This is a genomic window from Xanthobacter dioxanivorans (assembly GCF_016807805.1).
GTDB classification, from domain to species: domain Bacteria; phylum Pseudomonadota; class Alphaproteobacteria; order Rhizobiales; family Xanthobacteraceae; genus Xanthobacter; species Xanthobacter dioxanivorans.
The window spans coordinates 1,570,746-1,625,159 of record NZ_CP063362.1 but is presented as its reverse complement, the minus strand read 5'-3'; the positions used below and the strand labels follow the sequence as shown (position 1 = coordinate 1,625,159).

Annotated in this window: 57 protein-coding genes and 2 pseudogenes (2 of these 59 running past the window's edge); 35 read left to right on the top strand and 24 right to left on the bottom strand. The window is 69.7% G+C overall.

Annotation, left to right across the window (positions count from 1 at the left end):
* On the bottom strand, positions 1–344 hold the 5' end (the start) of the coding sequence (locus EZH22_RS07720) for a pyruvate, water dikinase regulatory protein (RefSeq protein WP_231711365.1). It extends 511 nt beyond the left edge of the window; only the first 344 of its 855 coding nucleotides appear in the window; its start codon is at positions 342–344; its stop codon lies off the left edge, out of view.
* Between the two features lie 337 nt (positions 345–681).
* Between EZH22_RS07720 and hemE the strand changes: the two genes are divergently transcribed.
* From hemE to EZH22_RS07675, 9 genes are all read left to right on the top strand, one after another.
* Entirely contained in the window at positions 682–1,728 is a 1,047-nt protein-coding gene (gene hemE / locus EZH22_RS07715) for a uroporphyrinogen decarboxylase (protein ID WP_203195102.1), read from the top strand.
* 23 nt (positions 1,729–1,751) lie between these two features.
* Positions 1,752–2,186 (top strand): protoporphyrinogen oxidase HemJ, encoded by a 435-nt coding sequence (hemJ, locus tag EZH22_RS07710; RefSeq protein ID WP_203195101.1) that lies wholly within the window; start codon positions 1,752–1,754, stop codon positions 2,184–2,186.
* A gap of 250 nt (positions 2,187–2,436) precedes the next feature.
* A complete protein-coding gene (rho, locus tag EZH22_RS07705) occupies positions 2,437–3,705 on the top strand; it encodes a transcription termination factor Rho (protein WP_203195100.1) in 1,269 nt (422 codons plus the stop codon).
* Positions 3,706–4,297: 592 nt separating this feature from the next.
* Positions 4,298–4,858, top strand: coding sequence for a NifU family protein (locus EZH22_RS07700; RefSeq protein ID WP_203195099.1), 561 nt, complete (start codon positions 4,298–4,300; stop codon positions 4,856–4,858).
* Between the two features lie 101 nt (positions 4,859–4,959).
* Positions 4,960–5,643 (top strand): tRNA (adenosine(37)-N6)-threonylcarbamoyltransferase complex dimerization subunit type 1 TsaB, encoded by a 684-nt coding sequence (tsaB, locus tag EZH22_RS07695; protein WP_203195098.1) that lies wholly within the window; start codon positions 4,960–4,962, stop codon positions 5,641–5,643.
* Between the two features lie 10 nt (positions 5,644–5,653).
* Positions 5,654–6,130, top strand: a complete 477-nt coding sequence (rimI, locus tag EZH22_RS07690; RefSeq protein ID WP_231711364.1) for a ribosomal protein S18-alanine N-acetyltransferase — start codon at positions 5,654–5,656, stop codon at positions 6,128–6,130.
* Positions 6,131–6,257: 127 nt separating this feature from the next.
* Positions 6,258–6,641, top strand: coding sequence for a Fur family transcriptional regulator (locus EZH22_RS07685; RefSeq protein ID WP_231711504.1), 384 nt, complete (start codon positions 6,258–6,260; stop codon positions 6,639–6,641).
* On the top strand, positions 6,638–7,519 hold the full coding sequence (locus tag EZH22_RS07680; protein WP_231711363.1) for a lysophospholipid acyltransferase family protein: 882 nt from the start codon (positions 6,638–6,640) through the stop codon (positions 7,517–7,519). Before EZH22_RS07685 ends, EZH22_RS07680 begins: the two co-directional genes overlap by 4 nt.
* Before the next feature lie 49 nt (positions 7,520–7,568).
* Positions 7,569–8,447, top strand: a complete 879-nt coding sequence (locus EZH22_RS07675; protein ID WP_203195096.1) for an SDR family oxidoreductase — start codon at positions 7,569–7,571, stop codon at positions 8,445–8,447.
* Here EZH22_RS07675 and trmB read toward each other — a convergent pair.
* The 10 genes from trmB to EZH22_RS07625 form a co-directional block, all read right to left on the bottom strand.
* Positions 8,429–9,139: a tRNA (guanine(46)-N(7))-methyltransferase TrmB gene (gene trmB, locus EZH22_RS07670; RefSeq protein ID WP_203195095.1), complete on the bottom strand. Its 711-nt coding sequence runs from the start codon at positions 9,137–9,139 to the stop codon at positions 8,429–8,431. The two genes, EZH22_RS07675 and trmB, sit on opposite strands and share 19 nt — an antisense overlap.
* Positions 9,140–9,262: 123 nt before the next feature.
* Positions 9,263–10,456 (bottom strand): methionine adenosyltransferase, encoded by a 1,194-nt coding sequence (gene metK, locus EZH22_RS07665; protein WP_203195094.1) that lies wholly within the window; start codon positions 10,454–10,456, stop codon positions 9,263–9,265.
* Between the two features lie 111 nt (positions 10,457–10,567).
* Complete coding sequence (locus EZH22_RS07660; protein ID WP_203195093.1) at positions 10,568–10,975, bottom strand: helix-turn-helix domain-containing protein; 408 nt, start codon at positions 10,973–10,975, stop codon at positions 10,568–10,570.
* A gap of 96 nt (positions 10,976–11,071) precedes the next feature.
* Positions 11,072–12,673 (bottom strand): apolipoprotein N-acyltransferase, encoded by a 1,602-nt coding sequence (gene lnt, locus EZH22_RS07655; protein WP_456300858.1) that lies wholly within the window; start codon positions 12,671–12,673, stop codon positions 11,072–11,074.
* A gap of 26 nt (positions 12,674–12,699) precedes the next feature.
* Positions 12,700–13,671, bottom strand: coding sequence for a hemolysin family protein (locus EZH22_RS07650; protein WP_203195091.1), 972 nt, complete (start codon positions 13,669–13,671; stop codon positions 12,700–12,702).
* Between the two features lie 23 nt (positions 13,672–13,694).
* On the bottom strand, positions 13,695–14,216 hold the full coding sequence (gene ybeY, locus EZH22_RS07645) for an rRNA maturation RNase YbeY (RefSeq protein ID WP_203195090.1): 522 nt from the start codon (positions 14,214–14,216) through the stop codon (positions 13,695–13,697).
* 2 nt (positions 14,217–14,218) lie between these two features.
* Entirely contained in the window at positions 14,219–15,262 is a 1,044-nt protein-coding gene (locus tag EZH22_RS07640; protein WP_231711503.1) for a PhoH family protein, read from the bottom strand.
* A 68-nt stretch (positions 15,263–15,330) separates the two neighbouring features.
* Entirely contained in the window at positions 15,331–16,716 is a 1,386-nt protein-coding gene (gene miaB, locus EZH22_RS07635) for a tRNA (N6-isopentenyl adenosine(37)-C2)-methylthiotransferase MiaB (protein ID WP_203195089.1), read from the bottom strand.
* Between the two features lie 144 nt (positions 16,717–16,860).
* Complete coding sequence (gene queG, locus EZH22_RS07630) at positions 16,861–18,012, bottom strand: tRNA epoxyqueuosine(34) reductase QueG (RefSeq protein WP_203196442.1); 1,152 nt, start codon at positions 18,010–18,012, stop codon at positions 16,861–16,863.
* On the bottom strand, positions 18,009–18,698 hold the full coding sequence (locus EZH22_RS07625; protein WP_203195088.1) for a glutathione S-transferase family protein: 690 nt from the start codon (positions 18,696–18,698) through the stop codon (positions 18,009–18,011). Before EZH22_RS07625 ends, queG begins: the two co-directional genes overlap by 4 nt.
* Before the next feature lie 416 nt (positions 18,699–19,114).
* Between EZH22_RS07625 and EZH22_RS07620 the strand changes: the two genes are divergently transcribed.
* Positions 19,115–19,921: an undecaprenyl-diphosphate phosphatase gene (locus tag EZH22_RS07620; RefSeq protein WP_203195087.1), complete on the top strand. Its 807-nt coding sequence runs from the start codon at positions 19,115–19,117 to the stop codon at positions 19,919–19,921.
* 18 nt (positions 19,922–19,939) lie between these two features.
* Here EZH22_RS07620 and EZH22_RS07615 read toward each other — a convergent pair whose 3' ends face one another.
* Positions 19,940–20,152, bottom strand: a complete 213-nt coding sequence (locus EZH22_RS07615) for a DUF1674 domain-containing protein (protein WP_203195086.1) — start codon at positions 20,150–20,152, stop codon at positions 19,940–19,942.
* 328 nt (positions 20,153–20,480) lie between these two features.
* On the opposite strand from EZH22_RS07615, the gene secB reads away from it, so the two are divergent.
* From secB to EZH22_RS07540, 15 genes and pseudogenes are all read left to right on the top strand, one after another.
* A complete protein-coding gene (secB, locus tag EZH22_RS07610) occupies positions 20,481–20,960 on the top strand; it encodes a protein-export chaperone SecB (protein ID WP_203195085.1) in 480 nt (159 codons plus the stop codon).
* 199 nt (positions 20,961–21,159) lie between these two features.
* Positions 21,160–22,782 carry a sensor histidine kinase gene (locus EZH22_RS07605; protein WP_203195084.1) on the top strand — a complete coding sequence of 541 codons (1,623 nt, stop codon included), beginning with the start codon at positions 21,160–21,162 and terminating at the stop codon, positions 22,780–22,782.
* On the top strand, positions 22,779–23,477 hold the full coding sequence (locus tag EZH22_RS07600; protein ID WP_203195083.1) for a response regulator transcription factor: 699 nt from the start codon (positions 22,779–22,781) through the stop codon (positions 23,475–23,477). The genes EZH22_RS07605 and EZH22_RS07600 overlap by 4 nt, the downstream gene beginning before the upstream one ends.
* Positions 23,478–23,646: 169 nt before the next feature.
* Entirely contained in the window at positions 23,647–23,724 is a 78-nt protein-coding gene (gene pqqA, locus EZH22_RS32815; RefSeq protein WP_081437156.1) for a pyrroloquinoline quinone precursor peptide PqqA, read from the top strand.
* Between the two features lie 42 nt (positions 23,725–23,766).
* On the top strand, positions 23,767–24,666 hold the full coding sequence (gene pqqB, locus EZH22_RS07590) for a pyrroloquinoline quinone biosynthesis protein PqqB (protein WP_203195082.1): 900 nt from the start codon (positions 23,767–23,769) through the stop codon (positions 24,664–24,666).
* The gene (gene pqqC, locus EZH22_RS07585; RefSeq protein WP_203195081.1) at positions 24,663–25,454 is read left to right on the top strand and encodes a pyrroloquinoline-quinone synthase PqqC; all 792 of its coding nucleotides are present in this window, start codon (positions 24,663–24,665) and stop codon (positions 25,452–25,454) included. The genes pqqB and pqqC overlap by 4 nt, the downstream gene beginning before the upstream one ends.
* 1 nt (position 25,455) lies before the next feature.
* On the top strand, positions 25,456–25,731 hold the full coding sequence (pqqD, locus tag EZH22_RS07580; RefSeq protein WP_203195080.1) for a pyrroloquinoline quinone biosynthesis peptide chaperone PqqD: 276 nt from the start codon (positions 25,456–25,458) through the stop codon (positions 25,729–25,731).
* A gap of 38 nt (positions 25,732–25,769) precedes the next feature.
* Positions 25,770–26,900: a pyrroloquinoline quinone biosynthesis protein PqqE gene (gene pqqE / locus EZH22_RS07575; protein WP_203196441.1), complete on the top strand. Its 1,131-nt coding sequence runs from the start codon at positions 25,770–25,772 to the stop codon at positions 26,898–26,900.
* Entirely contained in the window at positions 26,897–27,643 is a 747-nt protein-coding gene (locus tag EZH22_RS07570; RefSeq protein ID WP_203195079.1) for a hypothetical protein, read from the top strand. The genes pqqE and EZH22_RS07570 overlap by 4 nt, the downstream gene beginning before the upstream one ends.
* A complete protein-coding gene (locus EZH22_RS07565) occupies positions 27,624–27,977 on the top strand; it encodes a hypothetical protein (protein ID WP_203195078.1) in 354 nt (117 codons plus the stop codon). Before EZH22_RS07570 ends, EZH22_RS07565 begins: the two co-directional genes overlap by 20 nt.
* A gap of 320 nt (positions 27,978–28,297) precedes the next feature.
* Positions 28,298–29,620 (top strand): molybdopterin-binding domain-containing protein, encoded by a 1,323-nt coding sequence (locus EZH22_RS07560; protein ID WP_203195077.1) that lies wholly within the window; start codon positions 28,298–28,300, stop codon positions 29,618–29,620.
* Positions 29,617–31,266 (top strand): formylmethanofuran dehydrogenase subunit A, encoded by a 1,650-nt coding sequence (locus tag EZH22_RS07555; RefSeq protein WP_203195076.1) that lies wholly within the window; start codon positions 29,617–29,619, stop codon positions 31,264–31,266. The genes EZH22_RS07560 and EZH22_RS07555 overlap by 4 nt, the downstream gene beginning before the upstream one ends.
* A gap of 26 nt (positions 31,267–31,292) precedes the next feature.
* Positions 31,293–32,189: pseudogene (fhcD, locus tag EZH22_RS07550) on the top strand (formylmethanofuran--tetrahydromethanopterin N-formyltransferase); the annotation flags it as partial.
* Positions 32,184–33,083, top strand: a complete 900-nt coding sequence (locus EZH22_RS07545) for a formylmethanofuran dehydrogenase subunit C (RefSeq protein WP_333473734.1) — start codon at positions 32,184–32,186, stop codon at positions 33,081–33,083. The pseudogene fhcD and the gene EZH22_RS07545, both read left to right, overlap by 6 nt.
* A 70-nt stretch (positions 33,084–33,153) precedes the next feature.
* A complete protein-coding gene (locus EZH22_RS07540) occupies positions 33,154–33,549 on the top strand; it encodes a c-type cytochrome (protein ID WP_203195075.1) in 396 nt (131 codons plus the stop codon).
* Positions 33,550–33,660: 111 nt separating this feature from the next.
* Here the strand turns inward: EZH22_RS07540 and EZH22_RS07535 are convergent, their stop codons facing one another.
* The 7 genes from EZH22_RS07535 to EZH22_RS07515 all read right to left on the bottom strand — a co-directional run bounded on the left by EZH22_RS07535 (position 33,661) and on the right by EZH22_RS07515 (position 38,671).
* Positions 33,661–34,500: a hydantoinase/oxoprolinase family protein gene (locus tag EZH22_RS07535; protein WP_333473708.1), complete on the bottom strand. Its 840-nt coding sequence runs from the start codon at positions 34,498–34,500 to the stop codon at positions 33,661–33,663.
* Between the two features lie 2 nt (positions 34,501–34,502).
* Positions 34,503–34,691 (bottom strand): hypothetical protein, encoded by a 189-nt coding sequence (locus EZH22_RS32575; RefSeq protein ID WP_333473707.1) that lies wholly within the window; start codon positions 34,689–34,691, stop codon positions 34,503–34,505.
* Positions 34,688–34,921: an ATP-grasp domain-containing protein gene (locus EZH22_RS31670; RefSeq protein WP_333473733.1), complete on the bottom strand. Its 234-nt coding sequence runs from the start codon at positions 34,919–34,921 to the stop codon at positions 34,688–34,690. Before EZH22_RS31670 ends, EZH22_RS32575 begins: the two co-directional genes overlap by 4 nt.
* Entirely contained in the window at positions 34,825–35,640 is an 816-nt protein-coding gene (locus EZH22_RS07530) for an ATP-grasp domain-containing protein (RefSeq protein ID WP_269902908.1), read from the bottom strand. The genes EZH22_RS31670 and EZH22_RS07530 overlap by 97 nt, the downstream gene beginning before the upstream one ends.
* Positions 35,641–35,680: 40 nt before the next feature.
* On the bottom strand, positions 35,681–36,574 hold the full coding sequence (locus EZH22_RS07525; RefSeq protein WP_203195074.1) for a RimK family alpha-L-glutamate ligase: 894 nt from the start codon (positions 36,572–36,574) through the stop codon (positions 35,681–35,683).
* Between the two features lies 1 nt (position 36,575).
* Positions 36,576–37,565, bottom strand: a complete 990-nt coding sequence (gene mch, locus EZH22_RS07520) for a methenyltetrahydromethanopterin cyclohydrolase (RefSeq protein ID WP_203195073.1) — start codon at positions 37,563–37,565, stop codon at positions 36,576–36,578.
* A gap of 212 nt (positions 37,566–37,777) precedes the next feature.
* Positions 37,778–38,671 carry an NAD(P)-dependent methylenetetrahydromethanopterin dehydrogenase gene (locus EZH22_RS07515; protein WP_203195072.1) on the bottom strand — a complete coding sequence of 298 codons (894 nt, stop codon included), beginning with the start codon at positions 38,669–38,671 and terminating at the stop codon, positions 37,778–37,780.
* Between the two features lie 362 nt (positions 38,672–39,033).
* On the opposite strand from EZH22_RS07515, the gene EZH22_RS07510 reads away from it, so the two are divergent.
* From EZH22_RS07510 to EZH22_RS07465, 10 genes are all read left to right on the top strand, one after another.
* A complete protein-coding gene (locus tag EZH22_RS07510; protein WP_203195071.1) occupies positions 39,034–39,960 on the top strand; it encodes a hypothetical protein in 927 nt (308 codons plus the stop codon).
* A 237-nt stretch (positions 39,961–40,197) separates the two neighbouring features.
* Positions 40,198–41,202: an ABC transporter substrate-binding protein gene (locus tag EZH22_RS07505; protein WP_203195070.1), complete on the top strand. Its 1,005-nt coding sequence runs from the start codon at positions 40,198–40,200 to the stop codon at positions 41,200–41,202.
* Entirely contained in the window at positions 41,199–41,960 is a 762-nt protein-coding gene (locus tag EZH22_RS07500; RefSeq protein WP_203195069.1) for an ABC transporter permease, read from the top strand. Before EZH22_RS07505 ends, EZH22_RS07500 begins: the two co-directional genes overlap by 4 nt.
* Positions 41,929–42,672, top strand: coding sequence for an ABC transporter ATP-binding protein (locus EZH22_RS07495; RefSeq protein WP_203195068.1), 744 nt, complete (start codon positions 41,929–41,931; stop codon positions 42,670–42,672). The genes EZH22_RS07500 and EZH22_RS07495 overlap by 32 nt, the downstream gene beginning before the upstream one ends.
* Positions 42,673–42,715: 43 nt before the next feature.
* The gene (locus tag EZH22_RS07490; protein ID WP_203195067.1) at positions 42,716–43,687 is read left to right on the top strand and encodes a quinoprotein relay system zinc metallohydrolase 2; all 972 of its coding nucleotides are present in this window, start codon (positions 42,716–42,718) and stop codon (positions 43,685–43,687) included.
* Positions 43,688–44,113: 426 nt separating this feature from the next.
* Entirely contained in the window at positions 44,114–45,868 is a 1,755-nt protein-coding gene (gene xoxF5 / locus EZH22_RS07485; RefSeq protein WP_408647725.1) for a lanthanide-dependent methanol dehydrogenase XoxF5, read from the top strand.
* Positions 45,869–46,304: 436 nt separating this feature from the next.
* A complete protein-coding gene (locus EZH22_RS07480) occupies positions 46,305–46,799 on the top strand; it encodes a c-type cytochrome, methanol metabolism-related (protein ID WP_408647724.1) in 495 nt (164 codons plus the stop codon).
* A gap of 64 nt (positions 46,800–46,863) precedes the next feature.
* Positions 46,864–47,772, top strand: coding sequence for a substrate-binding domain-containing protein (locus EZH22_RS07475; protein WP_231711361.1), 909 nt, complete (start codon positions 46,864–46,866; stop codon positions 47,770–47,772).
* A gap of 50 nt (positions 47,773–47,822) precedes the next feature.
* A complete protein-coding gene (locus tag EZH22_RS07470) occupies positions 47,823–48,347 on the top strand; it encodes a PQQ-dependent catabolism-associated CXXCW motif protein (RefSeq protein ID WP_203196439.1) in 525 nt (174 codons plus the stop codon).
* Between the two features lie 84 nt (positions 48,348–48,431).
* Positions 48,432–49,451, top strand: a complete 1,020-nt coding sequence (locus EZH22_RS07465; protein WP_231711360.1) for a quinoprotein dehydrogenase-associated SoxYZ-like carrier — start codon at positions 48,432–48,434, stop codon at positions 49,449–49,451.
* Between the two features lie 275 nt (positions 49,452–49,726).
* Here EZH22_RS07465 and EZH22_RS07460 read toward each other — a convergent pair whose 3' ends face one another.
* The 5 genes and pseudogenes from EZH22_RS07460 to EZH22_RS07440 form a co-directional block, all read right to left on the bottom strand.
* Positions 49,727–50,392, bottom strand: coding sequence for a hypothetical protein (locus tag EZH22_RS07460; RefSeq protein ID WP_333473706.1), 666 nt, complete (start codon positions 50,390–50,392; stop codon positions 49,727–49,729).
* Positions 50,389–51,186 (bottom strand): ABC transporter permease, encoded by a 798-nt coding sequence (locus EZH22_RS07455; RefSeq protein ID WP_203195063.1) that lies wholly within the window; start codon positions 51,184–51,186, stop codon positions 50,389–50,391. The genes EZH22_RS07460 and EZH22_RS07455 overlap by 4 nt, the downstream gene beginning before the upstream one ends.
* A gap of 63 nt (positions 51,187–51,249) precedes the next feature.
* Complete coding sequence (locus EZH22_RS07450) at positions 51,250–52,038, bottom strand: ABC transporter ATP-binding protein (protein ID WP_203195062.1); 789 nt, start codon at positions 52,036–52,038, stop codon at positions 51,250–51,252.
* 214 nt (positions 52,039–52,252) lie between these two features.
* Positions 52,253–53,224: pseudogene (locus EZH22_RS07445) on the bottom strand (PQQ-dependent catabolism-associated beta-propeller protein); the annotation flags it as partial.
* Positions 53,225–53,335: 111 nt separating this feature from the next.
* Positions 53,336–54,414: the 3' portion of an ABC transporter substrate-binding protein gene (locus tag EZH22_RS07440; RefSeq protein ID WP_203195061.1), read on the bottom strand. The gene runs 157 nt beyond the window's last position; 1,079 of the gene's 1,236 nt are visible here — the last part of the coding sequence; its start codon lies off the right edge, out of view; its stop codon occupies positions 53,336–53,338.

The window sequence follows — 54,414 nt, the reverse complement described above, 5'->3', positions numbered from 1 at the left end:
CGCGGGGTCGGCTCGCCGCCCAGATAGGACTGGAACAGCCGCACCACTGGCGCCATCACCGACAGATGCGGGACACCCAGCTCCTCGCAGCGCTGCCGGAGCCGGCTGCGGATGTCGTTGTCCACCAGGGTGAAAAGCACGATGCCGGGATTGTTCTCGACCTCGTTCAGCACCCGCTCCAGCTGCTTCATGGAGCGCACCAGCGGGTAGACGTGCTCGATGGGCAACACGTTCACGTACTGGGCGCACGCCGCCCGCCCCACATTGATGAGGGTTTCGCCCGTGGCATCGGAGACGAGATGGAGGTGGAAGTAGCTTTCGGCGGGCGACTTCGAAGGTGACACGGTTATCCACCGCTCCTGTGGAACACTGTTGAAGAAGGCACGCTCATGAACGCCGCGCAAGGGTGGCCTTTGGATAACCCCGAATCCCGTCCACATGCACACCCCACGGGACAGATTCCAGCACCCCCCTGTGCGTCCATGTGGACGACGTTTCGACCCTCCCCCCTTAATCCTTTGTTAACCGGCCTTTCGCCGGCTTCGCACCTGCGGCAAGTGCGCCTTTGTCAGCGGGTCGAATTGTGGATCGGTTGTCGAGAGCCGGGCGAATGGTTAATCAACCGTTAAGACAACAAAGACTCCTCTCTTAAATATATATCTCTTTGATTGAAGGGACGGGATGAACCGCTCTCGCACCACGCCGTCGCCGTTCCTCACCGTGCTCGACGGCACTCCGCTCGATCCACCGCCATTCTGGATGATGCGGCAGGCAGGCCGGTATCTGCCCGAGTACCGGGAGATCCGGGCAAAGGCCGGCGATTTCCTCACGTTGTGCTACACGCCGAAGCTCGCCGCCGAGGTGACGCTCCAGCCCATCCGCCGCTACGGTTTCGACGCCGCCATCATTTTCTCCGACATCCTGGTGGTGCCCCACGCCCTCGGCGTGGACCTGAGCTTCGAGGCCGGCGAGGGTCCACGCCTGTCTCCCGTCGCCGACGCCTCAAGCCTCGCCGAGCTGCGGGCGGAGCTCGACCCGGCGAAGACAGGCCCCGTCTATGAGGCCCTGTCGCTGGTGCGGGCGCAGCTGCCGGCGGACGTGGCGCTCATCGGCTTCTGCGGCGCGCCGTGGACGGTGGCCACCTACATGGTGGCCGGCCACGGCACCGACGACCAGGCGCCCGCCCGCCTCCTCGCCTTGCGCGATCCGGTCCTGTTCCAGAGCCTCATCGACCGGCTGGTGGAGGCGTCGATCATCCACCTCGCCGGCCAGGTGGCGGCGGGGGCGGATGTGGTGCAGATCTTCGACACCTGGTCCGGCGTGCTCGACCCGGCGTCCTTCCAGCGCTGGTGTGCCGAGCCCCTGCGCCGCATCGTCGCGGGACTGAAGGCGCTGCACCCCCACGTGCATGTCATCGCCTTTCCGAAGGGGGCGACGCTGGAAGCGCTGGAGCGCCTGAAGGACACCGGCATCGCCGCCATCGGCCTCGACTGGGCGGCGGATCGCGGCGCTGCGCGGGCCCGGCTGTCCGACCGGCTGGTGCTCCAGGGCAACCTGGATCCCCTGCGGCTGATCGCCGGTGGTTCTGCTCTGGAGGAGGAGGTGGCGCGCATCCGCGCCGACTTCGCCGGTGCCCGCCACATTTTCAATCTGGGGCACGGCATCCGCCCCGAGACGCCGCTCGCCCATGTGGAAAAGCTGGTGGAAGCGGTTCGCCGCGCGCTTTGACCCGACCTTGGAAGCGGATCGCTATGGCTCACGATTTATATAGCTGGATCAAAGCGCTGCACGTGATCGCCGTGATCTCCTGGATGGCGGCCCTGCTCTATTTGCCGCGGCTGATGGTCTATCATTGCGCGGCCGAGGCCGGTTCGGTGCAGTCGGAGACGTTCAAGGTCATGGAACGCCGGCTGCTCAAGGCCATCGCCAATCCGGCGATGATCGCGACCTGGCTCGCCGGCCTCTATCTCGCTTTTGCCGGCGGCTGGTTCGTGGCCGGCTGGTTCCACGGCAAGCTGCTGCTGGTGCTGGCGCTTTCCGCCGCTCACGGCTTTCAGAGCCGATGGGTGCGCGCCTTCGCACAGGATCGCAACACCCGCCCCGCCCGCTTCTTCCGCATGGTCAACGAGGTGCCGACCGTGCTGATGATCGGCATCGTCATCCTGGTTGTGGTCAAACCGTTTTGATTTCACTTCGCCTCAAGGAGGGCTTGCGCAGCACCGCCGGGGTGCCTATCCTCCTGTCGCTTTCCTAAACGCAGGCAAATGCGCTTCCTGTACTTCGGGTCCGTTATTGGTCCGGCGGGAGCGCCAGGCGGCAGCTGCGTGCCCCGGCTTCTCCTGAAGACCTGCGATCCCCGTACCCCTCCCCTCCGCCTGGTAGCGATCCCACAGCGATCCGCACCGGCATACTCAAGACCCATCGAGGCTTTCCCTTATGCGGGAAGTGAAACTTCAAGACCTTAAGTCCAAGACGCCCGTCGAGCTCCTCGCCTTCGCCGAGGAGAACGAGGTGGAAAACGCCAGCACCCTGCGCAAGCAGGAGCTCATGTTCGCCATTCTCAAGCAGCTGGCAGCCACGGAAACCGAAATCATCGGCGAAGGCGTGGTCGAGGTGCTGCAGGACGGATTCGGCTTCCTGCGCTCGCCGGAAGCCAATTATCTGCCCGGTCCCGACGATATTTACGTCTCTCCCTCGCAGATCCGCCGCTTCGGCCTGCGGACCGGCGACACGGTGGAGGGACAGATCCGCTCGCCGAAGGAAGGCGAGCGCTATTTCGCCCTTCTCAAGGTCAACACGATCAATTTCGAAGACCCCGAGAAGACCAAGCACAAGATCAACTTCGACAACCTCACGCCCCTCTACCCCGACGAGCGGCTCAAGCTCGAGCACGAGGAGACCCAGGGCAAGAAGGACTTTTCGGCGCGAATCATCGACATCGTCGCGCCCATCGGCAAGGGCCAGCGCGGGCTGATCGTCGCGCCGCCGCGCACCGGCAAGACGGTGCTGCTGCAGAACATTGCGAAATCCATCACCGCCAACCATCCGGAATGCTTCCTCATCGTGCTGCTCATCGACGAGCGGCCGGAAGAGGTTACCGACATGCAGCGCTCGGTGAAGGGCGAGGTGGTCTCTTCCACCTTCGACGAGCCGGCCTCGCGCCATGTCCAGGTCGCCGAGATGGTGATCGAGAAGGCCAAGCGCCTTGTGGAGCATGGGCGCGACGTGGTGATTCTCCTGGATTCTATCACCCGCCTCGGCCGCGCCTACAACACGGTGGTGCCGTCCTCCGGCAAGGTGCTGACCGGCGGCGTCGACGCCAACGCCCTCCAGCGGCCGAAGCGCTTCTTCGGCGCGGCGCGCAACATCGAGGAAGGCGGCTCGCTGACCATCATCGCCACGGCGCTCATCGACACCGGCTCGCGCATGGACGAGGTGATCTTCGAGGAGTTCAAGGGCACCGGCAATTCGGAAATCATCCTCGACCGCAAGGTCTCCGACAAGCGGGTGTTCCCGGCCCTCGACATCACCCGCTCCGGCACCCGCAAGGAAGAGCTCCTGGTTCCCGCGGACACGCTCAAGAAGATGTATGTTCTGCGCCGCATCCTCAATCCCATGGGCACGGTGGACGCCATCGAGTTCCTGCTGGACAAGCTGCGGCAGACGAAGACCAACGGCGATTTCTTCGATTCCATGAACACCTGAGGGTGGCCGCCGGTGGCCCGCCGCGGCCGCCCGTCCATCTGCCCAACCTCATGCCCCGGCTCCGCCGGGGCATTTGCTTTTGTGCCGCCTGTGGGCGGGCAACCGTCCGCGTGCCTTGGGACCACGCGCCGGGCACCGGCCGTGATCCTGGCCATCCGGAGCTGCAGACGCATCGGTCGGGACCTGCCAGGAACGCGGGACCTGCCGAAAACGAACCTGCCGGGAACGAAGGGGCAACCGGCGGATGCGACCGATTCGCCCTCTTTTCGTTCCGCCGCTGTTCTCCGTGCCGCGGCCGGGGCGTCCCGGATCGGCACACCGCCAGCCCATTGCGCGCGCCGTGCGGGTGCTGGCTGCCGGCCAGCGGCGCAGGCCCTTCGCCCGGTCCCTGCCGGGAGGGACGGAACAGACGGGCAACATCCGGGCGGCAGCGATTCGGCCGCCTTTCGTTCAGGCGGCGTTCCGGCTCGCCCGGCGCAGCGTGTCAATTCGGGACATTACCGGGGCCGGCCTTTCCGTTTGGCGACGGAGCCCCTATCTTCAAGACAAATGCGCGGGCCATGTTCCGCACCGTTCTTTTGAGGATTGGGCCATGTTCATTCAGACGGAAACCACGCCGAACCCCGCAACGCTCAAGTTCCTGCCTGGCCGTTCGGTCCTGGGAGACGGCACCCTTGATCTGCGCTCGGCCGAGGACGCGGACCTGTCGCCCCTCGCCCAGCGCCTGTTCGACGTGCGCGGCGTCTCCGCGGTGTTCCTGGGCTCCGATTTCGTCACCGTCACCAAGGCGGAGGCCGAATGGCCGCAGATCAAGCCGGCCATTCTCGGCGCCATCATGGAGCACTTCATGTCCGGTGCTCCGGTCCTGTCCGAGGGCGTGAAGCCGGATGCCCCGGATGCGGACGAGTTCTTCGAGGAGAAGGACGCGGAGGTCGTCGCCACCATCAAGGAGCTGCTCGACACCCGCGTGCGCCCGGCCGTGGCCAATGACGGTGGCGACATCACCTTCCGCGGCTTCAAGGAAGGCACCGTCTTCCTCAACATGAAGGGGTCCTGCTCCGGCTGCCCCTCCTCCACCGCGACGCTGAAGAACGGCATCGAGAACCTGCTCCGCCACTTCGTTCCCGAGGTCCTCGAGGTGCAGGCGGTATAAGAGAACGGTGCCATTAACCTTTCTCGAATGTGAGCGGGTCGGGTTGCTTCCCAACGTCCCGGTTTCGGTTGATCGTGGCGGCGATTGGGGCACCCGCGTTCATGTACGTTCTTGCCATAGACACGGCGCTCGGCGCCTGCTCCGCCGCGGTGCTCGACACCGAGGCGGATGCGATCGTTTCGGGTGATTCCCTGCTCATGGAGCGGGGTCACGCGGAAGCGCTGATCCCGCTCGTGGAGCAGGTAATGGCGGCGGCCGGGCTCGATTTCGAGCACCTGGCCCGCATCGCCGTGACCATCGGCCCCGGCAGCTTCACCGGCTTGCGCGTGGGGCTCTCCGCCGCCCGTGGCTTCGGCCTCACCGCCAACCGGCCGGTGGTGGGGGTCACCACCTTGGCTGCGCTCGCCGCACCCTACCTCGCCCAGGACGATGCCGTGCCCGTGGTCAGCGCCATCGACGCGCGGCATGGCCACGTCTATCTGCAGATGTTTGGCGTCGGCGCCCGCACCCTCATCGCCGCGCGGGTGACCAGCGTGCGCGAGGCGGCGCGCTCGGTGGCCATCGGCGCGGTGCGTCTGGTGGGGTCGGGAGCCCAGCTCGTCGCCGACGCGTGGCCGCCCTCCGAGCAGGAGCCGCTTTCGGTGGATGATGCAGCGGCCGCGGATGTGGCCTGGGTGGCCCGCCTCGGCGCGGTCGCGGATCCCGAGGCGGCGGAGCCGCGCCCGCTCTATCTGCGCGCGCCGGATGCCAAGCCCCAGGACAAGGCGCGCATCGCCCGCCGCTGATGTGCCCGCCATGATGCACCTCCTCGACCGTCTCTTTCCGCCACGACCGCCGCGCCTCAGGGAGGCCTGCGCCGACGACATCCCGCATCTTGCGGCGATTCACGCGCGCGCCTTTGCCCGTGGCTGGGGCGTCGATGAGTTCGAGCGCCTTCTGGCGGAGCGTGCCGTGAGGGCTCACGTCGCGTGTGGCGGCGGGCGCCGCGCGCCGGTCGGCTTCATCCTTTCCCATGTGGTGCCGCCGGAAGCCGAAGTGCTCACCGTGGCGGTGGTCACCGACCGGCGCCGGCGCGGCATCGGCCGGCTGCTGCTCTCCCACCACCTCGCCCGGCTCGCCAGCGAGGGCGTCACCACCTCGTTCCTCGAGGTGGAGGAAGCCAACGTCGCCGCCCTCGCCCTTTATCGCACCCTCGGCTACCGGGAGACCGGGCGGCGGCGCGGCTACTATGCGGGCGGCGCCGACGCGCTCATGCTGAGGCGCGATTTCTGAGACGGATGGCCCCCTTGCAGGGAAGGGACGGGAGGGCGATAAGGCAGCCAGTCCCCCCGCCGTCGTTCGGAGGTCGCGCTTGAGCGACAAGATCAGCGTCATCGAAGAGGCCTGCCTCGCCAAGGGCATGAGGATGACGGAACAGCGGCGCATCATCGCCCGCGTGCTGTCCGGCGCGCAGGACCATCCGGACGTGGAGGAACTCCACCGCCGTGCGGTCGCCATCGACGACAACATCTCCATCTCGACGGTCTACCGTACGGTGAAGATGCTGGAGGACGCCGGCATCATCGAGCGGCACGATTTCGGCGACGGCCGGGCCCGCTACGAGCAGATGCCCGACGAGCACCACGACCACCTCATCGACCTGCGCACCGGCCGGGTCATCGAGTTCCGCTCCGAGGAGATCGAAGCCCTCCAGGAGGCCATCGCCCGTCGCCTCGGCTTCAAGCTGCGGGGCCATCGGCTCGAACTCTATGCCGTCCCCCTCGACGAGGACGAGAAGCCGTGACATCCCCCGGCGGTGCCGGCGCCCGGGCCGCCCCCGGTGACGGCGCAGGCGTGGACGATCTTGGTCCCGAACGGCCGGCCCTGTCGCGCCTCCTCGACCGGCTGCGCATGGGCGCGGTGCTGGTGCTGGTGGCGGCGGTGACCATCGTCGGCATCCCGCTGCAGTGGCTTTCCCTGCGCCTGCGCCTGCCCGCCCGGCGCCGGATTCCGGTGCTCTACCACCGCCTGCTGCTGCGGCTGATCGGCGTGCGGGTGAGCGTCCGCGGCGCGCCGGCCTCCGGCCGCCCTCTGCTTCTTCTCGCCAATCACGCCTCCTGGCTGGACATATCGGTCGTCGGTTCGCTCACGCCTCTGTTCTTCGTGGCGAAGAGCGAGGTGGCCGGCTGGCCGGTCATCGGCCTTCTGGCCCGGTTCCAGCGCACCGTCTTCGTGGACCGCCAGCGCCGCCAGGCCACCGGCGAGGTGAACCGGGAGATCGCCAGCCGCCTGCACGAGGGCGATCCGGTGGTGCTCTTCGCCGAAGGCACCTCCAGCGATGGCAATCGGGTCCTGCCCTTCCGCACCGCCCTCGTGGGGGCGGTGCGCGAGGCGTTCGCGGCCACCGAGGAGGTGGTGGTGCAGCCCCTCGCCGTCGCCTATGTGCGGCTCCAGGGCGTGCCCATGGGACGCCGACACCGACCCGTCGCCGCCTGGTTCGGCGACATGTCGCTTGCCCCGCATCTTCTCGACGTGCTGCGGCAGGGCGCCCTCGACGTGGAGGTGACCTTCGGCGCGCCGCTGCAACTCGATGCCGCCCATGACCGCAAGAGCGTGACGCGGGCCTGCGAGGCGGCGGTGCGCCATATGTGCGCCCTCTCCCTCGCCGGCCGCGCCGGCTGAGGGGCCGTCGGCCCTTGTCTGCGGCCTCCGGCTGCGGCATCACCGCACCATGAGCTCTTCCCCCACCTGCCTCGCCGCCCTGGGCTTCGGCTATTGCGCCCGCCATCTGGCCGCACGGCACCCGGCCGCCTTCCCCCGCGTCATCGGGACGGCCCGGACGGCGGAGCGCCTCGCCGGCCTGCCGGCGGGCGTGGCGCCGCACCTGTTTGATGGTGAAAGCCTTTCGCAGGACCTGTCCCCGGCCCTGAAAGCGGCGGAGGTGCTGCTGGTATCGGCACCGCCGGACGAGCGGGGCGACCCGGTGTTGCGCTGCGCCCGGACGGTATTGGCGGAGGGGGGGCTGCGGCAGGTGGTCTACCTCACCACCCTCGGGGTCTATGGCGACCACGGCGGGGCATGGGTGGATGAGACGACCCCGCCGCGCGCCGGCAGCCCGCGGCTGGAGCGGCGCCTGAAGGCGGAGGAGGAATGGCTGGCCTTCGGCCGGGCGGGCGGCGTGCCGGTGGCGGTTCTGCGTCTCGCCGGCATCTACGGTCCCGGGCGCAACGCCCTGGTGCAGCTGAAGGCGGGGGAGGCGCGGCGCATCGACAAGCCGGGGCAGGTGTTCAACCGCATCCACGTGGACGACATCGCGCGCACCATCCTCGCCGTGGTGGACCAGCGCTTCGGCGGCATCGTCAACGTGACCGACGATCTGCCGGCTTCACCCGCCGATCCCATCGCCTATGCGGCGGAACTTCTCGGCGTGCCGGTGCCGCCCGCCATCCCCTTCGCCGAGGCGGCGCGCACCATGAGCCCCATGGCGCTCACCTTCTGGGCCGGCAACAAGCGTGTCGCCAACGCCCGGCTGAAGGACGAACTGGGGGTGCGCCTCGCCTTTCCCACCTACCGCGAAGGGCTGCGCGCGCTTCACGCGGCGGGGGCCTGAGCGCGCGCAAAGGTGAGATAGGTGGGAACGCGTCCGTCCTCGACCGCCTTGGCCTCGTAGCGCGTGCCGGGCCAGTGCGGAAAGGGACGGCGCCAGTCGTCCGCGCGCTCGGCGGTCCAGTGGAAGGCCCCGTGATCCCTGACGGCGGCCAGCGTCCAGCCCACATAGTCGGTCACGTCCGAGGCGAAGCGGAAGCTCCCGCCGGGACGGATGGCGCGGGCAAGGCGGTCGAGATTGTCCGGCCGCACAAACCGCCGTTTCCAGTGCCGCCGCTTGGGCCAGGGATCGGGATAGAACAGGTCGGCGCCGTCCAGGCACCCGGCCGGCAGCCGGTCGAGCAGCAGTGCGGCATCCTGGTCGAACAGGCGGATGTTGGAGAGGGCGCTGGCCTCCAGGTCCACCAGCATCCGCGCCATGCCGTTCAGGAACGGCTCGACGCCGATGAAGCCCATGTCGGGCCGGCGGATGGCATGGGCGAGAAGGTGCTCGCCGCCACCGAAGCCGATCTCCAGCCACAGGCCCGCGACCGGACCAGGGAAAAGGTCGCGCGGTGCCGCGGCGTCCTTGAGATCGAGGCGGTAGGTGGGGAGGAGACGCGCAATGGCGTCCTGCTGGACACCACGCAGCGCCTTGCCAACACGACGGCCGTAGAAGGCGCCGTGGCGCTGCTCGTCTTGCGTCATCACATGCATCGCACAAGCGTGGTCGTTCGAGGGACGTGCGCACGGGCCGGACTGCGCGCAAGGCACGCCTTAAAGCAGAACGGCGGCCGGCCCGCAAAGGCCTGCCGCCGTCTTGAGGGTCTTGAGGAGGCCTCAGGCCACCGCGGACTTCAGCGCATCCACCAGGTCGGTCTTCTCCCAGGAGAAGCCGCCGTCGGCTTCCGGCGCGCGGCCGAAATGGCCGTAGGCGGAGGTGCGGGCATAAATCGGCTTGGTGAGGCCGAGATGCTCGCGGATGCCGCGGGGGCGCAGGTTCATGACCTCGCGCAGCACCTTCTCGAGCTTGGCCTCGTCCACCTTGCCAGTGCCGTGCAGGTCCACATAGACCGCGAGCGGATCGGACACGCCGATGGCGTAAGCGAGCTGGATGGTGGCGCGATCCGCCAGTTCCGCCGCCACCACGTTCTTGGCGAGGTAGCGCGCGGCATAGGCGGCCGAGCGATCCACCTTGGTCGGATCCTTGCCGGAGAAGGCGCCGCCGCCGTGGGGCGCCGCGCCGCCGTAGGTGTCCACGATGATCTTGCGGCCAGTGAGGCCGCAATCGCCGTCCGGTCCGCCGATGACGAACTTGCCGGTGGGGTTGACGTGCCAGACGGTGGCGTCGCTCACCCAGCCATCCGGCAGTGTCTTGCGGATGTAGGGCTCGACGATGGACTTCACGTCATGGGAGGTGAGGTGCTCGTCGAGATGCTGGGTGGACAGCACGATCTGGGTCACGCCCACCGGCTTGCCGCCCTCATACTGGACGGTGACCTGACTCTTGGCGTCGGGCCCCAGAGCGTGCGTCTCGCCGGAATGGCGGGCTTCCGCCAGGGTCTTCAGGATCTTGTGGGCATAGTAGATGGGCGCGGGCATCAGCTCGGGGGTCTCGCGGACGGCGTAGCCGAACATGATGCCCTGGTCGCCGGCGCCTTCGTCCTTGTTGCCCGCGATGTCCACACCCTGGGCGATGTCGGCGGACTGGGCGTGCAGCAGCACGTCCACGTCCGCCTTCTCCCAGTGGAAGCCGTCCTGCTCGTAGCCGATGTCCTTGATGGCAAGGCGCGCGGCGTGGGACAGCAGGTCCCTGGTGATGGACGAGGGCCCGCGAGTCTCGCCGGCGATCACCACCTTGTTGGTGGTGGCGAGCGTCTCGCAGGCGACGCGGATCTGGCTCGGATCCCAGCCCTCGACCTCGGCGGTGCGGAAGAAGGTGTCCACCACTTCATCGGAAATACGGTCGCAGACCTTGTCCGGATGGCCTTCGGAGACGGATTCGCTCGTGAAAAGGTAGGACTGACGCGCCATGTCTCGGCCCCTTTTTTCGTCCGTACCGCGTTGCGGCATTCCGCACTTGTGGCAACGCGGCTGCGAACGGTCAAGATCGTCGGGCCGAAAACGTTCGGTTTACCGAACGATTCAGCCTTCGGCTTCTCCGGCAATGGCGATCACGAGATCGACGATGCGCCGGCGGACCTTCGGGTCGGGAATGCGCATGAAATTGCGCGTCAAGGTCAGCCCGTCCGAGGTGGCGAGGAAGTCGGAAACGTAGGCTGGGGATTGTTCCTCAGAAAATCCCTCACCCTCCGGACCGACGGTCGGGGCGCCTTCGAAGAAGAACGCGACCGGGACGCCCAGAACGATGGAAATCTGCTGCAGCCGGCTGGCGCCGATACGGTTCGTTCCTTTTTCGTATTTCTGGATCTGCTGGAACGTGATACCGAGATGCTCGCCTAGTTTCTCCTGGCTCATGCTCACCATCATGCGTCGCATGCGCACGCGTGAGCCGACGTGTTTGTCGATAGGATTCGGCGCCTTCTTGACCATGGTCTCTCCGGCTGTCGGAAAAGATTACTCGATACTTCGCAAAGCGAAGGCTGCCCTGATCGCCGGGAACATAGGCATACAAAGTGCGAGCGTCGATCAACCTAAACGTGTAACACAACCGGAAAGTGGCATTGCAGCAAGCGTGAGCGCTGCCAGAAGCAGCATGGCCGGGATGATTTGAGGAAAACGCCCCGCAGCGGGAACCGTTTCCAGAGATTGTGGCAAAGGCCCGTCGACGAGCCCCTCCTCGCCCAGATGAGAGAGTGCGACGATTCGACCCAGAGGATCGATGATGGCCGAGATGCCGGTGTTGGCCGCGCGCACCAGCGGAAGACCTTCCTCCACCGCTCGCATCCGCGCCTGGGCGAAGTGCTGATAGGGTCCGGGCGTGGTTCCGAACCATGCGTCATTCGTAAGATTGAGCATGAGGCCGGGGCGGGGGCCTGCCGGAACTACCTTTCCTGGAAAGATAATTTCGTAACATACCAGCGGGGCGACCGGTGGCAGGCCGGGCACGCTCAGGGGCGCGAACGTCGCCCCGGATGAGAAACCACCTCGTACACGCGTAAGTTGTTCGAGGCCGAGGCTTTCGAGGGTCGCCTGGAACGGCAGATACTCGCCGAAGGGCACGAGGTGCACCTTATCCGTGTTGTGCAGCACCCGGCCCTCGGCATCGATGACGCGGATCGCGTTGAAGAACGGCGACACCTGCCCTTTGGGCGGAAAATCGTAGCGCACCGCGCCGGTCACGAGGGTCACGTTGGGCGGAAGGGCGGCGGCAATGTCCTCGGCCGCCCACGGCTCGCGCTCATAGATGAAGGGAAAGGCGGATTCCGGCCAGACCAGTACCGTCACGTCGGCGAGGCCCCGGGGATAGGTCGTGCTGGGCCGCGCGCTGAGCTCCAGATAGTCCTTGAGGATCTCCCGCCGCCGGTCGTAGGCGAACTTCTTGTCCTGCGGCACGTTCGGCTGCATCACGCGCAGTGCGACGCCGGGCACGTCGGGTATCGGGGTGGCGGCAAGCCGGTGGGCGCCCCACAGCGCCGCCCCGGCCAGCACCAGGCCGGCCAGTGCCACGCCCGCCGGGCCGCCGCGCCCCGGCCGCAGCAGCAGCACCGGGGTTGCCAGCAGCAGCAGCGCGAAGAAGGTCAGGCCGTAGGCGCCAACCAGCGAGGCGCTCTGCAGCAGCACGAGCGAGTCCGAGAAGGCATAGCCGAACGTGTTCCAGGGAAAGCCGGTGAGCACGTGGCCACGTAGCCATTCCGCCACCGTCAGCCCGAAGGCGAAGGCGAACAGGCGCATGGCCCCGCGGGACCACAAGAGCCGTGCGATCACCGCGCCGAGGGCGGTGAACAGGGCAAGGCCCGCCGGCATGGCGATGACTGCGAACGGCAACAGCCAGCCGAACACATCCGCTTCCACCAGCAGCGCGGCGCCGATCCACCACAGCGAGGCGAGGAAATAGCCGAAGCCGAACCACCAGCCGGCACCGGCGGCGGCGGTCAGGCGCGCCCGCCAGGAAGTCGCGGGCGCGTCCAGCAGCAGCACCAGTACCGGAAAGCTCACCGCCAGTATTGGCCACAGGCCGAAGGGCGGCATGGCGAGGGCGCCGAGCGCCCCGGCGCCACAGGCCAGAAAGCGCCGGCGCCATCCCGCGAGGGCACGGAGCACGAGGAACCGTCCGCGCAGGGACGCGATCGCCACCGAAGTGCTCACGTGCGGCGTCAGGCTTGGGGCTCGCCCGCATCGTCGGCCCCTATCGGGGCCTCCCGCGGGGGAATGATGCGCAGCTTCTTGACCCGGCGGGGATCCGCCTCCAGGACCTCCGCCGCGAAGCCGCCCGGCAGGGAGATGGTCTCGCCCTGCCTCGGCACGCGCGAGGCGATCGACACCAGAAGGCCGCCCAGACTGTCCACCTCGTCGAGGGCTTCCTCGGTGGCGAAGGTGGAGCCCAGCACCTCAACGGCAGCTTCGAGGGGAGTGCGCGCGTCGGCGAGGAAGCTGCCGTCGGGCTGGCGCACGAGCAGGGTATCGGCGGCCTCGTCGTGCTCGTCCTCGATCTCGCCGACGATCTCCTCCACCACGTCCTCGATGGAGACGAGGCCATCGGTTCCGCCATACTCGTCGATGACGAGCGCGAGATGGGTGCGGGCGGCCTGCATGGCCACGAGCAGGTCCACGGCCGGCATGGAGGGTGGCACATAGAGCAGGCGGCGGACGAGGCCGGCCTCGTCCAGCGAGCGGTCGAGATTGACCGAGCCGAGGTCGAGCTTGCCGCCGGGCGTGCTCGACACGTCGCCCACGAGCACGGCGATCAGGTCGCGGACGTGCACCATGCCGACGGGGTCATCCAGCGTGTCGTTGTAGACGACGAGGCGCGAATGGCCGATGGACACGAACTGCTTGAGCAATTCGCCGAGCGAGATGTCCCTGCGCACCGCCACGATCTCGGCGCGCGGAACCATGATGTCGCCGATGCCGACTTCCTTCAGGTGCAGGATATTGCGCAGCATCTTGCGCTCGGCGGAGGTGAACTCGCCTTCCTCCTCGGGTGTTTCCGCCGCGTCGAGCACCTCCACGAGGTCGGTGCGAAGCGAGCCGTGCGGCCGGAACGTGCCGAGGAGGGCACGCAATCGATCGAGAAAACTCGGCGGCTCCGAAGAGCTGGTCTCGGTCGGCTGGTCGATATTGGACATGGTCATCTCTTCGCCGGGGAACGTCATCCGTCCTGCGGCAGGGCATAGGGATCGTCGATCCCGAGCCCTGCGAGGATGCGGCGTTCCAGCGCCTCCATTTCCTCTGCTTGGTGGTCTTCAATGTGATCGTAGCCCATCAGGTGCAGCGTGCCGTGCACCACGAGGTGGGCCAGATGGTGCTCCGCGGCCTTGCCTTCCGCCGCGGCTTCTGCAGCTAGCGTTTCCAGCGCGACGATCACGTCGCCCAGCGGCTGGGGCGCGTCCACGTCGTCGGGAAGGTCGGGTTGAGGGAAGGACAGGACGTTGGTCGGCGTGTCCTTGCCGCGCCAGTCCCGGTTCAGCACGCGAATGCGCGCGTCGTCGGTGAGCGTGACGGAGACTTCGCAGGGCTCCGGCACGTCGTCGCCGCAAGCGGCGAGCGCGGCCCGGACGGCGCGCACCGCGATCGCCTCGGCGTCGGGCAGCACCGCCCAGCCGTCCGCTTCCACCAGCACGTCGATGACGACGGGGCTCTCCTCATGCGGGGCGGGAGCGGCAGCGGCCATGCTCAGGTTCCGGCCCTTCCGGACAGGCGGGCGGCAGCCGCCTCCAGCTTGGCGGCGTCGAGCTTCTCGTAAGCGGCGACGATGCGCCCCACCATCTCGTGGCGCACCACGTCTTCCGCCTTGAAATGGCTCACGCCCACGCCCTCGACGCCCTCCAGCAGACGCACCGCCTCGGCCAGGCCCGACACCTGGCCGGTGGGCAGGTCGGTCTGGCTGGTGTCGCCGGTGACGATCATGTGGGAGTTCTCGCCCAGCCGGGTCAGGAACATCTTCATCTGCATGGAGGTGGCGTTCTGCGCCTCGTCCAGGATCACCGCGGCGTTGGACAAGGTGCGTCCGCGCATGAAGGCGAGCGGGGCGATCTCGATCTCGCCGGACTGGATCGCCCGGTCCACGAAGGGACGGTCCATGAGGTCGTAGAGCGCGTCGTAGATGGGCCGCAGATAGGGGTCCACCTTCTCCTTCATGTCGCCGGGCAGGAAGCCGAGGCGCTCGCCGGCCTCCACTGCCGGCCGCGACAGAATGATGCGGTCGACCATGCGCCGCTCCAGCAGGTGCACCGCATAGGCCACCGCCAGCCAGGTCTTGCCAGTGCCGGCGGGGCCGGTGCCGAACACCAGGGTGTGGCGCTTCAGCGCGCGGATATAGGCATCCTGCGCCGCCGTCCGCGCCCGCACCGGACGCCGGCGCAGCTGGATCTCGTCGAAGGACTGGCGCTGCTCCGCCGGGTCGAAGTCGAACAGGGAGCCCTGGGACGTGACCTCGCGGATGGCGCCGTCCACGTCTCCCTGGCCAATGTCGCGGCCTTTGCGCAGGGCCTCGTAAAGGTGCTCAAGAACCACGCGCGCCTGCTCGCAGGCGTCCCGCTCGCCTTCCAGCGTCACGTGGTTGCCGCGCGAATCCGCCTTCACCCCGAGCTTGCGCTCGATGAGGGCGAGGTTGCGCCCGTAGTGGCCGAAGAGAAGGGTGGCGAGCCTGTTGTCGTCGAAGGCGAGCACCACGTGGGTCGGCGCCTCCTCCTCCGCGCTGGCCCACGGGGCCGTCACCGCCGCGCGGGCGGGACCGGGAGAGGGGACGACGGGGCGGTCGCGGTCGCTGCCGGGTCTGCGCAAGCTCAAGCCTCCATGGCCGCCAGCGGCCGGGATTGGGCGGAAGGATGGGGGGCGGCGACGCGGCCGGACAGGCTGTTGGGGCCTACCTCCGCGATGGTCACGCTCAGCAGGTCGCCAATGGCGGCGGGTGGGTCGTTCACCACCACGCTCTGCAGGTAGGGCGAGCGGCCGATGAGCTGCCCCGCCTGGCGGCCGGGCTTCTCCAGCAGGATGTCGAAGGTGCGGCCGCGGCAGCTGGCGTCAAAGGCGGCCTTGCCGGCCTCCAGAAGGCGCTGGAGCTCGGCGAGACGCTCGGCCTTCACGGTTTCCGGCACCTGCTCCGCGTGGTCCGCGGCCGGGGTGCCCGGGCGGGAGCTGTACTTGAACGAATAGGCGCTGGCGAAGCCGACGCGGCGCACGAGGTCCAGGGTGTCCTCGAAATCGGCGTCGCTCTCACCGGGGAAGCCGACGATGAAGTCCGAGGACAGGGCCATGTCCGGCCGCGCCGCGCGGATCTTCTCGATGATGGCAAAATAGTTGTCGCGGCCGTGCCGGCGGTTCATGGCAGCGAGGATCCGGTCGGATCCCGACTGCACCGGCAGATGCAGGTAGGGCATCAATTGGGGCAGGTCGCGATGGGCGGCGATGAGGTCGTCGTCCATGTCGCGCGGGTGGGATGTGGTGTAGCGCAGCCGTGCCAGGCCCTTCAGCCCGGCGAGGCGCGCCATCAGCCGGGCCAGGTTCCAGCTGGAGCCGTCGGGTCCCTCGCCGTGGAAGGCATTCACGTTCTGGCCGATGAGGGTGATCTCGCGCACGCCCTGGTCCACTAGCCGCGCCGCCTCGTCGATGATCTTCGCCACCGGACGGGAGACTTCCGCGCCGCGGGTGTAGGGCACCACGCAGAAGGTGCAGAACTTGTCGCACCCTTCCTGCACCGTGACGAAGGCGGCGGGTCCGCGCGAGCGTGTCGCTTCCCGCGTGGGCGCCGGCAGGTGGTCGAACTTGTCCTCCACCGGGAAGTCGGTATCCACCACGCGCCGGCCGGCCTTCGCCTCGGCGAGAAGCTCCGGCAGTCGGTGATAGCTCTGCGGCCCGACGACGAGGTCCACCACGGGCGCGCGGCGCATGATCTCGGCGCCTTCGGCCTGGGCGACGCAGCCGGCGACCGCGATCAGGGTATCGCTGCCTGCCTCCTGCTTCTGTTTGCGCAGGCGTCCCAGCTCCGAATAGACCTTCTCGGCGGCCTTCTCGCGGATATGGCAGGTGTTGAGGATCACGAGGTCGGCCTCGGCCGGGTCCTGCGTCTCCACGAAGCCCTCGCGCGCCAGCGTGTCCGCCATACGATGGGAATCGTAGACGTTCATCTGGCAGCCGAAGGACTTCACATAAAGCTTGCGGGGCTCGTGCATGTTGCCGTTTCTGTCGCCTCGATACTCGCGCGTGGGCGCGACGCGATCGTGACGCCAGCTCTTGTCGCCCCCCTCATGGTTCGTGAGGCCATGATCCTACCGGCAAACGTTGGACTTGGGAACAGGCGGCGCCGGGAAGCGTCGCTATCCCTCCATCAGCGCCTCGCTCCATTCGTGCCGGACGTCCAGGTCATGCTCCAGCGCCCGGTGCGAGTTTGCCAACCCCCGCACGCGCGCCGCGTCCGCCAGCCGCCCCAGCGCCCACACCGCCGCCCCGCGCACCAGCGGTGACGCATCGGCAAGCCGCGCCTCCACCAGCGGCAGCAGCGCGACATTCCCGGAATTGCCGATGGCGGTCAGCACGTTGCGCACGAAGCGGTCGCGCCCCGCCCGCTTGATCGGGCTCTTGGGAAAGCGCGCCCGGAAGGCGGCATCGTCCAGCGCCACCAGCTCCGCCAGGGGCGGCGCGTCGTTCTCCGCCCGCGCCGCGAGCCTCGCCTCCCGGCCGGCGACGGCGAACTTGTTCCAGGGGCAGGCGGCGAGGCAATCGTCGCAGCCATAGATGCGGTTGCCCATCAGAGGGCGCAGGTCCGCCGGGATCGGCCCCTTGTGCTCGATGGTGAGGTAGGAAATGCAGCGCCGCGCGTCGATGACGTAGGGCGAAGGGAAAGCCGCCGTGGGGCAGGCGTCGAGGCAGGCGCGGCAGGAGCCGCAATGGTCGCTTTCCGCAGCTGAAGGCGCCAGTTCGAGGGTGGTGGCGATGGCGCCGAGAAACAGCCAGGAGCCCAGGTCCCGCGACACGAGATTGGTGTGCTTGCCCTGCCAGCCCAGCCCCGCCGCCGCCGCGAGGGGCTTCTCCATGAGCGGGGCGGTGTCGACGAACACTTTCACGTCCCCGGCCAGCCCGCGCCGCCCGGCCTCGGCGAGGAGGGCGCGGGCGACGCGCTTCAGCTTCGGCTTGATGAGGTCATGATAGTCCTCCGCCCGCGCATAGACGGAAATGGCGCCGGCGCTGCGCCGCGCCAGCACGGAGCGGGGGTCTTGGGCGGGGCCGTAATTCATCCCCAGCATGATGACCGCGCGGACATCGGGCCACAGCACCGCCGGATCGGTACGGCGAGCCAGCGTGTCGGCCATCCAGCCCATGTCGCCGTGGGCGCCGCCCGATACCCATTGCCTCAGCCGCGCCCCGGCTTCCGCAACGGCATCCGGCCGGGCGAAGCCGACGGCGTCAAATCCCTCTTCGCCGGCCGCGCGGGCGATGAAGGCTTCTAGGCCGCCGCCGCCGGCCGTCAGAAGTCGAGGTCCGCGTAGGTCTTGGAGGGCGGCATCCCCGGAATGCTCTCGGTCAGCAGGGCGCGGAAGGTCGGGCGCGACTTGATGCGCGCGTACCAGTCCCTCGCGTGCTCGTCCTCTTCCCACGGCACATCGCCCAGATAGTCGGCCACCGACAGATGCGCGGCGGCGGCAAGGTCGGCCTGGCTCAGGCGCTCGCCCGCGAGCCATTTGCGGGCCTTGGCCAGCCAGCCGATATATTTGAGATGATAGCGCAGATTGGCCCGCGCCATGCGCAGGGAGGTCGCATCCGGCGGCCCGCCGCCCTGGTCGCGCGACATGTAGCGCTTGTGGATGCGCTCGCGCACCAGCGGCTCGGTGGCTTCCACATACATCTTCTCATGGAACCACGAGGTGAGCCGGCGCACTTCCACCCGGCCTGCCGGATCCTCCGGCAGCAGGCGGTGGGGACCCAGTGCCAGGCCCCGCGTTTCGTCCAGATACTCGGCGATGATGCTGGCGCCCGGCACCGACTCGGCCATCGCCTCCACGATCACCGGCGTGTCGCCGGCGGGGTTGAGGGCGAGGAGGCCGGGCCTGCGTTCCCACACCCGCTCCTCCACGAGCTCCGGTTCGAGCCCGTATTCGGCGAGCAGCAGACGGACGAATCGGGAATGCGGACAAAAGGGATGATGGTGCAGGTACATGGGTGATATGCGCGCCGCTGTTCGCCGGGGATCGAGGGGATGGCCAGTCAACCGGCGTTCCCCATTCTTAGAGCGCGATTCTTTCCGATTGGTTCCCCTTCGCTGCATCGCATCGGATCCTGCGCACCGAACGTGGGGCGCGCGCGAACATCGTGAACGGATGGCGAAGACGCCCGCACGGCTCCGTGGACGGGCCTGCCCGGCGGCGGTATCGCACGGCGGAATCGTGCGCCGGGCGAGGTGCCCATGGGTCAGGCCGGGCCTGTGGCGGCGCAGCCACAGCGACGCTACAAACGGCGCCGGGAGGGATGCCGCGCGGCGCCTGCCCCGCGTCACCTGATTGCACCCGCAAGGGGCTCGGAACAGGATGACGCCGCACCCCGCCCCCGCCCCGCCCCTCTTGTCGGACCAGCTCCATGACCCTCGGCGATATGCTCGAAGCCCTCGTTCTCGGCCTCTTGGAGGGGCTCACGGAGTTCATCCCCGTCTCCTCCACGGCGCATCTTCTGCTGGTGGGCCATTTCCTCGGCTTCGAGAGCAACGGTCACACGTTCGAGGTGCTGATCCAGCTCGGCGCGGTGCTGGCCATCCTGACCGTCTATTTCCAGCGCTTTCTGCATGTGGCCCAGCAGCTGCCGACCAATCCGGGCGCGCGTCGCTTCGTTATCGGCATCCTCGTCGCCTTCCTGCCGGCGGCGGTGATCGGGGCGCTGGCCCACGGCTTCATCAAGAGCGTGCTGTTCGAGTCGCCCGCGCTCATCTGCGGTACGCTCATCTTCGGCGGCATCATCCTGCTCTTCATCGACAAGGTGGTGCCGGAGCCGCGCTACAATAACGCCATGGGCTTCCCGCCGCTGCTGGCGCTCAAGATCGGCTTCTTCCAGTGCCTTGCGATGATCCCCGGCATGTCGCGCTCGGGCTCGACCATCGTCGGCGCCATGCTCATGGGCGTGGACAAGCGGGCGGCGGCGGAATTCTCGTTCTTCCTCGCCTTGCCGACCATGTTCGGGGCGTTCGTCTACGATCTCTACAAGAACCGCAACAACCTCTCGTTTGATGACGGGCTGCTGATCGTCATCGGCTTCGTCGCCGCCTTCTGCGCAGCGGTACTGGTGGTGCGGACCCTGCTCGATTTCGTCGCCAAGCACGGCTACGCGCCGTTCGGCTGGTGGCGCATCGCGGTGGGCGTGGCCGGCCTGATCGGCCTCAAGCTGGTGGGCTGAAGGGGGTGGCCGGCGCCTTCAGAAGTCGGTGGCGATGCCGCCCACTTCCCAATCGCCGTAGCGCACCGGCTCGGGGCCGTCGCGGCCATTGATCTCCCTGGGGCGGTCCTTGACCGCGGCGTCGATGGCAGCCCGCCGGGCCTCGGCCTCGGCCAAGGCGCGCTTGGCCGCCTCGCTCAAGGGCCTGCGGGGACCGGGGGGACCCCCTGCGGGGGCGTCTTCATGAGCCATGGCGTTCTCCTTCACCACATCCGTCATCCTTCAAGGGCCTGCGGCACCCCGGGGAAGTCCATTCGATACACGACCTCGTCGGTCGTGACGGCTGTCCGGGTCCAGGACACCGTCCGTCACGTGCCGGAACGCGGATGCGGCGGCCGCGATTGCACTGCCGCCGATGAGGTCACGGCACGCGAACCTCCGCCAATCGGCACCGCTTTGCAACTCGCGCCGTCATCCGAGGAGCACGCAATCTTGCCGCTCGCCGCCAAGCATGGTAGCGGACGCCGCGCCCCGCACCTGGGGCGACCTGATTTGGTATTCAGATCTAACGGAGATGCGCATGGCCACGCAGAATGGCGGCCCCAATCCAAGTGCGGCGCCGTCGCTGAACGTGCTCGCGCAGTACACCAAGGACTTCTCCTTCGAGAATCCCAACGCGCCGAACTCGCTCGCGGCCCCGCCCAGCCAGCCGGACGTGAACATCCAGATCCACGTGAACGCCAAGCCGGGTGGCAATGGCGAGTTCGAGGTGGAGCTGAAGATCGAAGGCGGGGCGAACGTGAACGGCGAGACCCTGTTCGCGTTCGAGCTGGTCTATGCGGGCGTGTTCCGCATCCTCAACGTTCCCGAGCAGAGCCTGCAGCCGGTGGTGCTCATCGAGTGCCCGCGCATCCTCTTCCCCTTCGCCCGGCAGATCATCGCCGACGCGGTGCGCAACGGCGGCTTCCCGCCTCTGATGATCGATCCGGTGGATTTCGCGGCTCTCTATCAGCAGCGCATGCAGGCCGAGGCGCAGCGGTTCCAGGCCGGCCAGGCCTGAGACGGGCCTGCGGGCACCGAAGTTTTTTCGCCGCCGGACGCCCATAGCTCCGGCGGCGTTCTTTTTTCGGCCCGAGCACCGTGGCACGATCACCGGACGGGCGGGCATGGGAAGCGACGGCCTGTGAAACACTGAGCCACCGTGCCGGCGCCCCCGACCGGGCGCGCCGGGGCATCGGCGGCGGAACCGGCGGACGGCGATGAGATCCATTCGCTTCAAGCTCGCCGCCCTGACCGGCGCCGCGGCCTCGTTCGCCGTCCTCGCCGCCGTGGGGGTGCTGCTGGCGGTCGGGGCGGCGGATCGGGCGCTGGAGGCCGCGGTGGCGGCCCAGCAGCGGCTCGACCTCTTGACCGAAATCTCCGCCCGGTTCTCCGATTTCGGCCTCGCTGCGGTGGCCGATGCCGAGCATCCTTCCGCCGACCGCGGGCGCATGGACGATGCGCGCTCCCGCGTCTTCGCCCTGCTGGAGCGCGCCACCGTCCGCGCCGCTGCCGGAGCGGGCCCAGCCGGCGATGCGTCGGCCCAGGCACGCGAGCGCATGACCGCTCATCTGCGCGCCGATTTCATCGTTCTCGACCGGCAGATCGTCGAGGCCCGGACCGGCAGCGAGCTGCTGCGCGGCGACCGGGTGCGCGGCGCCTTCAACGGCTTCGCCGCCTCCGCTGGGCCCACCCTCTCCCTTCTGGTGGAAAGCGAGCGGCGGGCGGTGACGGTGGCGCGGGAGGAGGCGCTGGCCTTGTCCATGCGGCTGCGCATCGGGGCCGTGGTCGTCGCCGCCTTGGTGCTCGCGGCGGCGCTGGTGCTGCATCGGGCGCTCGCCCGCCCGTTGCTGGAGCGTCTGGCCGAGATCGACCGGGCGGCGGCCGCCATCGGCCATGGCGACCTTAACCGGCGCCTGTCCATCGGACCGCGCGACGAGCTGGGCGTCCTGATGGCGCGCTTCAATCGCATGGCGGCACGCCTTGCCCGCCGCGAGGCGAAGGTGGCGCAGGACCGGGCGATGCTGGAGCGCACCGTCGCCGAGCGCACCGCAGACCTGACGGATGCCAATGCGCGGCTCGGCGCCATCGATGCCTCGCGGCGGCGCTTCTTCGCCGACGTGAGCCACGAACTGCGTACGCCGCTGACCGTGATCATCGGCGAGTGCGACGTGACCCAGCGCGCCCCCGCGATTCCGGAGGATCTGAGCCGCTCGGTGCTCGCCACCATCCGCAAGCGGGCGGGCCGGCTCCATCGCCGGGTGGAGGACCTCCTGCGCGTCGCCCGCTCGGAAAGCGGCGAGATCGACCTCATCTTCCAGGACGTGCCGCTGGCGCCGCTGCTGGCGGAGGCAGTCGCCTCCTTCGAAGTCGCGGCCCGCCGGCAGAATGTGGCGCTGCGGCTCGATGCGGGGGCCGACGAGGTGGTGGTGCACGCCGATCGCGAATGGCTGCGGCAGGTGGTGGAGGGCCTCATCGACAACGCCTTGCGCCACGGCGGGGCGCTGCATTCCATTACCGTCACGTGCGCCGCCGCCGAGCTGGACGGCGCGCCGGCCGAACGCGTCACGGTAACGGACGACGGGCGCGGCATTCCGGCCGAGGCTCGCGGCCGGCTGTTCGAGCGCTTTGTCCGCGGCGGGCAGCTCGGACAGGGCGGCGGATTCGGCCTCGGCCTCGCGCTGGCGGAATGGGTGGTGACGCGGCACGGCGGACGTATCACACTGGAGCATGCAGACGGCGGCGGTGCCCGGGTGGCGATCGTGCTGCCGCGCCCGGAGGCCGGTGGGAGCGCGATCGCGCCGCTGGCGGGCGGCGAAGGAGCCGGGCAGGAGGCGAGATGAACATCCTGGTGGTCGAGGACGACAGCGACATCGGCGCCATGCTCAGCCGTGGTCTTGCGGCGGAGGGCTTCGACGTGACGGTGGTGGGGCGCGCGGACGAGGCCCTCGATTCCGCCCGCCAGTACAATCCCTGCGCCGTGCTGCTCGACATCATGCTGCCGGACGGCTCTGGTATCGAGGTGTGCCGGGCGCTGCGCGATGCCGGCCATGCGGGGCCCATCCTGTTCCTGTCCGCCAAGGACGAAGTCCGCGACCGCGCCGAGGGCCTCGGCGCCGGCGCCGATGACTACATCGTGAAGCCGTTCGAGTTCGGCGAGCTGGTGGCCCGCCTGCGCGCCCATCTCATGCACCGCACCGGCGGTGGCCACGAGCAGCGCATTCTCGCCGGCCGGCTGGTGCTGGACCTCGCCACCCGTACCGCGCTCTATGGCGAGATCCACGTGCGTCTCACCGAGCGCGAGGCGGAACTGCTGGCGCTGCTGATGGGCAGCCCCAACCGCCCGGTCCCGCGCGGCGAGATCTTCGACCGCCTGTGGGCCAACCAGGGCGGCGTCTCGCTGAACGTGGTGGATGTCTATGTGGGTTACCTGCGCACCAAGCTCGCGCCGGTAGGCCGGGCGGGCGGACCGCAGGTGGCGACCGTGCGCGGTCGCGGCTTCATGCTCGATCTTTCGGTCTCGGCCCCGGCCCACTGAACGGTTACCCGCCGATGGCGGCCGGGCGCGTGCGGCGCAGCATCATATTTTCCTTGCGGGATCGATGTTGAGCGACAATATTTAAAACGACTGTAGTGATCATGGTCATTACAGTCCGTTCTTATGATCTTCTTATGAAGATCAGGGGCGCAAAACAGGAGGAAGCATCATGCGTTGGAACAAGCCTCAGGTGTGCGAAGTCTGCGTCGGGATGGAAGTCACCGCCTATCTGCCGGCCGACTTCTGATCCAGGGTGGTCGGTGACCGGGAGCGGAGCGTCTGACGCGTCATGCAGGTGATCGTTCTCGGTTCAGCGGCCGGCGGCGGCGTTCCGCAGTGGAACTGCCGCTGTCCGGTGTGCCAGCTGGCCTGGTCGGGAGATCCGCGCGTCGAACCGCGCACCCAGTCGAGCATTGCAGTTTCGGCCGGGGGCGGCGCGTGGGTTCTCCTGAACGCCTCGCCCGATCTTCGGTCGCAGATCGCCGCGACCCCCGCCTTGCAGCCGAAAAGCGGGGACCGGGACAGCCCTATCCGCGCCGTGGTCCTCACCAACGGGGACATTGACCATATCGCCGGCCTGCTCACGCTGCGCGAAAGCCAGCCCTTCGACCTGTTCGGCACAAAGGATACGCTCGGCCTGCTGCGCCAGAACCAGGTGTTCGATGTGGTGGCCCCCGCCTTTGTTCCGCGCCGGGCGGCCGAATTCGGCGTCCCCTTCGCGCCGGCTCCGGGTCTCGAGATGGAATTTTTCACCGTGCCCGGGAAAGTGCCGCTCTGGCGCGAGGACGCCGCCCTCGTCATCGGCGAGGAGAGCGGCTCCACCGTGGGTGTCACGGTGACGGCGAACGGTCGCCGCCTCGTCTACGTGCCCGGCTGCGCCGCCGTCACCCCGGCGCTGCGCGCGCGCATGTCCGGGGCGGACCTGCTCTTTTTCGACGGCACGCTTTATCGCGACGACGAGATGATCACCGCGGGCATCGGCACCAAGACCGGCGCCCGCATGGGCCACCTGTCCATGTCGGGGGCCGGCGGAACGGTGGCGCTGCTGGCGGATGTGGAGGTCGGGAGGCGCGTTTTCATCCACATCAACAATACCAACCCCGCCCTCGTCGACGGGTCGCAGGAACGCCGCACCGTGGAAGCCGCTGGCTGGACCGTTGCCCGCGACGGAATGGAGTTTTCCCTATGACCGCCCTCGCCGTTGCGTTGTCCTTCCCTGCTCTGCCGGAGCCGGATGCGCCCTTGTCGGCGGAAGGCCTCGAGGCGGCTCTGCGCGAGGTGGGGGCGACGCGCTACCACAATCTCCATCCGTTTCATAAATTGCTGCATTCCGGCCAGCTCGACCGCGACCAGGTGCGGGCCTGGGCCCTCAACCGCTATTGCTACCAGTCCGCCATCCCGCGCAAGGACGCCGCGCTCATGGCCCGGTGCGACGACCGGGAACTGCGCCGCGAATGGCTCCATCGCATCACCGACCATGACGGCACCGGCGGCGACAGTGGCGGCATCGAGCGCTGGCTGGTGCTCACCGACGGGCTGGGCCTCGACCGCGACTATGTGGTCTCCAAGGAGGGAGCCCTGCCGGCGACCAAGTTCGCGGTGGAAGCCTATGTGCGCTTCGTCGCCGAGCATTCGCTGCTGGAGGCGGTGGCCTCCTCGCTTACCGAGCTGTTCGCGCCGGGCATCCATGCCGAGCGCATCTCCGGCATGCTGGCCCATTACGACTTCATCAACGAGACCGTGGTGGCCTATTTCCGCCGTCGCCTCGACCAGGCGCCGAAGGATGCCGATTTCGCCCTCGATTATGTGAAGCGCCATGCCCGCACCGCGGAGCAGCAGCGCGCCGTCATCCGCGCCCTCACCTTCAAGACCGAAGTGCTGTGGGCGCAGTTGGATGCGCTCTATTTCGCCTACGTGGCGCCCGGCTGGCCCGCCCCCGGCGCGTGGCGGCCCGGCGTCGCCGTTGGCGGGGCCTGAGATGCGGGCGGAAGAGACCGACGTGCCGCGCCTGCCGCGCGGGGTGAAACTGAAATATGATCAGGTGCGTTCCCGCCACGTGCTCCTCGCGCCGGAGCGGGCCTTCGACATCGACGAGACCGCCGCGGCGGTGCTGGAGCTGGTGGACGGTACGCGTACCTGCGGCGAGATCGTGGATGCGCTGGCCGCGCGCTATGACGAGAAGCGCGAGGTGATCGCCGACGACGTGCGCGACATGATCGGCGACCTGATCGCGCGGCGGGTGATCGAACGATGAGCGTCGAGACCATCCATCCCGAAAATCGCGCGGCGGACATGCCGCTGGCGGCGCCGCAGATCGGGCTGCCCATCGGCATCCTGGCGGAGCTGACGCACCGCTGCCCGCTGCGCTGTCCCTATTGCTCCAATCCGCTGGAGCTGGAGCGGCGCGAGGCGGAGCTGGACACCGCCACCTGGAAGCGGGTGTTCACCGAAGCGGCAGGCCTCGGCATCCTCCATGTGCACCTCTCCGGCGGCGAGCCCACGGCCCGCGTCGATCTTGTGGAGCTGACCGCCCATTGCGCGGCGGAGGGCCTCTACACCAATCTCATCACTTCCGGCATCGGCCGCGCCGGCGTCATGATCGGGCCCCTGGCCGAGGCCGGGCTCGACCATGTGCAGCTCTCCTTGCAGGGCGCTTCGGCGGAGAACGCCGACCGTATCGGCGGCTACAAGGGCGGCCATGCTGCCAAGCTCGCCTTCGCCCGGCAGGTGACGGACCTCGGCCTGCCCCTCACCGTGAATGCGGTGATCCATCGCGGCAACATCCACGAGGTGGAGGACATGATCGCGCTGGCCGTGGCGCTCGGGGCGCGGCGGCTGGAGGTGGCGCACACCCAGTATTACGGCTGGGCCTATGCCAATCGCGCCGCGCTCATGCCCGCACGCGCCGACGTGGACCGTTCCGTCGCCCTGGTGGAGGAGGCGCGCAGGCGGCTCGAGGGGGTGCTTGTCATCGACATGGTGATTCCGGATTACTACGCCCGTTTCCCCAAGCCCTGTTCGGGCGGCTGGGGCCGGCGGACGCTGAATGTCACGCCCACCGGCCGCGTCCTGCCCTGCCATGCGGCGGAGAGCATTCCCGGGCTCGAATTCTGGTCGGTACGCGCGCATGCGCTCGGCGACATCTGGCGTGCATCGCCCGCCTTCAATGCGTTTCGTGGCACCGATTGGATGCGCGAGCCGTGTCGCAGCTGCGAGCGGCGGGAGATGGATTTCGGCGGCTGCCGCTGCCAGGCCATGGCGCTCGCCGGGGACGCCGCCGCCACCGATCCCGCCTGCTCGAAATCGCCGTTTCACGCCCGGGTGGAAGCCCTTGCCACCGCCGAGGCGGCGGCCACGGCGCCGGGCTATGTCTATCGCACCATCGGCGGCGCATCCGCACTGCCGCAGGGAGGGCGGACATGACCGCAAGGCCCATCTTTTGTCTCGCCGTGGTGATGGCGGGTGGCCTCTTCGCCGCCGGGTACCTGGTGGAGCCGCGGCCGGCCGGGGCCGCCGAGACCGCTGCGGTCGCGAACCCGGCGTCGGCCGCGCCACCCGCCGCGCAAGGCGCGCCGGAGGCGGCCGACCTGATGTTCGAGACGCCGCAGTTCGTGACCACGACCTCCGGCCAGTCCCTCGTCTACCGCTATGCCCGCAAGGCGAGCGATCCCGAGCTCGGCCCCTCGTTCGAGGACCGCATCCGGCTCACCGTCGCGCCGGGTACGGGCGCGGGCGACACCCGCGACGTGCAGGTGGACTTCTTCTCCGGCGAGCGGCATCACGCCGCCGGGCCGTTCGAGGGCGTGACCACCAATCCGGTGCTGATGCTCTTCCTGGAAAATCACGTGGCGGACCTGTCCGGACGGCTCAAGGGCAATCCGCGCTACTTCAAGAACGCCATCCGCGCCGGCCTGCGCGACAAGGCGCGGGTGGTGCCGGCCGAATTCAGCGTCGACGGCCGCACCTACAAGGGCTGGCGCGTGAGCGTGAGCCCGTTCGCCGGCGACCCCAACGCCCCGCGCATGCGCGGGCTCGACACCCTGGTCTACACGTTCGACATGGCCCCGGACCTGCCTGGCGCCATCGCCCGCATCGTGATCGCCGCCGAGGCCCCGGGCGGGCGGCTGTGGGAGGAGAGCATCGCCTATGATCCGAAAGGTCCTTGAGGCGGCGGCGCTGCTGCTCCTGTCGGCAGGGGTCGCTGGCGCGGCAGCGACGGAAGACAATGACTATCCCACCTCCGCGCGGGTCGACTACGTGTTCGGCTGCATGGTGGCCAACGGGCAGTCGCGCGAGGCGATGACGCGCTGCTCCTGCTCCGTGGATACCCTCGCTTCCATCCTGCCCTACGACCAATATGTGGCGGCGGAGACCATTCTTTCCATGCGGCAGGGCGTGGGGCAGGCGGCGAACATCTTTCGCAGCACGCCGCAATATGACGACGTGATCGCCGAATTGCGTCGCGCCCAGGCGGAGGCTGAGGTGCGCTGCTTCAAGTGATCCGCGAAATATTTGCCGCGGCGCACAACACATCCTCGCATATGCCGCACATATGACGGGTTTTCTGTCCCTCGCGGCTATGTTAGCTTCCTCTCCAAGAACAGACGCATGGCGCACGGGCAAGGCCCGAAGCGCACTGCAACGACAAGCGGGCAACCGCCGCGGCGTCTTGATCGGGACCTTCAACCCCCAAGGCAATGCCATGGCCAGTGACCGCGACACGTCCGCCCGTCTGCTTCCACCTATGTTCACCCTCGCTGGAGCGGGCGCCCCTTTCTTGCCGGCGCCGTCGTCCGGCCCTCGCACCTTCGGGTGACACCATGACATCGGGTGCTTCTGACACCGACGGTGCCGCGCGCATCGTGCGCGATGTCGTGTGCGGCTTCTGCGGCCTCGGCTGCGATGACCTGGAAGTGGCCGTCACCGGCCGCGCCATCGCGCCCCGCCGGGCCTGCCCGGAAGCCGCGCGGCTGCTGGCGCGGACGGATGCGCCGCCGCCTTCGGCCCGCATAGCCGGCACGCCGGCGTCGCTGGAGGATGCCGCCGCGGCTGCGGCGCGCCATCTGGCGGCATCACGGTCCGCCGTCTTCTCCGGCCTCGGCGCTGACCTGGAGGGCCTGCGGCGGCTCTACGACATTGCCATGGTGGCCGGGGCGAGCCTCGACCATGCGGCGTCCGCCGGCCTGTTCGCCAATCTGGAGCGTCTTGCCCGCCGCGGCTGGATCGCCGCCACCCTCGCCGAGGTGCGTAACCGGTGCGACGTGCTGGTGGTGCTGGGCGCCGACCCTGCCTCGGCCTTCGCCCACTTCTTCGAGCGGGCGATGCCGTCCGCGCCCGTTCCGGCGGACGCGGACGCCGCGCCGCTGTTCGTGCCGCACGCAGGCGGACGCAGCGTCGTCATCGTCGGCGGCCCGCTTTCGGACACGTCTCGTGCTCAGTTGACGCGGCACGACGTGGTGGAGATCACGGTGCCGGAGGATCGCATCGCCACCGCGGCGGCGGCCCTGTCGGCCGCTCTTGCCGGTCGCGCCACGGAGGCCCTGGCGGGCCTGCCCCTCGGTGTCGCGGAGGCACTCGCACTCCTTGCCGGGCGGTTGAAGGCGGCGCGCTATGGCGTGCTCACCTGGAACGCCGCAACGCTGCCGCCGGAGGATGCCGCGGCCGTGGCCGGCGCGGCGGCGGAGGCGGTGGACATCCTCAACGTGACCACCCGGGCGGCGGTGTTCCCGTTGGGCGGGCGCGACAATGTCACCGGCGCGCACCAGCTCGCTCTGTGGCGCTTCGGCTATCCGCTGCGCACGGTGGTGGGGGCTGGCACGGCGCGGCACGTCCCGGACCTCTACGCCACCGCAACGGCCCTCGCCGACGCCGACCTGCTGCTCCATGCAAGCGCCTTCCGCCCCGATCCGCCTCCCGGCTTCGACCGGGGGCCGGTGATCGCGCTGGCCCATCCCGGCACGGCATTCGCCCGGGAACCCGAGGTGTTCATTCCGGTGGGAACGCCGGGGGTGGACCATGCGGGCCACGTGTTCCGCATGGATTCGGTGATCTGCCTGCCGCTCCAGGGCCTTCGGCCGGCAGAACTGCCCAGCGTCGCCGCGGCAGCGCGGGCGATCCTTGCGGCACTGGGGAGGGCGGCATGAGGACGCGCATCACCGGCGGGCGCGTGTTCGACCCCGCCAATGCCATCATCGACCAGGTCCGCGACATCCTCATCGAGGACGGCCGCATCATCGCCGACGCGCCGCCCGCGCCGGGAGAGGACGTGATCGACGCCACCGGCGCCATCGTGCTCGCCGGCGGCATCGACCTGCACAGCCACATCGCCGGCGGCAAGGTCAATCTCGGCCGGCTGCTGATGAACGAGGACCGGTTGCTCCATCCCGAGCCCTTCGGCGATTTCTGCGGTTGCGGCGGGGGGCGCGCGGCGCCCACCACCCACGCCACCGGCTGCCGCTATTCGCAGATGGGCTACACCGCCGTGTTCGAGCCGGCGGTGGTGGGGGCCAACGCCCGGCACGCCCATCTGGAGATGGCCGACATCCCCAACATCGACACCGGCGGTTTCCTGGTGCTGGGGAACGACGACTTCCTGCTGCGCCTCATCGCCCAAGGCGAGGGCCAGCAGGCGGTAAACGACTATGTGGCCTGGATGCTCAGGGCCACCCAGTGCTGTGCCATCAAGATCGTCAATCCCGGCGGCATCAACGCGTTCAAGTTCAACGGACGGGCGCTGGACCTCGACGAGACCGGGCCGTTCTACGGCCTCACCCCGCGCCGCATCCTCAACACCCTGCAGCGCGCCGTCTCGGAACTGGGCGTGCCGCATCCCATCCACCTGCACGGCTGCAACCTGGGTGTGCCCGGCAACGTGAAGACGACGCTCGCCACCATCGGCGCGAGCGAGGGATTCCCGCTCCATCTCACCCACATCCAGTTCCATTCCTACGGCACGGAGGGGGACCGGCACTTCTCTTCCGGCTCCGCCGAGATCGCGGAGGCGGTGAACGCCAATCCGCATATCTCGGTGGACGTGGGGCAGATCATGTTCGGCCAGACGGTGACCGCCTCGGCTGACCTCATGTCGCAGTATCGCAACCACAAGATCGCTGATCCGAAGAAGTGGATCGGCATGGACATCGAGATGGATGCGGCCTGCGGCGTGGTGCCGTTCAACTACCGCGACACGTCCTTCGTGAACGCGTTGCAATGGGCCATCGGGCTGGAGCTGTTCCTGCTCATCGAGGATCCGTGGCGGGTGTACCTGACCACGGACCATCCGAACGGCGGACCCTTCACCTCCTATCCGCACCTCATCCGCCTGTTGATGGACAAGCCGTTCCGCGACGACCATCTCGGGCGCATCCACAAGGCGGCGCGCGCCCATACGCGGCTCGCCGAGATCTCCCGCGAATACACGCTGGAGGAGATCGCCGTGGTCACCCGCGCCGCGCCGGCCCGCACCCTGGGCCTCAGGGACCGTGGCCATCTCGGCCCCGGCGCGCGCGGTGACGTGGTGCTCTACGAGGAGCAGCCCGACCGCGAGGCCATGTTCGCCGCCCCGCGCCTCGTGCTGAAGGACGGCAAGGTGGTGGTGGTCAATGGCGAGGTGGTGGAACTGGTGGACGGGCGCACATACGCCGTCCACCCCCCCTACGACCCGCTCATGGACAAGCGCCTCGAGCGCTGGTTCGACGAGGCGGTGGGGCTGAAAGCCAACCACTACCGGATCGCCGACGGGGAAATCCGGAACGGGCAAGGCCCCGAAATCGTGGAGCTGAACCCATGAGTTCCGGGTTCGAGGGCATATCCGCCATGATCCTCAACGGCGTCGAGATCCGCGACAGCTTCGCCGAGGCGTTTCCCATGGCGGGCACGCGTCTGATCATCACCGCCGACACGCCGCGCTGGGCGCGCACGGCGGCGGCCAGCCTGACCGGGTTCGCGACCTCGGTCATCGGCTGCGGCTGCGAGGCCGCCATCGAGCGCGAGCTGCCGGCCGCGCAGACGCCGGACGGGCGGCCGGGCATGTCCGTGCTCATCTTCGCCATGTCCCTGAAGGACCTGAAAAAGGTGGTACCGCTGCGGGTCGGCCAATGCGTGCTCACCTCGCCCACTTCCGCCTGCTATGCGGGGCTGGAAGGGGGAGCCGCCGTTCCGCTGGGGCGGGCGCTGCGCTATTTCGGCGACGGGCACCAGATCGCCAAGTCCATCGAGGGCCGCCGCTTCTGGCGCCTGCCGGTGATGGAGGGCGAGTTCGTCTGCGACGAGATTGTCGGCTCCACCACGGGCGCGGTGGGCGGCGGCAATTTCCTCATCCTCGCCCGTTCCCGCGCCGCCGCGCTCGCGGCGGCGGAAGCGGCGGTGGAGGCCATGGGCCGCGTGGAGGGCGCCGTCATGCCGTTCCCGGGCGGCGTGGTGCGGTCCGGCTCCAAGGTGGGCGGGAAATATGCCGGCATGATCGCCTCCACCAACGATGCCTACTGTCCCACCTTGCGCGGCGCCGTGCCGAGCGCGCTGCCGCCGGAGGTGGAAAGCGTGCTGGAGATCGTCATCGACGGCCTCACCGAAGGGGACGTGGCCGCCAGCATGCGCGCCGGCATCTCGGCGGTGTGCGCCCTTGGCGCGCCGGCCGGGGTGGTGGCGGTGGATGCCGGCAATTACGGCGGCAATCTCGGCCCCTTCCACTTCAAGCTGCGCGAGTTGATGGCGCCGGTCGCCGGGGGAGCATCGCATGAGTGGGCCTCGCTTCGCGGCGGCACCGAGCCGCCCCATCGCAGATCCGCGGGGAGATGTCGCATGAGCAGCCATCGCCTCATCCCGCGTGCGCCCCTTGCCGCGCGCGTCGACCTGACCGGCATCACGCCGGCCGCCCTCGCCGGTCTCGCGGCCGGAGAGGTGGCGCGCCTGGGCGTGCCCTTCGGTGCCGGCACCGTTCCTCTGGGCGATCTGTTTCACGTGGAACCGGAGGCGGGCGACTTCCTTCTCCTCGGCGGCGATCCTCGGCTCGACTTCGTCGGGGCCGGCCTCGCATCGGGCGAGATCGTGGTGGATGGCCCCGTGGGCGTGCATGCCGGATCGGGCATGAGCGGTGGCCGGCTCGTCGTTCGCGGCGACGCCGGTGATGATCTGGCGGCAGGGCTCGAAGGCGGCCGTATCGAGGTGACCGGATCCGCCGGCGCGAATGTGGGCGGCGCGCGGCCGGGTGACCGGCAGGGCATGACCGGCGGCGCGGTCCGGGTGGCGGGCGCAGTGGGTCGCCGGCTCGGCGCCCGCCTGCGCGGCGGGCTGATCCTGGTGGGCGGCGATGCGGGTCCGCAGGCGGCGGACGGATTGATCGCCGGCACCCTCGCCGTGGCCGGTGCGCTGGGCGCCGGAGCCGGCCGCGGCATGAAGCGCGGCACGCTTCTGCTGGCGTCCCCGCCCGCGTCGCTCGCGCCGGGCTTCGTCGATGCGGGGCCGCAGGATTTCATCATGCTGGCGCTGCTCGCCCGGCGCGTGCCGGAGCTTGCGGCCCTGTTCGGTGGCCGCCTGTCCCAGCGCGCGAACCGCCTCGTCGGCAACCGTCTCGCCGGAGGCGAGGGGGAGGTTCTGGTTCTTCAGTAGAAAGGGCGCCGGTGGTGCCCGCCATCCGCAATCCGGGGCCAACCCGATCACAGTGAAAGAGGAACGCCTGATGCGCGTGCTGTTCGTCTCCGCCCTGCTTCTCGTCGCCGCCACGGGTGCCGCCCTTGCGGATCCGGATGTGGCGAAGGGGGAGACCTCGTTCAAGAAATGCATGGCGTGCCATGCTGTTGGCCCGGATGCCAAGGTGAAGGTGGGACCGCCCCTGAACGGCATCGTCGGTGCCAAATGGGCGCATTTCGAGGGCTATGCCTATTCCGCCGACATCAAGGACGGCGCCGCCGCCGGCAAGGTGTGGGACGAGGCCAACCTCGACAACTACCTGACCAACCCCAAGGTATTGGCGCCGAAGGGCAAGATGGCATTCGCCGGCATCAAGAACGAGGACGAGCGCAAGGACCTCATCGCCTTCCTCGCCCAGTTCAATGCCGACGGGACCAAGAAGTAGATCTTGGCATGTATTGCAATCAGCCAAAGCAGGGCGGCGACTCTCGGAAAAGGTCGGCGGATTTGACCGTCGACCCGGTAGATCTACAGTCGAGTACTTTTGAGTAGCCGGCTAAGCAAAAGCCAGCCGCGCCACCGCCACCGCGGGAGCGCAGTCGGATGCGGCGGTCGCAAGCTCCGGCAAGCCGGCGAGAAGCGTTCCGGCGTCTAGATAAGGCCGGCCGATTCGCCGGGCGAGGCGCTCGGCCAGGAAGCGGCCGACGCCGGCGCCCACCACCGGCGCATCGGCGGGAACGCCGCCGGCCGAGAGCACCTGCGCCAGCGCCCCGTGCAGCCGGTGCAGCTGCACCTCCGCCGCGAAGGCCGCCAGCCCCTCGGCCTGCGCCGGGGAGGCCGGCCCGAGATCCTCCCCGACCATGCGCAAAAGCCTGCGGGCACTGGCTTCCCGCGTCTTGGGCCCGCCGTCCGCCGTGGGGTGGAGATCGGCCCCCTCGGGCAGCTCGCCGGTGAGCCGGTGGATGTCGGCGGTGGTGGCGAAATGCTCCGCCATGAGCGGCACCAGCCGCCCCCTGAACGGCAAGGCAGGGGCGAGAGCCATCACCGGGGTGCGCACCGCCCCGCTATAGACCAGCTCTCCGGCTTCCAGCCGCTCGCGATCCCTGTAGCCGCGGAAACAAAGTATTTTGCCGGCAAATGCCACGACATCGGTGGTTGTCGACCCGATGTCGATGACAACACCGTCGCCGCAGATCCGGGCCAGGGCGGAGCCGGTGGCGTGCCAGTTGGCAGAAGCGATTGCGTCGGCATAAGCCGGCGCCGCGGCGGCCGGCACGAAGCCGACATGTCCGGCATAGATGCGCATGTCGGCGTCGAGCCTGTCGGCAAGGGCCGCGGCGAGGCCCGCGACGCCGCTGGCGCGGTCCGGCCACAGGTCGGTCAGCTCGCCGGTCATGGTCACCACCGAGCGGCCGGCGGCGGGGGCAGGGCGGCCATGGCGGCGTCGAGCCGGTCGAGCCCCTGCCACAGGGGACAGGCCACCATGTGGACCGAAAGGAGGGTGCCGTCGGGCGCCAGCACGGCGCGCTTGAGGTGGGCGCCGCCCACGTCCCAGCCGAGGATGAGGCCGCTGTCCGGGGAGCTCATGCCAAAGCGAGCTCCACCGGGGTCCGGGCGGCCGGGGCCTCCGGCGCGGCGGGGGCGAATACCGCCAGCAGGCCCGCCGGATTTCGCCCCAGCGCCGGCCCGAGCCCCGCATAGGCGGTGGTGAGGCGCGGGTTCACCTCCACCACCACCGGCCCGTCCGGGGTGAGGAGGATGTCGATGCCGAAGATGCCGGCAAGGCCAGGAAAGGCCTCGGCCACATGGCGCGCCAGCCGGGCGAGCTGCCCGTCCGCATCGGCGAGGCCGCCCACGGTGAGGCCGGCGAGGCGGATCCGCCCCCCTCCTGGCGGATGTGCTGGCGGTTCACGGACAGAAGCCGCACCCCGGCGGCGTCCGCCAGCACGGTGAGGCTCGCTGCATCGCCCGCCACGTAAGGCTGGATCACCAGGTTTTCCGCCGGCCCCGGCGACGCGGGCGCACCGGCGGGCCAGACACGGGTGGCCTCGCAGCCGGCGCCGTCGTCGGGCTTGGTGACGCGCGCGCCGGCAAGCTCCGGGGCCGCGCCGAGCCGGAAGGTCGGGATGTGAGGCAGGCCGGCGGCGGCGAGGCGCCGGGCGGTCTCCAGCTTGCTGGCGGCGGCCTCGATGGCCTGCGGCGTCGATGCGAGCACCTGCGCCCCGGTCTGCGCCAGCATGCGCACGAGGCGGGCGAGGATGCCGGAGGTCTCCGGCGCCACCGGCCAGACCACGTCCGCGCCCTGCGCCAGCTGGCGCCAGATGGCGAAGGCGTCGTCGCCGGCCGCCACCGGCACCGCGCCCGGCACCGGCAGGCGGTCGTCGCAGGCGAGCAGCACCTCGGTGACCCGGGGCAGCGCCGCCAGATCGCGCACCATGGCGTCGCGCATCAGGCTCGCCTCGCGGGTGAGGCTGTCGGGCAGCGCCTCGGCGCGCAGGCCGCCGCCGGTCACGAACTCGCAGACGAAGACGCGCATGCGCCGTCCTTTCCTCCCGCGCCGGGCGCGGTGCGAAGCCTCACGCCGCCACGGTCTCGGCGACGAGACAGGCGGCAAGCGGATCGGCCATGTTGCGCCCGGTGGCGTCGTATAGGCCACGCCAGGCCGGCATGGAGTTCACCTCCAGCACCGTGAGGCGGCCCGAGGCATCGGCCATGAGGTCGACCCCCGCATAGGCCGCGCCCACCGCCGCCGCCGCCCGGACCGCGAAGTCGGCGAGCTGGCCCTCGGCGGCGACCGCGACCCCGGTGGCGCCCTGGTGGATGTTGGTGATCCAGGAGGTGCCCCGCCGCGCCATGGCCGCCTCCGCCCGCCCGCCCACCACGAACACGCGGAAATCCTCATGGGCGCCGGCCAGCGCCCCGTGCGGCGGGGTGACGAAGTCCTGCAGGTAATAGACCCCGCCCACCGCCTCGGCCTCGGGCAGGGCGGCCCTGGGGTTGAGGCGGGCAAGGCCCCGGCCCTGGGCGCCGAACAGGGGCTTCAGCACGCTGTCGCCGGGGGCGGCGTCCACCAGCATCTGCGCCGTGGCGCGGTCCTCCAGCACCAGGGTGCGCGGCGTGGGCAGGCCGGCGCGGGCGAGGCGGAAGGTGGTGGCGCTCTTGTCCACGCAGCGCTCGATGGCGCGGGCATCGTTCATCACCCGCACTCCCAGCTCGCGCAGGGCATGCAGCACGCCGAGCCGGGCGGTGACCTGCTCCAGCGTGCCGGCGGGCACCGAGCGCACGAAGCAGGCCTCCGGCAGGTCGTCGGCAAAGCCCGGCAGCAGCAGGCCGTGGGCCGTTTCGCCCACGGCGAAGCCGCAGGACTTCAGGGAGATCACCCGCGCCGTGCGCCCGTGCCGGCGGATGGCGGCGAGGAGCGAGCGGGTGTGCCAGTCCACCCGCTCGGCGAAGACCACGAGGCCGGCCACCTCAGCCTCCGAACGAGCGGGAGATGAGGATCGGGTCGAAGCCGCCGGCGGTGAAGCTCACCCCGTGGTCGATGGCGCTCACCGTCACCCGCGCGGGCGAGAACAGCAGCGGGTCCACCTTGTAGAAGTCGTTGTCGTAGCCCGCGAAGATCTCGGCGAACGGCCGGCCGTAGTCGCGCGAGGCCAGCGATGGCAGGCGCTGGGCGAGGTCCCTGGCCGCCTCGGCCGGGCCGCGGACGAACAGCTGCACGTCGCCACCATAGAGCACCGCGTCGTTGGTGCGGCCCATGGCGGTGAGGAAATCCGGCGACGGCGGGCAGACCGGGGCCGAGCCGATGCCGTCGACGATGTGCTCCAGCGGGAAATGCAGCGCGTGGGCCTTGTGCAGCGCCACCTCCAGCACCCGCGCCACGATCTGCACCGCTCCCGCCAGCGAGCTGGTGGGGGTGAGGATGAGGGTGATATCCGAAGGCGCCACGGCGCAGCGGGCGGCGATCTCGTCCACCACCTCGGCCGGCGGCGGGACGGAGGTCTCCAGCACCAGCGCCACCTCGCCGCCGCGGTCACGGTAGGCGAGCTCCCCGAACAGGGTCTCCACCGCCGCGATGGCGCGGCCGGGGCCGGAGCCGAGGGCGAAGAAATCGCCGGCGGCAAGGCTCCAGCCGGCATACTGGCTGCCGAGGCAGGCGAGCACCGGGTCGCAGGTGGACACGCTCACCAGCGAGTCCCACGGGGAAAATCGCCCGCCGGGCACGAGGGCCACGCGGCCGAGGCCGCCGAGGCAGATCTCGGCGATGCGCCGGCCCGCCTCCAGCCCGCCGTCGACCTCGATGCCGGCATCGACGATGCGCACGTCGCGGGGACCGCGCGAGACGCGCAGGCGCAGGGCCTGCGCGTCGGCCACCAGCGACGCCACGAGCGGCGCGACGGTGCGGGCGAGGCTCGGCCGCGCATCGCCGGCCTCGGGAGAGGGGGGGACGGGCTGGCTCATGGCCGCACCTCGTGGAGCGGGGAAAGGCGGCCCGGCGCGGCGCGGCGGGCGGGCGGGCGGGGGAGCAGGAGGCCAGCGGGCGCGGTGCCGCGCACAGGGGCGGCCGGGCCGGTCCGCCGGCGTTGCCCGCGTGGCGCCGGAAGGCGTTCCGCCCGGCGCCCGGCGAAGGCCGATGCCGATGGGATGGGAGAGCTGGAGGACATGGGGCCGCCTTATGCGTCGAGCTCGCGGGCGAGCTTGAAGATGGCGGGAAGGTCGAAGAACAGGGCCGTGTCGGTCTCACACATCCGCTTCAGCAGCGCGTGCTGGACCGCGTATTTGAGGTTGCCGATGGCCAGCGCGCCGATGCCGATGCCGTGGGGCAGCGCCGCCGCCGCGTCATGGGCGCCGATGCCGGCGATGCCGGCGGGCGGCACCGCGTTCACGTCCGCCGCGACGAGGAGAGGGGTGGCGGCTTCCAGGTGGGCGCGGGTGAGGATCTCCACCCCCGCCTTGCCGGCGGCGAGGACCACCTGCGCCTCAGGCACCAGCTTCGCCTTTTCGGCGTCGGTGGCGGCGGCGGCGCAGGCGACGTGGAGGCCGAAGCGGGCCTTGATCTCCCGCGCCTTCTCCTCCACCGCGCCGATCTCGCGATGGCTGACCAGGGTGACCTGCGCCCCCGCCCCGGCGGCGATGACGGCGGCGATGGAGCCGACCACGCCGGTGGCGCCGTAGACCTGCACCGCGACGCCCGCCAGCCCCTCCAGCCGGGTCTTCAGCAACGCCTGCTCCACCTTGGCGATCATCGCCGCCGCGGTGGTGAAGGAGCCGGCCGGGTCGGGGAAGATGGAAATCTCGAACGGGGGGAAGATGGCGGCCCGGGCGGCGTCCGCCATGTCGAGGGCGAGGAACGCGTCCTTGCCGCCGATGAACAGGCCGGTGCGCGCCGCCGCCTGGGGCGCGCGCGAGAACATCATGTCCTGCGTCAGGTCCCGCACCTCGTCCAGCGCGACGCGCGCATAGGGGGCGATGGCCTTGTGGCCGGCATCCACGGCCATGTTCACGTCGAACGGGCTCACGTGCGGAAGCGGCGTGATGATGTGGAGAATGGGGGCGGAATCCGCCATGGCGCAGCTCCGTGCTGAGGGAAACATTAGCGGGTGGCCGCGCCCCGGATGGTGCCGGAACGCCGCGGTTGTTTCCCCGCACGCGGTCAAGTGAGCGGATTGTTTAATCATCGCGAAGGCTTGCGCAAGTCCCCCCGGACCGCACCCGGCAGGATTCGTTGTTGCATTGCGGCGGATGCGCGGGGTCGATCCGCAACGCAGCATTCGGATCATGTGAAGTTGCATGTTGTGGCCGGCCCGCCACAATTGTTCCAGAACTTTCCAGAAGTTCCTGAGATAAAAGAATAATAAGAACAACTGCCATTGACCATGGCGGCGGCGGCTTGGTAGCGAAATACGGGGAAATGAAAAAGGCTGGGCCGATGGCTGCGCGCGACAAGCTTCTCATCGCATCGATTCTGGTGAGCGCCCTGGTGTTCCAGGCCGGCATTGCCCGTGCCGACGACGATGACGACGACAAGAAGGGCCCCGGCGCCGCCCATGAGGTCGAAAGCATCGAGACCGAGAACATCTTCGGCTACACCCTCGGCACCGACACCGGCGAGAAGGGCGAGAAGGAACTCACCTTCACCGCCGACGGCCGGTTCGGGAAGGCCCGCGGCACCTACAACGCCTATGCCGGCGAGGCGGAGTTCGAATACGCCGTCACCGACAATTTCAAGGTCTCGGTCGGCGGCGCGCTGGCCGGCTTCGACATTTCCCACGTCCCCGGCTTCGACAATGCGAGCGGCGGCGGCCTCGGCGGCGCCTTCTTCGAGCTGAAGTACCGCTTCCTCGACCACCGCACCGCGCCGTTCGGCCTGTCCTTGTCCATCGAGCCGGAATGGGCGCGCTTCGACGAGCTGACCGGCGAGCAGGGCACCGCCTACGGCATCGAGTTCCGCCTCGCGGCGGACGCCGAGATCGCCAAGGACTTCCTGTTCGCGGCGGTGAACGTGGTCTACCAGCCCGAATGGGAACGCGAGAACGACAACGGCTTCGGCTTCTGGTCCGCCGGCTCCGGGCTCGAAGTCTCCGGCGCGCTCACGGCGCAGGTGGTCAAGGATGTCTTCCTCGGCGGCGAGGTGCGCTATCTCGCCGCCTATGACGGCGCCACCTTCGGCGATCGCCAGGGCTGGGGCGTGTTCCTCGGCCCCACCGTCTATGCGCAGGTGACGGAGACGTTCTACGTGAAGGCGGCCTGGTCGTTCCAGGTGGCCGGCAGCGCCGACCTGCCGTGGAACTCCTCCCTCGATCTGGTGAATTTCGAGCGCCAGCAGGGCCGCCTGCAGGTGGGCTTCACCTTCTGAAGTCACCCGTCCGGAGCTTCAGGAGGACCCTGGCGCGCCACGGGAGCAGGGCCGCGCCGAAGCGGCGTGAGGCTGGCCGGCCCCGGGAACTCTTCCCCGCCGGGCCCTCTTAAGTTCCTCTCAGAAATGCCTTTTGTTTCAGATCGTTATGGACACCATTGCCGGCCCTCGCCACAGTGGCGGCGAACGGCGGGGCGCGTGCGCCCGTGCCGGGGCCAATCCGGGGAGGGACGCGCGATGCTGACGCGGCGCCGCATGCTCGCGCTGGCCGGCGGTGCGCTCGCCGCCGGCGGGGTCGCCGGTCGAGGCGTTGCCGGTGACGGGCCGGCGCTGCGCCTCGGCGTGCTGCAGTTCGGTACGGCGGCGTGGGAGCTCGCCGCCATGACCGCCCTCGGCCTCAAGGACACGGACGGCCTCGCCCCCCAGCGCTTCGCCACCAACGACGCCGGCCGCATCGCCTTCATGGCCGGCGGGGTGGACGCCTTCGTCAGCGACCTTCTGTGGGCGGCGCGGGTCAAGGCCGAGGGGCGCGATCTCTACTACCTCCCCTTCTCCTCCGCCGAGGGCGCGGTGATGCTGCCGCAGGGCTCCCCCATCCGCTCCCTCGCCGACCTCGCCGGCAAGCGCCTCGGGGTCGCCGGCGGCGCCCTCGACAAGAGCTGGCTGATGCTGAAGGCCGCCGCCCTCAAGCAGGCGGGGCTCGATCTGGAGGCCGCCGCCCAGCCGGTGTTCGCCGCCCCGCCTTTGCTCGCGGCGGAGCTGGAGCAGGGCCGGCTCGACGCCGCCCTGCTCTACTGGACCTTCTGCGCCCGCCTGGAGTCGAAGGGCTTCCGCCGCCTCGTCAGCGTCGAGGAGCTGGTGGCGGGCTTCGGCGTGCCGCATGAGCCTACCTTGGTGGGCTACGTGTTCGACGGCGGCTTCGCCCGCGCCAATCCGGCGGCGGTGAACGCCTTCGCCCGCGCCTCGCGGGCCGCAAAGGCGGCGCTCGCGGCGGAGCCGGGCGTGTCCGATCCGCTCTGGGCGCAGGTGCGGCCGCAGATGCAGGCGGCGGACGATGCGACGTTCCAGGCGCTGCGCCGGGGCTTCGTCGCCGGCATCCCGCGTCTGTCCCTCGCCGCCGACCGCGCCGCCGCCGCGCAGCTTTATGCGGTGCTGGCGCAGCTCGGCGGCGCGCGGCTCGTGGGGGCCGCCGCGACCTTGCCGCCGGACCTCTACTGGACCAGCGAAGGCGCGGCGCGATGAGGGCGTTCGTGCCCGGCATCGCCGTGCGGCTCGCCTCGCTGCTGATGCTTCTGGTGCTGTGGCAGGGCGCGGCGCTGCTCGCCGCCAGCCCCAACCTGCCGGCGCCGGCCGCCGTGTTCGCCTTCATCGGCCGCGAGGCCACCACCGGTGATCTGCTGTCGAACCTCGCCATCACCCTGGCGCGGGTCGCCGTGTCCTTCACCTTCGCCATGGCCATCGGCTGCGGCATCGGCCTCGCCTTCGGCCGGCTGAGGCGGCTGGACCGGGCCTTCGACACCTGGCTGGTGGTGCTGCTCAACACGCCGGCGCTGGTCCTCACCGTGCTCTGCTACATCTGGCTCGGCCTCACCGAGACGGCGGCGGTGCTGGCGGTGGCGCTCAACAAGATCCCCACCGTGGCGGTGCTGCTGCGCGAGGGCACCCGCGCCCTCTCCCCCGAGCTGGACGAGATGGCGGCGGCCTTCCGCCTGTCCTTCGCCGACCGGCTGCGCCATGTGGTGCTGCCGCAGCTCCAGCCCTATGTGGCGGGCGCGGCGCGCTCGGGCCTCGCTTTGGTGTGGAAGATCGTGCTGGTGGTGGAGCTCCTGGGCCGGCCGAACGGGGTGGGCTACGCCATCTCCGTCTATTTCCAGCTGTTCGACGTCGCCGCGGTGCTCGGTTATTCCCTCGCCTTCATGGCGGTGATGCTGGCCATCGAATATCTTGTCCTGCAACCCTTCGAATCCCATGCCCGACGCTGGCGGCTCGGTGCTGCTTGAAGCCCATATCGCGCAGAAGACCTATGTGCGGCCCGACGGCGCCGCCATGGAGGCGGTGCGCGATCTTCACCTTGCGCTCGCGCGTGGCGAGTTCCTGTGCCTCATCGGCCCGTCCGGCTGCGGCAAGACCACCACCCTGCGCATTCTCACCGGCCTCGACCGCGCCTTCACCGGCACGGTGACGCCGGACCCGGCGCGGCTTTCCATCGGCATCGCCTTCCAGGAGCCGCGCCTCCTGCCCTGGCGCACGGTGGAGGAGAACATCCGCCTTGTGCTGCCGCCGGACCGGCGCAAGGTGGACCTGGGCGGCCTCATCGAGAGCTTCGGCCTCGCGGGCCACCGGGCGCGCTACCCCGCCGAGCTGTCCCTGGGGCTGGCGCGGCGGGTGTCGCTGGCGCGGGCCCTGGCGGTGGAGCCGGACCTGCTGGTGCTCGACGAGCCGTTCGTGTCGCTGGATGCCCAGGCAGCGGGCGAGCTGCGCCGCTACGTGGCCCTCGCCGCCGCCCGGCAGACCATGAGCGTGCTCATGGTGACCCATAATGTGCGCGAGGCGCTGGAGCTCGCCGACCGCCTAGTGCTGCTGGCCGCCCGCCCCACCCGGCTGGTGGAGGAGGTGCGGCTGGCGGCGCCGCGCGGGACGCGCACGGCGGACTGGATCGAGGCCGAGCGGGCGCGTCTCGCCGAGCGGCTTCCGGCGCTTCGGGAGGCGTGAGCCGCGCGCCGGCGCGGCGCCGGCGGGAGGAGGAGGCGGACCCATGAAGAGGCGATGCGTCATGCGGCTGCTCGCCGCACTCCTCGCCCCCTGGGCGGCGCCGGCCCAGGCCGACGATGCTGCGGTGCAACCGGGCCCGGCGGAAAACCAGACCGCGTCCGCGCCGTTCGCGGTGGTGGAGGTGGCGCCGGGCGTCTTCGTCCATCAGGCGCCCTATGCCCTTGCTTTGCCGAGGAATCTCGGCTTCGTCGGCAATGCCGGCTTCATCGTGGGGCGCGATGCGGTGGCGGTGATCGATACCGGCGGCAGCCTGAAGGCGGGCGAGGCGCTCAGGGCGGCGATCCGCGCGCGCACGCCGCTTCCCGTGCGCTATGTGATCAACACCCACATGCATCCCGACCATGTGCTCGGCAATGCGGCTTTCGCCGGGCCGGGGGTCTCCTTCGTCGGCCACCGCAACCTGCCGCAGGCGCTGGCGGCGCGGGCGGACGCCTATTTGTCGGCGACGGCGCGCCTCGTGGGCGCGGCCGCCGCGGGCACGCGCATCGTGCCGCCGGACGTGACGGTGGCCGACGCGCTCACGCTCGATCTCGGCGACCGCCCGCTGCGCCTGGAAGCCTGGCCCACGGCCCACACCGCCACCGACCTCACCGTGCTCGACGAGGCCACCGGCACCTGGTTCCTCGGCGACCTGCTGTTTCTCGGCCATGTGCCGGCCCTCGACGGCAAGGCGGCGGGCTGGATCGCGCTCCTGGCCGAGCTCAAGCGCCGGCCGGTGGCGCGGGTGGTGCCCGGCCACGGGCCGGCCTCGGCCCCCTGGCCGCAGGCGGCGGAGCCCACCGAGCGCTACCTGGGGCGGCTTTCCGACGATGTGCGCGGCATGATCCGCGCCGGCCGCACCATGGCCGAGGCGGCCGGCGAGGCGGGGCGCGGGGAGGCGGGGAACTGGCAGCTCTTCGATGACTTCAACGCCCGCAACGCCACCGCCGCCTACCATGAATTCGAGTGGGAGTGAGCCGGCTGGCCAAGCTGCCGGTTGTTACGCTGCGGAATTGGTGCAACGCAATAGGTGCAAACGGTTACTTCGCAGGTGCAGAATAAATCTCTCCCCGGTCCAGACGTTTGGCGTATTGCTTCCGGAGAGAACATTGCTTACGTTCCTCTCAGCTTCGGCTTCAACAGCTCCGTGCGGGGAACGCGGGGTTGGTTCGCAGGCCTGCGGGACCCTTTGTCACCGCAAGGCTTCAGGGCATCACGCCGGTCGTGACACGCTGCCGAAGTAGATGGAGTCCCCCAAGGCGACAACAACGCTCAGTGCGTTACCCGGTCCATGAGCACTCAATCGGAGTGCGTGGAGGCGGGCGCGCATCCATCGGAGGAAGCCCGGATGAGACGTCTTTTGGTTTTGACCGCGGCGGCGGCGGCGACCGTTTTTGCCGGCATGCCCGCGCGTGCGAATGAAAGTGTGCTGAAGCTGTCCCAGGACCCGAACCAGTGGGTTCTGCAGACCGGCGACTATGCCAACACCCGCTATTCCAAGCTGAAACAGATCAACACGGAGAACGTGAACAAGCTCCAGGTCGCCTGGACCTTCTCCACCGGCGTGCTGCGCGGCCATGAAGGCTCGCCGCTCGTGGTCGGGGACGTGATGTACGTGCACACGCCGTTCCCGAACATCGTCTACGCCCTCGACCTGAAGAACGAAGGCCGGATCATCTGGAAGTATGAGCCCAAGCAGGATCCGAACGTGATCCCGGTGATGTGCTGCGACACGGTCAATCGCGGCCTCGCCTATGCCGACGGCAAGGTCTTCCTGCACCAGGCGGACACCAAGGTGGTGGCGCTCGACGCGCAGACCGGCAAGGTCGCGTGGTCCATGGTGAACGGCGATCCCAAGCGCGGCGAGACCAACACCGCCACCGTCATGCCGGTGAAGGACAAGCTCATCGTCGGCATCTCCGGTGGCGAGTTCGGCGTGCGCTGCCACATCACGGCCTATGACATCGCCACCGGCAAGCAGGCCTGGCGCGCGTATTCCATGGGGCCGGACAGTGAAATCCTGCTCGATCCGGAGAAGACCACGGATCTCGGCAAGCCGGTCGGCAAGGATTCCTCGCTGAAGACCTGGCAGGGCGACCAGTGGAAGACCGGCGGTGGCTGCACCTGGGGCTGGTATTCCTACGATCCCCAGACCAACCTGATCTATTACGGCTCGGGCAACCCCTCCACCTGGAACCCGAAGCAGCGCCCCGGCGACAACAAGTGGTCCATGACCATCTTCGCCCGTGACGCCGACACCGGCATGGCCAAGTGGGTCTACCAGATGACCCCCCACGACGAGTGGGACTATGACGGCATCAACGAGATGATCCTCGTCGATCAGCAGATCGGCGGCCAGAACCGTCCGCTCCTCGTGCATTTCGACCGCAACGGCTTCGGCTACACGCTGGACCGCAAGACCGGCGAGCTGCTGGTGGCCGAGAAGTACGACCCCGCGGTGAACTGGGCCACCAAGGTGGACATGGACAAGAACAGCCCCACCTTCGGCCGTCCGCTGGTGGTCGCCAAATACTCGACCGAGAAGCAGGGCGAGGACGTGAACACCACCGGCATCTGCCCGGCGGCGCTCGGCACCAAGGACCAGCAGCCGGCCTCGTTCTCGCCTGACACCGGCCTGTTCTACGTGCCCACCAACCATGTGTGCATGGACTACGAGCCGTTCCGCGTCAGCTACACCCCCGGCCAGCCCTATGTGGGTGCCACGCTCAGCATGTTCCCCGCCCCCAACAGCCACGGCGGGATGGGCAACTTCATCGCGTGGGATGCCCGCCAGGGCAAGATCGTGTGGTCCAACAAGGAGCAGTTCTCCGTGTGGTCCGGCGCGCTCGCCACGGCCGGCGGCGTGGTGTTCTACGGCACCCTCGAGGGCTATCTGAAGGCGGTGGACGCCAAGACGGGCAAGGAACTCTACAAGTTCAAGACCCCGTCCGGCATCATCGGCAACGTGATGACCTACACCCACCAGGGCAAGCAGTACGTGGCCGTGCTCTCGGGCGTGGGCGGCTGGGCCGGCATCGGCCTCGCGGCCGGTCTCACCGATCCCAACGCCGGCCTCGGCGCCGTGGGCGGCTATGCGGCCCTGAGCAGCTACACCGCCCTCGGCGGCCAGCTCACGGTGTTCGCCATCCCGCAGTGATGCGGGAGGCGGGACGCCCGTCCGGACCGACCGGGCGGGCTTCCGTCCCGGACCCGGGGAACGGATCGGCCGGCCAGGTCCGGAAGGACTGGCCGCCGCCGCCCCCGGAGCCCCCGGAGCGCATCGTGCGATGCCTCGGAAGGAGGGTCGGCACGCCCACGGGCGGCGGACGGCCCCGCTCATCGACAGGTGCGCAAGCCACGGTCACCGGCGCCAGCCGGATCGACCGCGCGCGCCAGCCCCTAGAGCGCGATCCGATCGGATTGACTCAAGCTGATCGGTGAATCGCCCTCTGAACGTAGGAAAAAGAACGCGTTGGCCGATCCGGTTGCGGTGCGATCCGATCGGCCCGTGCTCTTGTCTGCCGCTTTGGAGAATTCGTGTGGTTTCATCAGTCAAACTGACACGCGCCGGCGCATTCATTTCTGCCGCGCTTGTGTTTCAACTGGCCGGCGCCATCCTGCCCGCGTCCGCCGCCGACCCGGCTCCGGCCAGTCCCAAGGCGGTGAAGCAAGAGGACGGGAAGTATTTCGACGCCGCCGGCGCGCCCACCTACAACATCAAGCCCGACGGCACGGTGGACTGGTTCACCTATTCCGGCTACCGGCGCTACCACGCCGAATGCCACGTCTGCCACGGCCCCGACGGCATGGGCTCCACCTACGCCCCGGCCCTCATCGATTCGCTCAAGACCATGAACTACGACCAGTTCAACGAGGTCGTGGTCGGCGGGCGCGTGAACGTGGGCGGCGGCAACGACAAGGTCATGCCGTCCTTCGGGCTCAACAAGAACGTCATGTGCTACCTCGACGACATCTACGTCTATCTGCGCGCCCGATCCGACGAGGCCATGGGCCGCGTGCGCCCGGCCAAGCGGGACGACAAGTCTCAGGGGACGATCGATGCGGAAAAGGCCTGCCTTGGAGAATAGAGCGCTTTCGGGTGAGGGGGAGACCGCTTCGCCGGACGAAAACGCGACCGCGCAAGCCCATGGCGTGCTTCCCCGCTTCGTGGCCGCGGGGCCGGGCTCCAGGGAGCGGTTCGCGCCGCTCCTCGCTTCCCTCGCCAGCGGGGCGCTGGCGGCGATCCTGCTGCTGACGCCCAGCGGGGCGGGAGGCCAGCAGATCCCCGACCAGGTGTCGGCGGACGCCCTGCGCGTCTGCGCCGATCCCGCCAACATGCCCTATTCCAGCACGGCCGGCGAAGGCTTCGAGAACAAGATCGCCGAGATCGTGGCGGACGAGCTCAAGGTTCCGGTGCGCTACTACTTCATGCCGCAGGGACCGGGCTTCGTGCGCAATACCCTCGGCAAGCGGCTGTGCGACGTGGTCATCGGCTACGCCGCCGGTGCCGATCCGGTGCTGCACACCAATCCCTATTACCAGTCGGTCTACGTGCTGCTGGTGAAGGCCGGCGGCCCCCTCGACGGGGTGGAGCAGCTCTCCGACCCGCGCCTCAAGGGCAAGCGGCTCGGCGTGATGGCGGCCACCCCGCCGGCCGACCGCCTGCTGGAATACGGCCTGCTGCCCACCTCGCGCACCTATTCGCTGCTGGTGGACCGGCGCTTCGATTCGCCGGCGGAGCAGATGATCGACGACCTCGCCAAGGGCGAGATCGACGGCGCGCTGCTGTGGGGCCCCACCGCCGGGGCCTTCGCCGCCAAGGCCGCGGTGCCGCTGAAGACGGTGCCGCTGCTGAAGGAGGGCGAGCGGCCGTCCATGACCTATCGCATCACCATGGGCGTGCGGCAGACCGACCACGACTGGAAGCAGGTGCTCAACCGGGTGCTGCGGAAGCGTGCCGCCGACATCGACAAGGTGCTCCTGGCCTACCACGTGCCGCTGCTGGACGATGACGACCAGCTCGTCACCGGATCGAGCCCCGACGCGGGCCGCAGGCCGTGAGCGGCGGCCGGCGCCGCGCCGCGGGCGGGCGCTCCCGCCGCTTCGCCGCAATGCTCCTCTTCGCCCTCCTCCCCGCGCGGCCGGCCGCGGCCGGCGAGCCGCCGCCGGAGCCCGCCGACTATCGCCAGGATGCCTATCGCGCCCCCACGCCGGCCACCCTCGCCGGCGCCCGCGTGCTTGCGGTCGACGCGGCGGCGGCCATCTGGCGGGCCGGCGGCGCCTTCTTCATCGACGTGCTGCCGCGCCCGCCGCGCCCGGCCAATCTGCCGGCCGGAACCGTGTGGCGCGATCCGCCCCATGCCAGCATCCCCGGCGCCGTCTGGCTCGCCAATGTGGGCTTCGGCGCGCTGAGCGCGGACACCGAGGCCTATTTCCGCGCCGGGCTCGCCGAGGTCTCTCGCGGTGATGTGAATGCGCCCCTCGTCATCTTCTGCCAGCGTGAGTGCTGGATGTCGTGGAATGCCGCGAAGCGGGCGCTGGCCTACGGTTATCGCAACGTGTCCTGGTTTCCCGACGGCACCGACGGCTGGGCCCAGGCGGGCCTGCCTTTGGCGCCGCTGGAGCCGCGCCCGTGAGGGGCGGCGGGGAAATGCGACGGGAACGGGCCGGCCGGGCGGCGCGATGATCGCCCGCGGCACGCCATCCGAGGAGGCAACGCCATGACCCGGACTCCACCGCTGCGGACTCCCGCGCTCCGGACCACCCCGCGCCGGGCCACCCGGCCGAAGGCGCCGGTGCGGCGCGCGCCCCTGTCCATGCCCGGCGCCGGCCTTGCCCTCGCGGCGACCGCCCTCGGCCTCGCCGTGGCCCTCGCCGCCCTGGTCGGCGTCGGCGAAGGCCGGGCGCAGGCGGGCCGCGCCCCGGTGCCGGCCTCCGGCGCCTCCGGGGAGACCGCCGGCGGGGGGCAGGCCACGCAACGGGAGATCACGGAACGCGAAGCCACCGAGCGGGAAGGCACGGAACGGGAAGCCACCTGGGCCGCCATCCGTCCCGACCTCTTCCCGGGCAAGGCGATCGCGGAGGCGGCGGACGGCCTCGTCACCCTCAGCGCGCCGGGGCGGGCGGAGGACGCGGCCATCGTTCCCATCACCATCGCCCTCGCTTTGCCGGCGGATGATCCGCGCAGCTTCCGGTCGGTGACGCTGGTGGTGGACGAGAATCCCGCCCCCATGGCGGGCCGCTTCACCTTCGGCCCCGGGCAGAGGGACTTCACCCTGTCGCTGCGGGTGCGGGTGAATTCCTACTCCTTCGTCCGCGCCGTGGCCGAAACCAGCGACGGCGCCCTGCACATGACCAAGGCCTTCGTGAAGGCGGCGGGCGGCTGCTCGGCGCCGGCCACCAAGGACACGGCCGAATCCATCACCCATCTCGGCGACATGCGCTTCCGCTCCTTCGCCGGCTCCGGCCAGGCGGAGGCGCAGGTGCAGATCCGCCATCCCAATTTCTCCGGCCTGCAGATGGACGAGGCGACGCGCGGCTACACCCCCGCCTGGTTCGTGCGCGAGGTGGAGGTGCGCCAGGGCGACCGGCTGCTCTTCGCCATGGAGGGCGGCATCTCCGTCTCCGAGGACCCCACCTTCCGCTTCAGCTACCGGGCCTCGGCCGAGCCGGTGGCGGTGCGGGCGGAGGACACGGAGAACAAGGTCTTCAGCAAGACGTTTCCCGGCGGGGGCACCTGAGCACCGCGAGGCGCTTCGAGCGTTCCCGGCGCGCTCTCGACGTGCCATGCCGCCCGCGTGCCCCGGACGCATGCTGCGTGAGCGGAATGCGCGACGGGGCCCAGCGCGGGCGTCCGCCGAAGGCGCTTCCCCCATGGCGGCATCGGGCATTGCCCCGCGGCGCGGCGAGTCCTTGCGCTGGGTCCCGGACCGACCATGGCCTCCGGACGCGTCCGGCCATGACGGTTGGGAGAGGGATCAAAGGGCCGGGATCCAGGGCAAGGACCGCGGTCGCCTCACCCCGCCTTCATGCGCGCGGCGATCTTCTGGCCGAGCTCGTAGGCGCGCTGCTCAAGGATCACCGGCGTCTCGCACACATAGGTGAGGGAGCGGGCGCGCTCGTCGAAGATGCGGCTGTCCCAGGCGAGCTGCTCTTCCAGCGCCTTCGCCTCGGCGGTCTCGGGGGCGGCCGGGCCAGCGGTCGGGCCCGCCTTGGCCTTGCTCACCGCCTCGCCCTCCTGCCGCACCCGGTCGGCGAGCCGCTGCTGGCCGCGGGCATAGCGCTCGATGCCGTGGATGATGCGCGCGCGCTCGGAATTGATGATCTCGAAGACGCCCGCCATCACCCGCAGCAGCTGCGCGTTGGCCTGCGGGCCCGCCGCCTGCACGAAGGCGTCGAGCAGGCCGTCCACCTGGTCCAGCGGGGTGCGGCGGGAGGCGAGCTTCTGGGCCAGGGTGGCGGCGTCCTGGTCGTCGGTCCACTTCCCGGCGGAGACGGGATCGGGGCCGCTCCACACCTGGGCGAGGTCGATGTCCGGCGTCTTCCTCTGCACGCAGGGCCAGTCCGGATCGGGCTTCGGCTGGGCGGCGGCGGGCATCGCGACCACCCCGGCCAGGAGCGCCGCGCCGATGGCGAGAGGGTGGAGGGCTGAGCGGGGCAGGCGCATCATGCGATGCATCATGTGGCTTCTCCTTTGGGACCGCCGCGCCGCCCCATGATGCCGCGCCCCGGATCGTAGGCGATGACGGCGAGGGCGAAGAAGACGATGGCGGTGCCGGACACGACGAGGAAGGCGGTGGGCTCGAACACGCCGTAGAGCGCGTTGCGCACCAGCTCCACCGCATGGGTGAAGGGGTTCAGCAGGCAGACGAGATAGAGCAGCTCGCTGGACTCGCGGATCCGCCACAGGGGGTAGAGGGCGGAGGAGGCGAAGAACATGGGGAAGATGACGAAGTTCATCACGCTGGCGAAATTCTCCAGCTGGCGGATCAGCGAGGAGATGACGAGCCCGATGGCCCCCAGCATCAGCCCGGTGAGCACGAAGGCCGGCAGCGCCGCGAGGTAGCCGATGGGCGGCATCTCCACCTCCCACAGCCGGGCGATGGCGAGGAAGACGTAGACCTGCGCCAGCGACACCGCGACCCCCGCCACCAGCTTGGAGAACAGCAGGTACCAGCGCGGGAACGGGCTGGTCAGCAGCACTCGCATGGAGCCCACCTCGCGGTCGTACACCATGGAGAGGGAGGACTGCATGCCGTTGAACAGCTGGATCATCACCGCCAGGCCCGGCGTCACGTAGACCTCGTAGAGCACGTAGGTGTCGTAGGGCGGGATGATGGAGACGCCGAGCACGCTGCGAAAGCCGGCGGCGAAGATGAACAGCCAGACCAGCGGCCGCACCAGGGCCGAGAGGAAGCGCTCCTTCTGTTGCACGAAGCGCAGCAGCTCGCGGCTGACGATGCCGCCGAGGCACACCGCATGGCCGGCGAGGCCGAGATGGCGGGGGGCGGGAGCGCGGCGTCGCTCATGCTGGCGTCCTCATGCGGCATCCTCGGAGCGCGCCGAGGTCATGGCGCGGAACGCCGCCTCCAGCGACGCCGTGGCCCCTTCGGCCGGCGGGGCGGAGGGCGGCCCGGCCACGCCGCCGATGATCTCGCCCGCCGTGCCGCGGGCGATGATGCGGCCCTTGTCGAGCACGTAGATCTCGTCCTCCGCCTGCACCTCGTCGAAGATGTGGGTGGCCCACAGCACGGCGAGCCCCTCCTGCGCCACCAGCCCCCGCACGATCGCAACGATGTCGGCGCGGGAGGCGAGGTCGAGCCCCACCGTCGCCTCGTCGAGCAGCAGCAGGCGCGGGCGGTGGATGAGGGCGCGGGCGATCTCCACCCGCCGCGCCTGCCCGCCGGACAGGGTGCGGACCTTCTCGTCCGCCCGCTCGCCGAGCCCGACGCGGCCGAGCAGGTGCGCGATGCGCGCCCGGGCGGCGCGGCCGGCCAGGCCATGCAGCGCCGCGTGATAGGCAAGGTTCTGGCGGACCGAGAGGTCGAGGTCGAGGGTCCGGCTCTGGAACACGACGCCGAGCTCGGCCAGCGCGGCGGAGGGGTGGCTGGCGAGGTCCTTCCCGAAAATGCGCAGGCGCCCCGTGCGCGTGGTGTAGAGCCGCGTCGCCAGGGAGAAGAGGGTGGTCTTGCCCGCCCCGTTGGGGCCGAGCAGCGCCACGAACCGCCCCGCCGGCACGGTGAGCGACACGTCGTCGAGGGCGAGCCTCTTGCCGAAGGCGTGGCTCACCCGGTCGATCTCCAGCGCCGGCGCTTCCATCCCGTTCATGCGCTTTCTTCTTCTTTCCGTGCCCCGGCCGACTGGAGCGCCAGCGGAAGGAGAGCCGGGGTCCAGCGCAAGACGCCTGCGCAGCAGACGAAACGTCAGAGGACGCTCAGGGCATGAAGCGCCTGCGGCGGACTCCTGCGCTGCATCCCCGGCTCTCCTTCCACTGCGCTTTCGCTCCGTTTCTGCCGGCGGGAATACACAGGGAAAATGCCACCTATTGCGGGGAGACCACAACGCCCCACGGGGCACCGCCGACCTTGATGGACTTCACCACCTTGAGCTCGGGCACGTCGATGACGGAGACGTCGTTGGAATTGCCGTTGGTGGTGAACAGCAGCTTCTCGTCCGGGGTGAAGGCGAGCTGCCACACGCGCTGGCCTACCAGCAGGTATTTCTCGACCTCGAGGGTCTGCGCGTTCACCACCGCCACGCGGTTGGCCGGGCCGAGCGCCACGAAGGCGGTCTTGCCGTCCCTGGTGATGCGCACGCCCACCGGCTGGATCGCCTCCTTGGAGACGCCGGGGATCTTGAAGTCGATCTTCTTGATGATCTTGCGCGTTGCCGGATCGATCACCGAGACCGTGCCGCCGACCTCGGCGGACACCCACAGGGTCTTGCCGTCGGCGGAGAATTCGGCGAAGCGTGGGCGCGCGTCCACCAGCACGTTGCCGACGATCTTGTTGGTCTTGGTGTCGATGAAGTGGGCCATGTTGGTGGTCTCGGACGTGGCCACCAGCGTGCCGCCGTCCGGGCTCACCGCCATGCCCTCGGGCTCGGTGCCCACCGGCACCTGGGCGATGACCTTGTTGGCCTCCACGTCGAGGACGGTGACCTGGTTGTCGTCCTCGTTGGCGATGTAGAGCGGGTTGCCGGTGGGGTGCAGGGCGAACAGCTCCGGATCCGGGCCGGACTTGAGCTTGCGCAGGATCTTCAGGCTCACCGGATCGATCACCTGCACCGAGTGGTCGTCGCTGGCGCAGACATAGACCACCTTGCCGTCGGGGCTCATGGTGATGCCGCGCGGGCGCCGGCCCACCTTCACCGTCTGCTTCACCTCCAGCGTCGTGGAATCGATGACGCTGATGGAGTTTCCGCGCTCGTTGGAGACGTAGACCGTATAGGCCGACGCCGCGTCGGCGGCGAGGAGGGCGGCGAGGAGGGCGGCGGCGCCGGCGAGAAGCGGCGCGAGCCGTCCCGGGGCGAGAAGGGGGCGAGACGGGTCATCGAAGCGTGTCCTCCGGACATCCGGCGCTTGGCGCGCACGTTCATTTGAAGCGGCCCCTGTTTCAGGCGGCGCCTATTTCAAGCGGCATCTGGATTCGCCCGCGTCGGTGCCGAGCGTGTCGAGGGGCGTGCGCTGGTGCAGGAAGCCCTCCTCCGGCGCCACCGAGACGATGCCGAGGGGCTGGGCGATGAGCAGCGGCTGGCGCAATTGCTGGTCCCACGGGCGGATGCTCACCGGCACCCCCTTGAAGGCGGCGAGGCTGAAGTCCGGCGTGCGCAGGAATTTGGCGATGGCCGCCGGGTCGGCGCCGCCGGTGCGGGTGGCGGCCTCGCCGATCATGCGCGCGGCGACCCACGCCTGGTAGTCGGCGGGGCGCATGGTGCGCGACGCCGCGCGCAGGAAGCGGCTCTGCAATTGGGCCGATCCCCAGGCGTCCTGCGCCGGGTGCCAGGTGGAGGCGGTGAGCCCCTGCGTGCCCGCCACCAGGCGCGGCTCGAAGGTGCGGAAGGGAATGTAGTTGCCGAAGTCATTGGCCTCGTCCGCCACCACGATCACGTCCGCATCCACGCCCCGGCTGAAGACGAGGGCATCGGAGCGGGTGATGCTGTCGGAGCGGTCGCGCCCGAGCGGGCCGAAGGTCCACGGCTTGTCGGCCACGACCTTGAGGCCGAACTTCTTCGCCGAGCGGCGCAGCGCCTCGGCATAGAGCAGGTCGGCCGGCTGCGGCCCGACAATCAGGAACAGCTTCGACCAGCGCTTGGCGGCGAGGAACTGGGCCAGCGCATCGGTGAGCATGGCGCGGCTCGGCGCCACGTGGAACACGTTGGCCCGGCACTCCTCGGCCCGCAACGCGTCGTCGCTCGCGCCCACGTTGAAGACGACGACGCCCTTGTCCTTCACCGCGTCGGCGACCTTGAGCAGGTCGTCGCCGGGCAGGTTGACGAGAAGGAGGCGCGTGCCGCCCTCGGCGAGGGCGCGGGCGGCCTCCGCCGCGTCCTCGTCCTCGGCCAGGGTGGTGGTCTCCAGCGCGAAGCTCTGGCCGGTGAACAGGCCGGTGGTGTTGTTGTCCTTCACCGCCAGCTCGGCGCCGGCCACCGCGTCGTCCTCCGGCACGGCGAGGAGGTCGTAGAGCGGCGGCGGCGGGACGGCGC

What these genes read in the sequence shown, in the direction of transcription:
- hemE (WP_203195102.1), top strand. Translation starts at nt 682, where the DNA reads ATGAACCGCTCTCGCACCACGCCGTCGCCGTTCCTCACCGTGCTCGAC.
- hemJ (WP_203195101.1), top strand. Translation starts at nt 1,752, where the DNA reads ATGGCTCACGATTTATATAGCTGGATCAAAGCGCTGCACGTGATCGCC.
- rho (WP_203195100.1), top strand. Translation starts at nt 2,437, where the DNA reads ATGCGGGAAGTGAAACTTCAAGACCTTAAGTCCAAGACGCCCGTCGAG.
- EZH22_RS07700 (WP_203195099.1), top strand. Translation starts at nt 4,298, where the DNA reads ATGTTCATTCAGACGGAAACCACGCCGAACCCCGCAACGCTCAAGTTC.
- tsaB (WP_203195098.1), top strand. Translation starts at nt 4,960, where the DNA reads ATGTACGTTCTTGCCATAGACACGGCGCTCGGCGCCTGCTCCGCCGCG.
- rimI (WP_231711364.1), top strand. Translation starts at nt 5,654, where the DNA reads ATGATGCACCTCCTCGACCGTCTCTTTCCGCCACGACCGCCGCGCCTC.
- EZH22_RS07685 (WP_231711504.1), top strand. Translation starts at nt 6,258, where the DNA reads ATGAGGATGACGGAACAGCGGCGCATCATCGCCCGCGTGCTGTCCGGC.
- EZH22_RS07675 (WP_203195096.1), top strand. Translation starts at nt 7,569, where the DNA reads ATGAGCTCTTCCCCCACCTGCCTCGCCGCCCTGGGCTTCGGCTATTGC.
- trmB (WP_203195095.1), bottom strand. Translation starts at nt 9,139, where the DNA reads ATGCATGTGATGACGCAAGACGAGCAGCGCCACGGCGCCTTCTACGGC.
- metK (WP_203195094.1), bottom strand. Translation starts at nt 10,456, where the DNA reads ATGGCGCGTCAGTCCTACCTTTTCACGAGCGAATCCGTCTCCGAAGGC.
- EZH22_RS07660 (WP_203195093.1), bottom strand. Translation starts at nt 10,975, where the DNA reads ATGGTCAAGAAGGCGCCGAATCCTATCGACAAACACGTCGGCTCACGC.
- EZH22_RS07650 (WP_203195091.1), bottom strand. Translation starts at nt 13,671, where the DNA reads ATGTCCAATATCGACCAGCCGACCGAGACCAGCTCTTCGGAGCCGCCG.
- ybeY (WP_203195090.1), bottom strand. Translation starts at nt 14,216, where the DNA reads ATGGCCGCTGCCGCTCCCGCCCCGCATGAGGAGAGCCCCGTCGTCATC.
- miaB (WP_203195089.1), bottom strand. Translation starts at nt 16,716, where the DNA reads ATGCACGAGCCCCGCAAGCTTTATGTGAAGTCCTTCGGCTGCCAGATG.
- EZH22_RS07625 (WP_203195088.1), bottom strand. Translation starts at nt 18,698, where the DNA reads ATGTACCTGCACCATCATCCCTTTTGTCCGCATTCCCGATTCGTCCGT.
- EZH22_RS07620 (WP_203195087.1), top strand. Translation starts at nt 19,115, where the DNA reads ATGACCCTCGGCGATATGCTCGAAGCCCTCGTTCTCGGCCTCTTGGAG.
- EZH22_RS07615 (WP_203195086.1), bottom strand. Translation starts at nt 20,152, where the DNA reads ATGGCTCATGAAGACGCCCCCGCAGGGGGTCCCCCCGGTCCCCGCAGG.
- secB (WP_203195085.1), top strand. Translation starts at nt 20,481, where the DNA reads ATGGCCACGCAGAATGGCGGCCCCAATCCAAGTGCGGCGCCGTCGCTG.
- EZH22_RS07605 (WP_203195084.1), top strand. Translation starts at nt 21,160, where the DNA reads ATGAGATCCATTCGCTTCAAGCTCGCCGCCCTGACCGGCGCCGCGGCC.
- EZH22_RS07600 (WP_203195083.1), top strand. Translation starts at nt 22,779, where the DNA reads ATGAACATCCTGGTGGTCGAGGACGACAGCGACATCGGCGCCATGCTC.
- pqqA (WP_081437156.1), top strand. Translation starts at nt 23,647, where the DNA reads ATGCGTTGGAACAAGCCTCAGGTGTGCGAAGTCTGCGTCGGGATGGAA.
- pqqB (WP_203195082.1), top strand. Translation starts at nt 23,767, where the DNA reads ATGCAGGTGATCGTTCTCGGTTCAGCGGCCGGCGGCGGCGTTCCGCAG.
- pqqC (WP_203195081.1), top strand. Translation starts at nt 24,663, where the DNA reads ATGACCGCCCTCGCCGTTGCGTTGTCCTTCCCTGCTCTGCCGGAGCCG.
- pqqD (WP_203195080.1), top strand. Translation starts at nt 25,456, where the DNA reads ATGCGGGCGGAAGAGACCGACGTGCCGCGCCTGCCGCGCGGGGTGAAA.
- pqqE (WP_203196441.1), top strand. Translation starts at nt 25,770, where the DNA reads ATGCCGCTGGCGGCGCCGCAGATCGGGCTGCCCATCGGCATCCTGGCG.
- EZH22_RS07570 (WP_203195079.1), top strand. Translation starts at nt 26,897, where the DNA reads ATGACCGCAAGGCCCATCTTTTGTCTCGCCGTGGTGATGGCGGGTGGC.
- EZH22_RS07565 (WP_203195078.1), top strand. Translation starts at nt 27,624, where the DNA reads ATGATCCGAAAGGTCCTTGAGGCGGCGGCGCTGCTGCTCCTGTCGGCA.
- EZH22_RS07560 (WP_203195077.1), top strand. Translation starts at nt 28,298, where the DNA reads ATGACATCGGGTGCTTCTGACACCGACGGTGCCGCGCGCATCGTGCGC.
- EZH22_RS07555 (WP_203195076.1), top strand. Translation starts at nt 29,617, where the DNA reads ATGAGGACGCGCATCACCGGCGGGCGCGTGTTCGACCCCGCCAATGCC.
- EZH22_RS07545 (WP_333473734.1), top strand. Translation starts at nt 32,184, where the DNA reads ATGGCGCCGGTCGCCGGGGGAGCATCGCATGAGTGGGCCTCGCTTCGC.
- EZH22_RS07540 (WP_203195075.1), top strand. Translation starts at nt 33,154, where the DNA reads ATGCGCGTGCTGTTCGTCTCCGCCCTGCTTCTCGTCGCCGCCACGGGT.
- EZH22_RS07535 (WP_333473708.1), bottom strand. Translation starts at nt 34,500, where the DNA reads ATGACCGGCGAGCTGACCGACCTGTGGCCGGACCGCGCCAGCGGCGTC.
- EZH22_RS32575 (WP_333473707.1), bottom strand. Translation starts at nt 34,691, where the DNA reads ATGAGCTCCCCGGACAGCGGCCTCATCCTCGGCTGGGACGTGGGCGGC.
- EZH22_RS07530 (WP_269902908.1), bottom strand. Translation starts at nt 35,640, where the DNA reads ATGCGCGTCTTCGTCTGCGAGTTCGTGACCGGCGGCGGCCTGCGCGCC.
- mch (WP_203195073.1), bottom strand. Translation starts at nt 37,565, where the DNA reads ATGAGCCAGCCCGTCCCCCCCTCTCCCGAGGCCGGCGATGCGCGGCCG.
- EZH22_RS07515 (WP_203195072.1), bottom strand. Translation starts at nt 38,671, where the DNA reads ATGGCGGATTCCGCCCCCATTCTCCACATCATCACGCCGCTTCCGCAC.
- EZH22_RS07510 (WP_203195071.1), top strand. Translation starts at nt 39,034, where the DNA reads ATGGCTGCGCGCGACAAGCTTCTCATCGCATCGATTCTGGTGAGCGCC.
- EZH22_RS07505 (WP_203195070.1), top strand. Translation starts at nt 40,198, where the DNA reads ATGCTGACGCGGCGCCGCATGCTCGCGCTGGCCGGCGGTGCGCTCGCC.
- EZH22_RS07500 (WP_203195069.1), top strand. Translation starts at nt 41,199, where the DNA reads ATGAGGGCGTTCGTGCCCGGCATCGCCGTGCGGCTCGCCTCGCTGCTG.
- EZH22_RS07495 (WP_203195068.1), top strand. Translation starts at nt 41,929, where the DNA reads ATGCCCGACGCTGGCGGCTCGGTGCTGCTTGAAGCCCATATCGCGCAG.
- EZH22_RS07490 (WP_203195067.1), top strand. Translation starts at nt 42,716, where the DNA reads ATGAAGAGGCGATGCGTCATGCGGCTGCTCGCCGCACTCCTCGCCCCC.
- xoxF5 (WP_408647725.1), top strand. Translation starts at nt 44,114, where the DNA reads ATGCCCGCGCGTGCGAATGAAAGTGTGCTGAAGCTGTCCCAGGACCCG.
- EZH22_RS07470 (WP_203196439.1), top strand. Translation starts at nt 47,823, where the DNA reads ATGCTCCTCTTCGCCCTCCTCCCCGCGCGGCCGGCCGCGGCCGGCGAG.
- EZH22_RS07465 (WP_231711360.1), top strand. Translation starts at nt 48,432, where the DNA reads ATGACCCGGACTCCACCGCTGCGGACTCCCGCGCTCCGGACCACCCCG.
- EZH22_RS07460 (WP_333473706.1), bottom strand. Translation starts at nt 50,392, where the DNA reads ATGATGCATCGCATGATGCGCCTGCCCCGCTCAGCCCTCCACCCTCTC.
- EZH22_RS07450 (WP_203195062.1), bottom strand. Translation starts at nt 52,038, where the DNA reads ATGAACGGGATGGAAGCGCCGGCGCTGGAGATCGACCGGGTGAGCCAC.